This is a genomic window from Bartonella sp. AP11XZML, from assembly GCF_042196445.1.
Taxonomy (GTDB): domain Bacteria; phylum Pseudomonadota; class Alphaproteobacteria; order Rhizobiales; family Rhizobiaceae; genus Bartonella.
Map to the genome: position 1 here is coordinate 1 of NZ_JBHIQF010000091.1, position 57,671 is coordinate 57,671.

Consider the following 57,671-nt stretch of genomic DNA (forward strand, 5'->3'; position numbering starts at 1 on the left):
GGCAGATACGTTATATATCTTAAAGGATGGCAAGCAAACCACTGTCGGCTTGGAAAACCATGCAGATGATTTTGTTGGTGTTGTGTTTGGCAAGAATCCCGCTACTTTTGACAAGAGACCCCTTGGTAGTAACGTAGTGAAAGAGGCAAAGAAAGTACTATTTGGTTATCCCAGCCCTCATGTTTGTTATAGTCATGCAAGTAAGGCATGTCAAAGCGATTATGGGGATCCTAATCGTATATACATCCCTTCAAGGAGGAACAAATGAAATACATATTAAAACTATTAAGCGGGCTCGTTCTGTTAAGCGTGATTGGATGCAATATCGATAAACCTGCTCCAGGGTATATGTATATGTGGGAGAAGCCAGGAGCAGATTTTACTGAGATAGGAAAAGCTTTATTAGAATGTGGAATGCCAACGCCTTATGATGAGGATTCAGAAACTCAAAAGCTCACTCCTAATGCAATGGTTTCCATTGATGCTTGCATGGTCCAATCAGGTTTCCGCTATAAAAATAGAGTTGAGGGGGGGGGGCTGGTGTTATACTTTTAAAGAAGACAACCTTCCAAATTGTCGTCCAGGTGCTGTCATACCACAGCGCAGTGTCAAGAAGCGCTTGAACAGCCCATTTTGTAAAAGGTATAAAAACGCGGATGAATGTCAGCCTTAAGTGATGATCAACAATCCCCCTCCTTACCTTCACTTGGAATGGCGGGATTGTTTCCTCAACTAACCATTTCAATATTGTTCACTGTTGTTTTCAGCAGCGGTGACAGGAAATATCAACAGGTTTATGAGCTCTGTTTTATCGTAAATAAATCCATTGAAAGAGGGGAAAAATGAAGAAAGTCTTGCAATTATTGAGCGGCATAGCTCTGTTAAGTATAGCTGGATGTGAGTATAAAGCTGAGGTTCCCTTATCAGCTTGGGAATTATGGGATAAGCCTGGTGCAAATACAATTGATATAGGGAAAGCGCTGTTAGAATGTGGCATGCCAACACCTTATAATCGTGATGAATACAACAGAAAGTTAGACGGAAATGCGAACGCATTAATTGAAGCTTGCATGGTTCAAGCAGGTTTTAGATATAAATCCGGATATTTGAGTTCGTGTGAGTTTTTTGATGCTCGTTTTCCAATTTGTCATTCAGGTGCTGTTATTCCTCAAAGAAGTGTTAAGAAACGCCTGAACAGCCCCCATTGTAAAAGAAATAGAAACAAGCCTGAATGTCTACCGTAGTTTTTTGATGATGGTATGATTAAGAGTAATCTTTAGTTTTTTTATCTTTTGCATAAGTGTGTGGGCCAATTGTATCGGCACTCAACATGTTTCAAATTGATATGGACAGAGGAATATAAAACATCGACAAGCTTATAAGCAATCTTATCATAAAAAATCATTGAAGGAGAGAAAAAATGAAAGCAACTTTAAAGTTATTGAGTGGATTGGCTTTGCTTATTATAGCTGGATGTTTTCCAGGTCCTTACCAGGCTGTGGATGTATTAGAGAAGCTAGGAGAAGATAAGATTGAGATTAAAAAAGCACTATTAGAATGTGGAATGCTGAATCCTCATGATGATTATATGATGGATTATAGAGAGTTAAGTATAAATGCGAATACATCTATTTATGCATGTCTAACCCAAGCAGGTTTTCATAGTAAATTAGGAGGGAAGTGGAGAGATCGGTGTAGAAATTATAATGCCGAAGATCTTCCGATTTGTGTGCCAGGTGCTGTCATTCCAAAACGAAGTGTCAAGAAGCGTTTAAATAGCGCTTATTGCCAAAAATATAAAAATAAACCAGAATGCCAACCTTAAGCACTGCTAGTGATGATCAATAATCTGCCATCCTTGCCTTCACTTGGAATGGCGGGATTGTTTTCTCAATCCATCATCTCAATATTGGTCACCGTTGCTTTAAGCAGCGATGACAGAAAATATCAACAGGCTTATGAGCTGTTTTATTGTAAATAAATCCATTGAAAGAGGGGAATAATGAAGAAAATCTTAAAACTGTTGAGTTGTATAGCTCTGTTAAGTATCACTGGATGTGTTAACTCAATTCCCTCACTTTCTCCAGCATTATGGAGAAATAAAATACTTTTAGAATGTGGAGTACCGGACCTTAATAAGGTTGTGGCGCTAGATTTGAATCAATTTGCCAGTATTGAAATGTGTATGGCGCAATCAGGTTTTCGCCCTAGCTTTACAATACAAGATTGGTGTGAAAATCATAAATCGGATAATCTTCCCATATGTCGTCCTGGTGCTGTCATGCCTCAGCGAAGTGTTGAGAGACGCTTAAATAGCCCTTATTGTAAAAAGCATTCAGAACAACTTGAATGCAAACCTTANAGTTGATGAGCTTGAGAAAGCCTTGTCCGTCCTTACGTGACAAGGTTTTCTTTTTATGCCGCGTCGTTATAACGTTGCTGTTTTGCTTGCTCGATGACATTCAAAAGATCTGATTGTAACCAACGCGATAAAAAACCAAATTTTAAAGGTTTTGGTAAAGAGCCATTGGTTACATGACGGCGGAAAGTTGAGACACTCATATGAAGCAATTTTGCACTTTCACGGTCTGTCAAAAGAATATCATTTTCTGTCATATTAAAATCCTTTCACTATAAAAATGGTAACAAATCATAACCATTTATTAACCACATTTTGGTTCCTTTTTGAAGGTATTTTATTTATAGAAAACAATATTTTATCATATAATTTCTGATGTGATAATTTATGACTCTTATTGAGAAAGAATGAGAGAAAAGAGAGCTAAAGTTATCCACAGATAATGGGGTTATGCACCCCATATCTTAAGATTGACCCGTGACATAAGCCGCCCATTTATCCATATAAACACGGCGCTGTTCTAGATAGTCAGTGCGACGATAGGAGCGCTCTACTTGTCCTCCTACTGTATGACTTAGAATGGTTTCAGCGACCTCATAGGGGGCATCGGTTGTTTCGGCAAGCCAATCGCGTAAACTAGAGCGAAAACCATGCGGGCAGGCTTCAAGCTTATTGTCTCTCATATATTGAGCCATACACTTCTCAGCGAGGGGACCGCGACCTTTAGCAGAAAAAAAGAAATCATTACGAGAAAGCAATCGTGCTTGTTTTAAAATGTCTAATGCTTCAGTTGATAAAGGCACGCGAAATTCTTTTGTTGTATCACGCTTGCCTTTCATATTTTCAGCAGGTATGGTCCATATATCCCCATCAATTTGATCTTTATGAATATGACGTAAAGGATTGGTACGAACACCTGTCAGAATAAGCAAACGCAAAGCCAGTTGTGTTATGGTTGATGCTTCACAGAGTGTTTTATAAAAAGCCGGAACCTCTCTCCAATCCATGGCTGGTCTATTAGTGACCTTATGGCGTTGTTTTCCTAAGAGAGCTTTTGCTTTTTCTACAGCTTGTAAATCAACATCTACACCTAATGCAGCCGCATGTTTGAGACAAAGATTAAGACGTATCAATGCTGTTCGAGCAATTACAGCCTTTGTATGCCAAATGGAAGAAAGGGTATTGCGTATCTCTGTTTGCGTAATCTCTGAAACGGGTAAACAGCCTAATTTAGGGAGAATATGAAGGCGTAAAGGTGTAAACCATTTACCATTTTTACCATCACCTTTTAATTCAGCTTTACGAGTTTCAAAAGTATCTAGTGCAATATCTTTTAAGTAATGGAGATTGCTTATTGCCTCACGCTTTTGTTTTTCACGTTCTTTAATAGGGTCACGCCCTTCACGTAAAACAGCTCGCCACCCAGTTGCCAATTCACGGGCTTGTTTTAAAGAGACATCTCTTAAAGCACCCAAGCCCATTTCACGGCGCCGACCATGAATGGTATAACGATAAAGCCATTGAGCACCACCATCTTTACGCTTATGGAGAAGCAAGCCGGCACCATCATTATATTTGCCAGCTCCCAATGTTGCGACAGCCCTTGCATTAAGACGATTCATAAGAACCATTTTTACTCCTTTCTGCTATAGTTTTTACCCACACATCAACCCCGCTTGTGGTGTGCAAGCAAGTGATTTTGATTGATTCAAGATACACAGATTTAAGATGAGAGAATCTTACGTTATTCAGGGTTCTCATTCAATATGAATAACGCTATATTATCATTGTAAATCAATGCCTTGAACACTATATTTCGGTTTTTTGCTTATGAGATTATAGATTTTTTTGAAAGCATATGGAGCATTAATCGTTTTTTTAGCTTTTAATATTACAGCTGCTTTTACGAAAATATAAAGGCTATTTACTCTTTTCTGAAGAGTTTTTATCTACACGCTACCCTTACTTGTAATGTGCAAAAAAGCATTTTATTGATCTATCATTAATAGATTTAAAATAAATCAATCTTATGCTATTCTCATCTCTTATTTAAGGACAAAAAGATAAATCATCATTATAAAATTCCATACTATTCATAGGATAACGTGTTTTAAACCTGCACGAAAATAATCCCACCCTGTCCACAATGTAAGGAGGGCAGAAATCCACAGCATAGTAATGCCAAACTCTACTGTGTAAGGGAAAATTTTATTACCGGCTGGTCCTGCTAAAAGAAAGATAATAGCGATCATTTGTACAAAAGTTTTCCATTTTGCAAGACGAGAGACAGGAACACTAACTTTTAACTCAGCCAAATATTCACGTAATCCTGATACAAGAATTTCTCTGCAAAGAATGATAATAGCTGCCCATAGTGTCCACCCAGCGATGGTACTGTCTGCGGCAAGCAAGAGCAAACAAGCAGAGACGAGAAGTTTATCGGCAATTGGATCTAACATGCGACCAATATTGGATGTTTGTTCCCAAATACGAGCAAGGTAACCGTCAAGAAAATCGGTAATAGATGCAATAATAAAAATAGAAACGGCAATCCAACGTGCGATATCACTTGATTGTAGGCGCCCTTCTAAAAAAAAGCATGCAACAACCATTGGGACTGCAACAATTCGTGCATAAGTTAAAATATTTGGAAAAGAAAAAGTATGATTTTTCATGGAGCCATTTTTAATTCTTGTGAAAGAGAATATATTTCCTAAACGTAACAAGGCGAAGGTTATGAAACAAGCCTATTTTTCATGAAAATGGTTATGAATTTTTTGTGCAATTGTCATAGAAATTCCCGTAACTTTTTTTAAATCTTCAAATGAGGCACTAGCAACAGCTTTGGCACTTCCAAAATGATGAAGCAATGCACGCTTTCTTGTCGGACCAATATTTTCGATTTCATCAAGTGGGTTTTTGAATGTTGCTTTTTTTCGTTTTATCCTATGAGTTCCAATCGCAAAACGGTGTGCTTCATCACGCAGACGTTGCAAAAAGTAGAGGATAGGATCACGTGGAGGAAGTGTAAAGGGAGGAATATCTTTTATAAAAAATCTTTCACGTCCTGCATGACGGTCAACACCTTTGGCGATTCCAACAACTGTGAAGAGATCATTTAATTGTAATTCAGCAAGTATTGCATGTACGCTGTTGATTTGTCCTTCACCACCATCGATTAAGATAAGGTCAGGCCAAATGGGAAAAAGATCATCATCTTTTATGTTATGACTTCTATTTGGCAGATCATGCTCTTTGATAAGGCGTGAAAATCTTCGTTTAATCACTTCTTTCATCATGCCGAAATCATCGCCAGGCGTGATATCTGTTGAGCGAATGTTGAATTTTCGATATTGATTTTTAATAAATCCCATTTGACCAGCAACAATCATAGCCCCTACAGCATTTGTTCCCATGATATGAGAATTGTCATAGACTTCTATCCGGCGTGGAGGAAAAGGCAGTTGGAATGTTTCAGCAAGACCTTGAAGCAATTTTGTGTTGGTGGCTGTTTCAGCAAGCTTATGTTCAAGTGCTTCATGCGCATTGAGATAGGCATGATTAACAAGAGTTTTTCGTTCACCTTGTTTAGGTAAAGAGAGGGATACTTTGTGGTTTGCTTTGAGACTAAACGCTTCTGTAAGAAGTGCCTTTTCTTCAATTTCTTCAGATAAAAGGATGCTTTTGGGAAGTGGTTTATCATCGTAAAATTGGGCAAGAAAACTCGCTAAAATTTCAGTGCGGGAAAAAGAGGGGTCTGCTTTAGGAAAATAGGCACGGTTTCCCCAATTTTGCCCCATGCGAAAAAAGAACACTTGAATACAGGTCATTCCTTCTTTTTGCGCAATTGCAAATACATCCGCTTCTTTTATCGTTTGAGGATTAATACCTTGATGGCTTTGTATGTGAGAAAGGGCGGATAAGCGGTCACGATAGGAAGCTGCTTGTTCAAAATCAAGATTTTCTGCGGCTTTATGCATAGCTTGAACCATATCGTTTTTAATAGATTGATCTTTTCCCGAAAGGAACGCTTTTGCTCCTTTCACCAGTTCTTTATAATCACTGTCACTAATTTCATGAGTACAAGGTGCAGAACATCGCTTAATTTGATAAAGCAAACAGGGGCGTGTACGGTTTTCAAAAACTGAATCAGTACAGGTTCGTAATAAAAAGGCGCGTTGTAAAACATGAACTGTTTGTGTCACTGCACCAGCAGAAGCAAAAGGACCAAAATAGTGAGCTTTTCGTGTTCGAGCACCACGATGTTTGTAAAGTGCAGGCACTCGATGATCATCTGTAATCATAATATAAGGGAAACTTTTATCATCACGCAGGAGTACATTAAAATGTGGATGCAATCTTTTGATGAGATTGGCTTCTAAAAGGAGTGCTTCTGTTTCTGTATGGGTGACGATAAATTCCATATGATATGTTGCACGAATCATGCGGGTAATGCGATTATTGTGTCCTTGTTCACGTGTATAGTTTGAAACACGTTTTTTGAGATTACGGGCTTTGCCAACATAAAGAATATCACCATTTTCACCAATCATCCGGTAAACCCCTGGCTTATGCGGAAGGTGTCTAACAAACTCTTGTATGAACTTGATACCTTGGAACTGATTTTTCTCATTGCTTTGATTGGCATTATGCCATGTAACATTAGAGAGAAAAGAAAGTTTTTCCCGTTCATTTTGCGGACAATTTGTATTATTTTTCAGGACCATTCCGTTTGTTACGAATATGTTGTTTGTTTAATATATGAAATATTCTTTTTTATTAAATAATGATTATTTATGTCTTTATAATTTTTTTCTATAAATAATATCTTATAACATAAGAGTATGATTTTAGAGAGCCGATTTTTCATAAAAAATATGAGTGTTGTTATTCTAAGGCAGCTTTATGAATTTGGCCAATTTATCCATTAAAATGATTGGAATAGGAAATCCATAATGATTAAGAGGATAGGCTTTCTAAAAAAATAATTCACGCTGATCATTATTAGCTTACCATTATAATATGTTAATATTATCCAAAGAATCAAAGAACTTGATCATTTAATGCCTTTGTATTTTACAACATGATATTTGATTTAGGAAAAATATCAGAGAAAGATCTAAAATAATAGATGTTCTTTTTGAAGCCACTTATGCGTTATTTTGGCATTTTCATCTTGTCCCAGACGGTTGATAAGAAAGGGGCTGAGTTTTTTCATTTCTTCTTCCAAAAGGTAGGGAGGGTTAATAATAATCATACCACTTCCATTCATTGTCGGTGGACTTGAACTTTTTCGGATACGCATTTCAAGCTGTAGAATCTTAGGAATTCCGGTTTGATAAAGCGCGTGAAGAAAACTTTCAATTTCTTTGTCATATTTAACAGGATACCATAACGCGTAGATTCCTCCAGAAAAGCGACGATAGGCTTTCGTTAATCCATCAATAAGGCGGGAAAACTCTCCAGCTTTTTCAAAGGGAGGGTCAACAAGGATAAACCCACGTTTTTCTTTTGGTGGTACATGAGCATTTAAGGAAAGCCAACCATCTAAATGCAGAACTTTTGTCTGATAATCTCCTACAAAGTTTTTTGCTAAAATATGATAATCTTCATTGTGCAATTCTATTGCGGTGAGGCGATCTTGTTTCCGTAATAATTGACGAATAAGAACAGGAGATCCAGGATAAAATACAATGTCTTTTTCCCCTTTATTGAGGGCATCAATGATGTCACACCATGGACAAAGGAGTGTTCTTAAATCTTCTGGGATAGGAGTTGAAAAAAGTCGTTGGACACCTTCGCGACACTCTCCTGTTTTATGTGCTTCTAAAGAAGAAAGGTCATAAATACCGATTCCAGCATGCGTATCTATAACGCGAAAAGCTTTTTCTTTGCGTTTGAGATATTCTACAATGCGAGTGACAATAATGTGTTTAAAAACATCAGCAAAATTGCCAGCATGATAAATATGCCGATAATTCATGGAGTAAACTCTATCATATGTATAACTGTACCGGATTATTAGCATAGAATAATAGAATTGATATCCATAAAAATACTCTTGTAGAAATCAAACAATACCCTCACTCCCAAATTATACACTACAGAAAAAATATTAATGTCATCAGAGCATTTATTCACAGAGCTATTTTTATATAATGAGATTAATCGTTAAAATTTTAATTTTTTTATATGAAAGATAGACAAGAAGAGATCAAACATTTCAATAGAGATATTTATGTTGTAAGAGAATTTTTTTATGACCGCGGACTCTTTCAGGAAAACTATAAAAAAAACTCAATTAACGAGAATATTAGTGAAGTTTGTTGAAAAATTGAAGGGTATCTTTCAAATTCATTCATAAATTTGCTTGTTTAAAGATTAAAGAATTTCAAATGCTTGATAAAAACATTGTTACATTTATAAGTTTTTTAGAAAGCGTAAAATTATGGATAGAGCAATAAAGTGCTGGTGTTATAGTGATGGATTTTTGTAAAAGTGTGAATGAATCTCATTGCTTTAAGCAGAGCCAAAGCTTTACATTATACACGCTAAATGGCTAGGTTATTGTGTATGATGCTAAAATAAAACTTTTGAAAATTGATATGTGCTCTGCAAGCTATCTCAATAAAATGAGGAATTTTAAACTAAAGTAAATAGGTTTATCTATCTCTAACACTGTATTATCGAGCGGCTTTATAAGGTAATCTTATAAAAAAGGCTAGGATAAGAAATTCTTTTTACATGGATTATGCTTCGATGCCATGCTTTTGATTGAATGTAATTTTCTATTCATGCCCATTCTGGTTTCAATACTGAGATAGGTTAAACACATGATATTATGAGAACGCGTGCCCAGAATCCGGAGACTTGTAATAGTTAGGGCATGCAGTGGCTTAGAGAGCTGGTTATATGGAGGTACTTTACTGAATAAAGGCGCAAGCTGGTACCTTTTTTATTTTTTAGCAGTATTGCCATACCTCGTGGCACTTGAGTTGGTTCATAAAGTGCATTTTTACTCTTTCCGCTAATAGTTTTTATTTACACGACAGATATTAATTGAATGCGATGATGGCTCATATTTCGTATTGTATATGAAATAATGGATGATAAAATTCTTACCCCAACGCAAAGAATAAATGTTGTGCGTAAGATGATCGTTTTTGAAGAGACTGATGATGTGTTAAGAAAGTTTTTTAGAGATTTTTCTTTCTGAATTTTTTAATTGAATACGTAAAATGTTTTACAGCATGTTATGATCTTTATCAGTAAAGGATAATTTGACGGAAATGTTTGTAATGATACGTAAAACATTGTGTAAAAGGAGAGACATTAGCTATAGTATTTACAGGAAGATGAGTAACCTAGGAGATCAGATGAAGTTATTTTAGAAAAGTTTTTAAGTGTTTTGAATTTTGTATGAGGCGGTTTATCATTGTTGAATGGTTTGTGTTATAGTACGCTAAAAAGGGATGAGAGGATAAAAAGTTCTTTTGCAATAAAAGCGTGTAATTGTTTTTAAGTTAAGAAGAAAATATACAAGTAAGATATTATTTTGATACATTCTTCAGAGGAAGCATGAATAAATGAAATCAAATTTAAAAGCATAAGTTAGAGAGAGTAATGGGTAATATTTTTTCACCAACGCATTTAATTATAATTTTATTGATTATCTTTGTGCTTTTCGGTCGCGGTAAAATTTCTGAATTAATGGGCGATGTTGCTAAAGGAATTAAAGCCTTCAAAAAAAATATGAAAGAAGAAGATGATAGCATTGAGGATAAAGTTGAAATGGCTCCTACTTCCCAAATGATTGATGTAGAATCTCAACAATCTCAGCCGTTATCGGTAAAACATGCAACAGCGCGCAGAAAGGTTTCTTCTGCTTCTAAAAAAAGCAAAACATCTGTTGCTAAAAAACAGTAACAAAAACGCAATCATCATTGTGCAATATTTTTTGATGAGAAAGTCGAATTAAGAGATGTTTGGGATTGACGGACCAGAGTTTATCGTAATCTTACTTGTTCTCATCATTGTCGTTGGACCAAAAGATTTACCTAAAATATTAAAGACAGTAGCAAAGATAAGAGCGTATATGTATTCAACAGCAAATGAACTTCGTCATCAGTTTGATGATGTAATAAAACAAATCGAGCGCGATAATTTGCAAAAAGTATGTTCGGATATTAGCGATTCAAGCAAGAAGTTGACAGAGACTTTTGATCCCATTCAAAATACATTAGAAGATATCCACGATAATTTGGATGTTAAGGCAACACACCATAAATCAAAAAAAGATAAAGAAATTTTGGAATGCGATCAAAACGTAACCAATAAAGATACGACAGTATCTATTGCTTCTAAAGATAAAGAAGATATGTCATGAATGTTAAGAAAGATGAAGTTGATGCCCATATGGCTCCACTTTTAGAACATTTAATTGAACTTCGTCAGCGAATTATTTCTGCCTTGGTTGCATTTATGATCGCTTTTATGATGTGTTTTCTTGTTAAAGATTATATCTTAAATTTTTTACTATGGCCATATCAGTGGGCAATGAAAATAGCAGGGGGTAACCCTGAGGGTATTCGTTTGCAATCAACGCAAGTATGGGAAACTTTTTTAACGAAGATGAAGCTTTCTGCTTTTGGGGGAATTATTTTATCTTTTCCCTATACGGCTTTTCAGTTTTATAGTTTTATTGCACCAGGGCTTTATAAAAATGAGCGGATGGCTTTTTTACCATTTCTCATTGGGGGGCCTATTTTATTTTGTATTGGGGGAGCGTTTGTTTATGGTCTATTAGCGCCAATAATACTATGGTTTAGCCTTTCTCAACAATTTCTTCCAGATGTTCATTTAAAAATAGAGTTTATAGTGCGTATTTCTGATTATTTGGGCTTTATGACATCATTTATCCTAATTTTTGGTTTGATTTTTCAATTACCTCTTGTCATCAGTCTTTTAACAAAAATTGGATTTTTAACGTCTCATGATTTGGTGTCTAAACGAAAATGGGCTATTTTGCTCTCTTTTATTATTGCGGCAATCATAACGCCGTCGGATTTTTTTACGATGTTTGCAGTGGCTTTACCAACGATAGCACTTTACGAGATTTCAATTTTAATTGCTTACAGTATAGAAAAGAGAAGAAAATCCGCTTAAGAAAAGTGTATAATCTTATGCGATAAGGAATGAATAAAAACAATATAAATGAGGAATTTTTATGCTTGATATTAAGTGGATTCGTGACAATCCTGAGAAATTAGATAAAGCACTCGTAAGTAGAGGTCTTGAGCCACAAGCTGAAAGGTTAATACAACTTGATCTTGCACGTCGGTCGCATATTGCTAAGGTGCAATTGGCGCAGGAACGTCGCAATGCTATTTCAAAGGAAATAGGACAGGCTTTAGCGGTATCGGATCAGCAAATGGCTGAACGTCTTAAAGCTGAAGTTGAAGAGATTAAAGCTTTTCTTTCCTCTGCAACAGTGGAAGAAAAACAGCTGACGGAGAGTCTTGAGAAAATTCTTTCAGCACTTCCAAATATTCCATTAGATGATGTTCCAGAAGGTAAAGATGAAAGTGATAATGTCGTCATTCGACATTTTGGTACACCTCCAACATTTAATTTTACACCAAAGGAACATTTTGATCTTGGTCAAGATCTCAAGCAGATGAATTTTGAACGAGCTAGTCGTTTGTCTGGAACACGTTTTACAGTACTTTCAGGGGCATTAGCACGGCTAGAACGAGCATTAGGCCAATTTATGCTTGATGTGCATGTCAATGAGAATGGTTACACAGAAGTCTCAACACCTCTTCTTGTTCGTGATGAGATTGTTTACGGAGCAGCACAATTACCGAAATTTGCTGAAGACCTTTTTCGTACAACAGATGGTCGATGGCTTATTTCCACAGCAGAAGTGCCATTAACCAATTTGGTCAACGATGAAATTCTTGAAATATCAGATTTACCACTGCGATTTTCTTCTTTATCTCCCTGTTTTCGTTCAGAGGCGGGAGCAGCCGGTCGTGATACGCGCGGTATGTTGCGTCAGCATCAATTTTGGAAAGTTGAAATGGTCTCGATTACCAGTGAAGAGCAGTCTTTAATTGAATTGGAACGTATGACGGAATGTGCAGAAGATATATTAAAGCGGCTTGGTTTGCCTTTTCGCACAGTGGTTCTTTCTACGGGTGATATGGGGTTTGCAGCGCGTAAAACCTATGACATCGAGGTTTGGCTTCCTGGTCAAGAATGTTATCGTGAAATTTCTAGCTGTTCAGTTTGTGGAGATTTTCAAGGTCGTCGTATGAATGCGCGCTATCGTAAAGACGGCGATAAAAAATTGCATTTTGTTCATAGCCTTAATGGTTCTGGTACGGCTGTTGGACGTTGTCTTATTGCCGTACTTGAAAATTATCAACAGGCTGATGGATCAATTATTATTCCAGATGTTTTACAACCTTATATGGGAGGCATGCGCTGTATTACTGCTTAATTTTACGAAAGGAGAGACAATATGCGTTTATTGCCAAGAGGTGATGATACACAGACGCAAGTTTTTGCCATTTTAAAAGAAGCAGTTTGTCAGTATGATAAAAATGTACCTCCATTGGAGATTGAATGATACTATGGGGCAAAAGGGTATTTTACAATTTCGTGAGGAGTTAGCCGCTCTTGTACTGAAAATGCGTGGCAAAGGCATTGATGACGTGCGATTTTTTTCGGCATTAGAGAAAATTCCGCGTCAACAGTTTGTTGCTGCTCCTTGGTTCAATAGTGCTTATGATAATAAAGTTATTCCCCTTGAGTGTGGTGAATATATGGAACGTTTGGAAGAACAACTCTTAATTCTTTCGGCATTATCGTTGAAAAAAAGGCATCGTGTCTTAGAAATTGGTACAGGATCTGGTTTTTGTACTGCTCTTATGGCATGTCTGAGTGACCGTGTGACAACGATTGATCGTTATAAAACGCTTGTTGATTTAGCACGCCAAAAATTTCAAACTTTAGGAATTGAAAATATTGTTATACGGCAGATTGATGGAAGTCATAGCGTGACAGGCTTAGGATCATTTGATCGCATTCTTATTTGGCCATCACGGTTTGATGAACCAAAGGAATTTTTAGAACTTTTAGCTGAAAATGGAATTCTCATTCAGGCGATAGGACCTGACGAAGGGGTACAAACAGTGACGCGCTATACAAAAATTGGTAGTCGATTTGAGTGTTTAGAACTGTTCCAAGTGCGTTACCAACCTTTTATTAAAGGCATTGCGGAGATACTTTAATTTTTAAAAGCTAAGAAGTTTCTGCGAATTGTCTACGTTAAATTCATTTTGATCTTATATAAAGATATTTATGAATAAAACATCTCATTTTAACTCTTCGGTAATTTAAAAAAGCTTTAATGGAGTGAGTTGATTATTGATGAGTGAGCAAAACGATGTGTCTAAAAGCTTTGGATAATATTTTCCAGCATAATTTTCAGAGAATAACTTTGTTAGCGGTGGTAACTATTGTTGCTGGTTGTAGTTCTGGTACACAGCGTTTTTCCAATACGTTCTCTCATCGTACGGTATCATCTCAATCAAATATATCAAACACTATGTATACAGACCCGCGAATGCTATCATACGGTAGTGGTATGATACAAAGCACTGAATTGCCACCTGTGGAATCAGGTGATGATTCGTGGGGAGATGATAATTCCCCCTATAATTTTCCACATCAAGATAGGATAACTTCTTCTGATGGTCGCGTTATGGGCTCCCCTCCACGTAATCTTGGAACACTTTCTCGTTCACAAATGGATAAATCTCCTATTTTTCGGCGGAATTCTTATATTGTCCAGAGTGGAGATACACTGCTCAGTATTGCACGACAAGTAGGGGTTAGTGTTGAGGCATTAAAATTAGCAAATGGTATAAACAGCAATTCCATTTATATCGGTCAGGTCCTTGTTGTTCCAAGCAGGCGTACATTAGCAGCTTCAAATGCACACAATAATAACGATTGGGCAGTGTCAACAACAGAATCTGCATCCCAATCTCAAGTGATGTCCTCTATAAAAAACAAGAAGTCCTCTCCTATATATAAAGCTCCTGTAACAACGCCACCCTCTGCAAAGATGAACAAATCAAGTTCTGAGAAAAATTTTTCTAAACAGATGACGCAATTGAAACATGAGACTGGTTTGTCAAGTACTGTTACGAATACAGATAATATGACGACTCCGCAAGCCACAGGAATTTCTAAGATGCGTTGGCCAGTACGAGGGCGTTTATTAAGCCAGTTCGGTCAAAAAAAGGGAACAGTAATGAATCGAGGAATAGATATTGCAGTGCCTGAAGGGTCTTCGGTAAAGGCGGCAGAAAATGGTGTGGTTATTTATGCGGGAGATGGACTAAAAGAGCTTGGTAATGTTGTGATGATTCGACATGAAAATGATATTATCACTATTTATGGATGTAATAGTAAGCTTGTTGTTAACAAAGGACAAAGGATAAGGCGCGGTGATGAGATTGCTAAATCTGGTGTTTCAGGAAATGTTAAAACGCCACGTGTCTATTTTGAGATGCGTAAGAATTCATTACCTGTTGATCCCCTTAAATATTTAGAAAACTAATTTATTGATGACTTTTACATTTGAATAGTCTTACAGTTTATAGAAAATTCATGAAAAACAATTGATTTTCTTAAATCAATAACATTGCAGCAAAAAATCATTGGTTTCAGGAAAGTAGTTCGTTGGGGTCGTTAGATATTACCATCTTTGTATTTATGAAAGTGTAAGACAATAGTATCATACTATTTGTCAGCTTTGAGTGTTCCAATTGCTCTTGCATTTGAGAGAAGCATGAAAAAAATATTTCACGCCTTTCTTAAAAAGTTTTTATCTACAGGCTCATTTCATATGTGTGACGTGCAAGAAAATCGTTTTGATTAATTCAGAAGGTTTGAAATAAGAGCGTTTTATTGTATTTAGATCTGTCGTTCGATATCAAAAACGATAAATTATCTATATAAATTAAAGTTTGTTCATTAGAAAAATTATCTTGTATAATTTATTGAGTTAGTGAAAAGATTTATATTGTAGGATATACAATAGGGGAAAGTGAATCTATTTTTTAAGATTTTTCTCATTGTATTTTGGTATTCTGCCTCTTAAGGATTTATTGTATTTTTGTAAAGCTGTGATTAGATTATGTAGTTATTGCTTTTTATGATAAATTCTTTAGGAATTTTTTCTGTATCGGAATTTCATTTTAATAGAGTGGGAAATACCTGAGGTTTAACTATAGGAGATAAAAATGTTTATTACGAACGCTTATGCTCAAGTTGCAGGCGATGTTTCCGGTGGAATTTCATTTGCTAACGCTGTCCCATTCATTTTAATTTTTGCAATTATGTATTTTTTTATCATTCGTCCACAGCGTGCCCAAATGAAAAAACGCCAAGAAATGCTTAATGCAGTACGTCGTGGTGATACAGTTATAACGGGTGGTGGTATTATCGGCAAGGTTACGAAGGTTCACGACGAGAGTGGTGAATTAGAGGTTGAAATTGGTGAGAGTATGAATATTCGTGTTATTCGCTCAACATTAGCTGATGTGCGTGTTAAAGGTGAGCCGGTTGCAGAAAAAAAATCAAAACTTAATGCTAAAGCAAAAACACCACAAAAGTCTAAATCTAAAACGACAACGAAAGAAGATATGAGTATCTCTGAAGAGAAAAAAGCTATATCAAAGGAAAATGCATCTTAAGGTGTAATGGCAGTTTATTACATTTTTTAAGCATTTTTGTAAAAAGCTTGGCAAGATCAAGACAATTTCATTGGAAAAGGGGCTTTTATAGTGGCTACAGAAAATGGAGTTTTTGTTTTCTTTAGATTATTAAAATAGTTGCTTTATTTATAGAATATTACGCAATTTTTTTCTGTTTTTTAAATAAGATCATTGTTTTTATAAAAAGAAATTTGTGAGTAAATAAGCTGAGGAAACTTTTTAAAAGATAGATTTATTGAAGCAGGTATAGCAATTTATCGCGATTTATTACCAAATTTTCCTATATTTGTTGTATGAGAAGATTAGGGTGTTATATAAAAATTTTCACTTCAGTACTAGGTTATGGTTAACATATCAATGTTTATATCAGCCTTACTTTAATTTTTATGGTGAGAAGTAGCAAAGACAATTGGATTATTCAAAAATAAAAGGTGCTTATTCATGTTCGATGCAATTCAAATTCGTGAAGCACATTTTCCAAGTCGCGCACCTATTGATGCTTATGGAAATGGTGGGTTTCGTTTTGCTGATATGTCTCATAGAGGTTCTATTATTTGTGTACCATCAGGTATTTATGGCATTGACATGGCAGGGCCTATTCCCACTCAAGGGGATATATCTCGTATTTTAGAAGAAGCTTCTGAAATCGAAGTTTTATTAATAGGTACTGGAATTGAATTATTACGATTACCTGAAGAGTTACGGGTGCTTTTAGGGGAAAAACGTATTTCATCAGATACAATGAGTACGGGAGCGGCGGTGCGTACATTTAATGTTTTATTGGCTGAAGATCGCGCTGTTGCGGCGTTATTATTTGCGGTAGAATAGAGTATTGTTTAATAAAACAAATGCTCTCGTCTAGTATGAAAGACTTGTGCGATTATTTTTCTGCGCCGTAAAGTACCGTCGTTTAAGGCGGTGATATAAGGGTATAGAATATACATAACTTAACATATTAAAGTGTTTTTAAATACAGCGGCAAGTATTTAGGACAAAGCTTGCTCGTCGTTCCTAATGAATCACATGAGTGATCAACTCTTGGCACTTGAGACAGTTCATAAGAGGCATTTTTAATTCTTTCTTATACAGTTGTTACCTACAAGCCAGTTACGCTTGGGACGTGCAAGGGAATGGTTTTTATTAATTTAACATGGAATTGGTTTGAAATGAAAGCATATCTACGATATTTGGGATTCTAATTTAACATACAAAACAACAAATTATGATTATAAATAAATGTATTGATAGTAACAGAAACTCACCGAGAGCAATTGGACTTTTTACAAATTGGTATTGGTAAGAACCTTTGTCTTTTAGGATGGGGAGGAGGTCAATGAGTTGATGAAGTTTTTGTGATCAGTGTATTTTTTATAAAATAACATTGTCATCTATCCACTGAAAAAGTGTTTTTCGTTGTTTGTTGTTCAAGTTTTACTATGCATGTTACGATTGTTTTTTAGCTTTTTTACTGCAAATGAAAACTTGAAGTCCTATAAGATAAGTTTTATCAGAAAAATTATTTATTTAATTTTTTTCTTTCTAAAACGAAAAGTGACTAGAAAAGAAAATTTAATTCACAATACAGTTAAGAGACACATTTAAAAATCTTATTTTCTGAACTGTATTTGCTTATCCTTCATTTTTTAATATGAATAAAAAGAGGATATTAATTTAATTGCTAAAAAAGGGACGTTAATAGGTTCATAGAATGATAGGCTCTCTTTCTTATTGTCTTGATATTTTACGTACCATAGATCGTGATCGCTATATATCGGTTTTATTTGCGCCTAAAAAAAAGCGCCAAGCATTGGCTGCTCTTTATGTATTTAATGCTGAAATTTCTCGTATTCGCGAAAGTGTACATGATCCACTCATAGGAGAAATACGGTTACGTTGGTGGTATGATGCTATTGCTCATGGTGAAATGCAAACGAGTGGAAACAATCCGATTTTGAATGATTTATTAAAAGCAATGACTCTTTTTAATTTACCTAAGACAGCTTTTTTACGTTATTGTGATGCGCAAATTTTAGATCTTTATCACAATCCAATAGAAACACTTCATGATCTAGAGCATTATTGTGGTGAGACAGCAGGCATAATTTTACAGCTTTCTTGTCAGATATTAGATCCTGAAACTGCACAAGAGTTTACAGATATCTATGAACATGGAGGGATTTCTCAAGGATTAAGCGGTGTATTGCGTCTTTTATCATTCATGCAATCACGATATCAATATTATTTACCTACTGATATATTAAAGGCTGTAGGAGTGAATAGGGAAGATTTGGAATCTCATCGTCTCAGTGATCAACAAAAGGGTCGTATTGTTGAAGCTATGGTAGCATTATCACGCGATCATTATACCCAATTTTACGAGTATTCTTGTACTTTACCTAGAATTCTTAAGCCAGCTTTTCTTCCATTGGTCATTGTACCGGCTTCTCTTCAAAAAGCTATACAGCTGGGGGCAGCAATTTTTCAAGAGAGTGCAACTTTGCCATTGATATATCGTTATTGGTTGATAACAAGGGCAGCAATAAGCGGCAATTTTCCAAAGATACTGTAAAAGAATATTACTACGTTGGAATGCGTAACATGGAGACTGATTTTCTCATATGAAGATAAAAGGAGCCATTGTGATTCCAAACCATTTTTTTGTTATAAAAAATGTTGATGTTTTGGTTGTTATGAACGCAAAAGAATAAGAAATTTTATGATCTTAAAAATACAGTGTATTTCTTCATCAGTAATATGTTTTATACAGTGTATTGGATGGGTGAGATGCAGAGAAAGAAAAACATGAGATAAATCTTAATACATTGGTTTGTTTGATGAAGAACTTTTAAGTACTCTGAATGTATTGATTGTAGCTCATTTGCAAATGAAATAAAATTTCTATTTTATGAGAGAAGTTATCTTAGCAGTCTATAAGTCTATAAAAAACTCTTATTTTTGAGAAATTATAACATCATAATTGATGACTGTTATGATTTATGAATATATTGATTTATAATGATAATTTGTTTTTTCTCATATTGAATGAGAGTCTTGAATAGAAAAAGATTTCTCCATTTTTATAATGAATTTTAAAAATAGTTTTTTTGTATATTATAAGTTTGGTGTGTAAATGAAATCATTTAAGGAAGAAGCAATATGCTCCTTATGAATGATATTAAGAGTAGTAATATGATGCGCTATAAATGAGTGACGATAGGGATGATATTTATAGCTTAATGGGCGACAACCTTTACAACCTTTGGATGAATAATATTTTTTAATGCGTTGCAAAAACGACTCTACATTCCATTGACTATTTTCTCGCAAATCCATACATGCACTGATTTGCGAGAGAATGAATCATTATACAAATGTTTGATCCTAAGATATGCAAACAAGAGATCTATCTTACCTCTTCAACTATAGACGAAGAGCTGACGGAAACTTTATCAAATAAGTTCTTTAAATTATGTAAAATCTTTTTATTGGAGAGCGTTAAAGATCTGATTATAATTTGTGCTATTAATTTCCAAAGGATGTTCTTTATTGGCAACTTGTAGCATTTCTAGCTTGAGATCTTCTCTTATCATCATATCTATATTGGTGCGGACTTCAGTTGAAAGAGTATGAGACGTGATATCTTTAGGCATGGTTACAGTCTTTATTTGATAAATGATACGGTTTGTTGCAACCGGACCTTTTATGATGCCATAATGACCTTTGGGAGCGGAAAATAATGCTTTAATGCCTTCAACGCCAAGGGTTTCAGATGAGTCTTGACGCCGGAGGGTTGGTGTTGTTTGTTTTGTAACACCAAGGGTATGAGCAAGAGCAACAAGACTTTTTCCTTCCGTGAGCTGTTTGAGAGCATTTTGGGCTTTTTCATCAAGAAGACGTTGGATTTCCTCATTTTTCCATTGAGAAAGAACATCTAGCTTAGCCTCTTCAAGTGTCTTATCGCGGGCAGGAATAATTTTATCGACCTTGTACCAGAGATATCCACCATTTTGAAAAGAGAGAGGATCAAGATCGACTCCTTCGTTTGATTGATAGATGGCATTCAGTAAAATATCTTTTTGAGGTAAATCCGTGAGTATTGCACCTTCAAACGTTTTTCCCGTTTTATCAATAGTAATTGTGCGCAAAGATAACTTGTATTGGTCAGCTAACTCTTTGAGAGAAGCTCCCTCAAAACGAGCATTTTCAATGGCAGCATAATTGTTACGGATATCATCAGTAGCACGATTTTTGGCAAGTGTTTGGCGAATATTTTCTTCTACACTTTCAAAAGGAAGAGAGCTTGAAGGTTCAATATGCGTAACGCGAATGAGAACAGGTCCCTGTAAGTCATTTATCACAGGACTGACTTGGCCTTGTTGAAGTTCAAAAATTTCAGATGTCAGATGATTAGGAAGTTCATTTTCTGCGAGAGGACCTTTTTTTATGTCATTAAGAGTCTTTTTTTCAGCTTTTACCAGTTCATCAAAACTCAATCCATCAGCTATTTTTTTTGCTGCATTATCGGCTTCTTCGCGTGAGGGGAATCGCAGTTCTTCGAATGTACGCTTTTCAGGCGTTACAAAACGTGAAGCATTTTGTGTATAATAGGCTTTCGCCTCATCTGTTGAGATATCTTTAGGTTTTACAAAATCATTAAGTTCCATAGATAGCAAAGAGACAGTACGGTATTCTGGAGCACGAAATTGACTTTGATGTGTTTCAAACCATTTTTGTAATGTTTCGTAATCAGGATCAGCAATTGTTTCCTTTTCTTTTAGATCAATAACGAGATAATCAGCAATACGCATTTCTCCTTGATAAAGAGTAAGTGCTTTATAAAAGAGATTTGGTGCCTTCATATCAGAAAGTAAAGCAGCAATAAGCTGATTACGCTTTTCTTGTTTGGTGTAATAATTAAGAAAAGCACTTTCACTAATACGTAAATGCTGAAGATAGTTATAAAACAAGTTTTTATCAAAAGTGCCATTTACCTGGAACATCTTATCAGAACCAATCGTATGAGCTATTGTATCTTTTGAAAGACTTATTTTCATTTTACGTGCTTGTTCATCAAGCAGTACATTTTGTTGTAATTGATTAAATACAAAAGCAGGAATTTGGTATTGCTGCATTTCATTTGTTGTAAACATTCGTCCAAGATGAGCAGCATATGCTAAACGTGCGCTTTGATCGGCGAGTGCAAGACGATAATCATCGACAGTTACTGTGGACTTTCCAGAAGTAATAAGATCTCTTTCACTTTTTTTGTGTAACTGCGGTACCCCCCATAAAAGAATGAAGCATAAGAGTAAAATAGCAAGGAAAATTCTAAAAATCCAAGAATTTGTAGCATTTCTTATGATGTCAAGCATTGTTCAAGTCCATTTTTAATGTGAGTTATTATCAAAGCTGTAATGGAATTTGCAATAAAGAGATGAAAGATGCAAGCTTTAAAGACTTGCTTTCATTTTATAATTTGGTAACTACAGATAAACAATGTATTGTAAAAGCTCTTGAGGTGAAAATATGTCTCAAAATATTCGGCCTTTTCTTGCTGGAAATTGGAAAATGAATGGAACGAGTGAATCGCTTGGAGAGTTGCGTGCTATTGCTACAGGCGTTAGCTCTGATCTAGGTCATCTTTTTGAGGCGCTTATTTGTGTTCCAGCAACGCTTTTATCGCGTGCTTCTAATACGCTGAATGGTGAAAATCTCCTTTTGGGAGGACAAAATTGTCACTTTGATGATCATGGTCCTTATACTGGAGATGTTTCAGCTTTTATGCTTAAAGAAGCGGGAGCAAGTCATGTTATTATTGGGCATTCAGAACGTCGTACAGTGTACCAGGAAAATGATGCGATTGTCTGTGCCAAAGTGCAAGCTGCGTGGCGAGCAGGTCTTGTGGCTCTTGTATGTATTGGTGAAACATTGGAGGAGCGTAATAATAATAAAGTACTGGATATTCTCACGCAGCAGCTTGAAGAATCTCTCCCAGATGATGCAACAGCAGAGAATACCATTATCGCTTATGAACCAGTTTGGGCGATAGGCACCGGCAACACAGCGACTCCAGAAGATATTGCAAAAGTACATCATTTCATTCGTGATAGGGTGCGCTCTCGTTTTGGTGATGAAGGCAATAAGATACGTTTGCTTTATGGTGGATCCGTAAAACCATCCAATGCATTTGAGCTTTTAAGCATTGCTCATGTTAATGGTGCTTTGATAGGTGGAGCAAGCTTAAAAGCGATTGATTTTTTAACTATTTGCGATGTTTGTCGTAAACTATAGCAGAGAAATTTGAGTTTCCCCTTGGATTGTGCGTTATTTATGTGTAAATAGCTATTAAAGAGTTATTTGAAGAGCAGGGTTTATGCAAACAGTACTTATAGTTATTCATTTTTTGATTGTGATTACTTTGGTTGGTGTTATATTAATTCAACCTTCAGAAGGTGGTGGGCTAGGTGTGAGTAATAGCTCAGGGTTGATGAAAACTCGTGGATCTCGAAACCCTTTAACACGTTTGACTGCTATTTTAGCCTGTTGTTTTTTTGTTGTGTCTATTGGACTTACCGTGGTGAGTAATATATCAAATTCTAGTTCTGATATTTTAAAGCGTATACCGGTTAATTCAGAACAGAATTCTACCAATAAAGACTCAGGATCAGTCCCATCAACAGATGGTGAGTCTTCCCCTTCTATTCTTGAACAGCTAGGAGGCACTTCGAATTCTTCGCAGGAACAGAAACAGTCCACAAATCCTGAAGTAGAAAGTCCAGTTCCTCAGGTTCTTGAAAATACAGTTCCCGATAACAGTACAAAATAGTTTTTTAAGAAAACATAGACTTTTTAAAAAAGGTGATTTTTTTCGCCTTTTTTATTTTAGAAGAAAAATTGTTTCTTTTTGCATTTTTTGCTGGAAAAATCATTATAAATTGCTTATCACCATAAGCCCATGGCACGTTATGTTTTTATTACTGGTGGTGTGGTTTCTTCCCTTGGAAAAGGCATCGCAGCGGCGGCGTTAGCAGCGTTATTACAGGCTCGTGGTTATCGCGTACGTCTTCGCAAACTTGATCCTTATTTAAATGTTGATCCAGGTACGATGTCACCTTATCAACATGGTGAAGTATTTGTGACCGATGATGGTGCAGAAACGGATCTTGATCTTGGTCATTATGAGCGTTTTACTGGGCGTTCTGCAAATAGCCAAGATAGTATTACAACAGGGCGTATTTATCGCAATATCATTGAACGAGAGCGGCGTGGTGATTATTTGGGGGCAACAGTCCAAGTTATTCCTCATGTTACGGATGAAATTAAGAGATTCATTACGATGGGAAATGAAGAATTTGATTTTGTTTTATGTGAGATAGGTGGAACGGTTGGTGATATTGAAGCAATGCCTTTTCTAGAAGCGATTCGTCAGCTTCGCAATGAGCTACCGAGACAAAATGTCGTTTATGTCCATCTCACATTAATGCCTTATATTCCTTCAGCAGGTGAATTAAAAACGAAACCAACACAACATTCTGTCAAAGAATTGCAAGCAGTTGGTATTTCTCCTGATATTTTGCTTGTACGTGCAGATCGATCTATTCCAGAAACAGAACGGTGCAAATTATCACTTTTTTGCAATGTTCGCTCCAATGCAGTCATTCAGGCATTAGATATGCCAACGATTTATGATGTTCCTATGGCATACCATAAGGAGGGTTTGGACTCTGAAGTTCTTTGCGCTTTTGGAATTGATTCGGCACCTTCCCCCAAGATGGATCGTTGGGAGGATATTACGCATCGTATTCACAATCCTGAAGGAGAAGTCACGATTGCTATTGTAGGAAAATATACGGGCTTAAAGGATGCTTATAAATCTCTTATTGAAGCGATTGCGCATGGTGGTTTAGCGAATAGAGTGAAAGTTAATATTGAGTGGATTGATTCGGAACTTTTTGAAAAAGAAGATTCTGTTTCAGCTTTACAAAAAGCCCATGGAATTTTGGTTCCAGGTGCTTTTGGGGCACGTGGGGCAGAAGGGAAGATTCGAGCAATTCAATTTGCACGAGAGCGTAAAGTTCCATTTTTAGGGATTTGTTTTGGGATGCAATTAGCTTGTATAGAAGCTGCGCGCAATATTGCACAGATTGAGAATGCTTCATCGAGTGAGTTTTGCGAAACAGACAATCCAATTGTAGGTTTAATGACAGAATGGCTTAAAGGAGACGTCCTTGAAAAACGTACAAGAAATGGTGATCTCGGCGGTTCGATGCGCCTTGGTGCTTTTGCTGCTGAATTAAAAGAAGAGAGTCATATTGCTCAAATTTATGGGATGACCAAGATTGTCGAGCGACATCGTCATCGTTATGAGGTCAATATTGATTATAAGGATAAGTTAGAACAGTGTGGTTTGATTTTTTCTGGGATGTCTCCTGATGGTATTTTACCAGAAACGATAGAATATGTAGATCATCCATGGTTTATTGGTGTTCAATATCATCCAGAATTAAAATCCCGTCCTTTTGATCCACATCCGCTTTTTTCTTCTTTTATTGAAGCTGCTGTAGAACAAAGTCGATTAGTTTAATGCATAAATTGGGTTACTTTACTTTTGAGGGAAAAATGACTAAACCAAATGCCCGTGTGAAAGTTGGAAATATGATTTTTTCAAATGAAATGCCTCTTTCATTAATTGCAGGGCCGTGTCAGATGGAAAGTCGTGATCATGCTTTTGAAATGGCTGGTCGTATTAAAACAATTACCGATCAGCTTGGTATCGGGTTTGTTTATAAATCAAGTTACGATAAAGCCAACAGAACCTCTTTGGGGGCGGCACGTGGTATTGGTCTTGAAAAAGCAATGTCCATTTTTTCTGATTTAAAAAAAGAGTTTAATTGTCCCATATTAACTGATGTGCATACAGAAGAGCAATGTACAATTGTTTCTTCTACAGTGGATATTTTACAAATACCGGCTTTTTTATGTCGTCAAACAGATCTTTTGGTAGCAGCAGCCAAAACAGAATGTGTTATTAACATTAAAAAAGGTCAGTTTTTAGCGCCGTGGGACATGGAGAATGTTTTAAAAAAGGTTGTTTACAGTGGTAATTCGAATGTCATGCTTTGTGAGCGAGGCACGTCATTTGGTTATAACCGACTTGTTTCTGATATGCGTTCGTTGCCTATTTTACGTTCATTGGGTGCTCCTGTTATTTTTGATGCAACACATTCTGTTCAAGAGCCGGGGGGGCATGGTTCTTCATCTGGTGGACAACGTCAATTTGTTGAAGTTTTAGCGCGTGCGGCTGTTTCTGTTGGGGTCGCAGGTATTTTTTTAGAAACGCATCAAGATCCAGATAATGCGCCTTCTGATGGACCCAATATGATTAAAATTGATGATTTACAAAGATTGCTTGAGACTTTAATGGAATTCGATTATCTGTCAAAGAAACTGAATTGAGAAGAAAAAGTATTTCATTAATAGGTTGTTAGAAATGAATCGCGACTTTTATCGGATAAGGAAATACATATGACTATAATTGTCGATATCATTGGACGTGAAGTTCTTGATAGCCGTGGTAATCCAACGGTAGAAGTTGATGTTCATTTGGAAAATGGTGCGTTTGGTCGTGCTTTGGTTCCATCGGGAGCCTCAACGGGAGCCTATGAGGCTGTAGAACTTCGTGATGGTGGTTTGCGCTATCAAGGAAAAGGCGTTGAAAAAGCAGTTGCTGCAGTCAATGGCGAAATTCTTGAAGAACTTGGTGGTCGGGATGCAACAAATCAAATCGCTATTGATCAAGCCATGATTGCTTTGGATGGAACGCCAAACAAAGCCCGTCTTGGTGCCAATGCACTTCTTGGTGTTTCATTAGCTGTTGCAAAAGCAGCTGCGGATTCATTAAATTTACCTTTGTATCGTTATATTGGTGGTACACAAGCGCATATTCTTCCAACCCCCATGATGAATATTATTAATGGTGGTGTTCATGCTGATAATTTGATTGATTTTCAAGAGTTTATGATTATTCCTATAGGAGCTCCTACTATAAGAGAAGCGATCCGTTATGGTGCTGAGATTTTCCATGCATTGAAAAAGCGTTTAAAAGATGCGGGTTATAATACCAATGTTGGTGATGAAGGTGGTTTTGCTCCTCAATTTAAAAGTGCTGATCAAGCAATTGATTTTATTATGGAATCTATCATGATATGTGGTTATAAACCAGGTGAACAAATTGCCATTGGTTTAGACTGTGCTTCAACCGAATTTTATAAAAATGGTTCGTATTTTTATAAAGGTGAGGGGAAATGCCGTGACACCCAAGAGCAGGTAGATTATTTAGCGCAGCTTGTGAAAAATTATCCTATTATTACAATTGAAGATGGAATGGCAGAGGATGATTGGGAAGGTTGGAAGCTACTTACTGACACAATTGGAGAAAAATGTCAGCTTGTTGGCGATGATTTGTTTGTAACGAATTCAGCACGTTTGCGTGATGGTATCAAAATGGGGGTAGGCAATTCTATTCTCATAAAAGTTAATCAAATTGGTACATTGAGTGAAACACTTGATGCTGTAGAAGTAGCACATAAAGCAGGTTATCGTGCCATTATATCTCATCGTTCAGGCGAGACAGAGGATTCTTTCATTGCAGATCTTGCTGTTGCAACGAATTGTGGACAAATTAAAACAGGTTCTCTTGCACGTTCGGATAGATTAGCAAAATACAATCAACTTATCCGTATTGAAGAAATGCTAGGAGCCCAAGCGCATTATGCTGGTGATTTATATCGTGTATAGTTGTGAGCACAAAATATGAAAGTATAAGATCATTTAGATTATGAAATTGATATTTCTTATCAAAGGCATATACGCAATAATTTTTAAGTGTTTAAATTTATAGGGATTAAGATGAGAGGTATAATTATTAGTCAAGATCAAGGAAATTATCTCGTTTCGGGTGATGATGGTAAACGTTATCAGTTTGCGACTTGGGATTGGTTGGGAAAGAATCCACCAAGGATTGGTAATGCTGTTGATTTTGTCTGTGAAGGAGGTGTTGTCAGTTCTGTTTTCCCATTGTTGAGACCAGGTACAGAGAACACAAAGATAATGTTCGCACTGCTTTGTTGGGTTGCAGGTATCTTTGGTGTCCATCGCTTTATGGTTGGTAAAGTTAGGACTGGTGCTTTAATGCTGGTTCTATCTTTATCATTGTTTGGATTGATAATTACCGGAATTTGGGCAGTTGTTGATTTTATAGTCATTCTTGGAGGAAGATTTACGGATAAAGATGGGAATCAGATTACAGATTTTTAAAAATTTTATAATAAAGAGAAAGTAATTCAGTTCGCTTTTTATTTTTATAAATAATTAAGTTGCATTATGCGAAATTATTGTACTATATTTATTTGATATGAGATATTAAAAAACATGTATAGCTAAGTAAAAGTATTGAAAAAGGTAATGCTATTTTATACGGGTAAAGAAAAGACGCAAATTAATTAAGGCGTGCATTATTTTTCTGCTTATGGCAGTGGATAGCATTAGATTATTGGAGGCTCCAAACTATCCTAATTTCACGTTTATTACGGCTGCTATAAATTGTATTTACACCGTGAGGTTAATCCGCATATTATCAAATTAAAAATAATCTCTTTATGAATAACACATAAGGAGCGTGGGTAAGGATGAAGGGTGAAATTATTGTTCAAAATCAAGGGTTTTATCTCGTTTTGGGAGGTGATGATAAGCGTTATCAATTTGAGGATTGGAATTGGTTAGGAAAAAACACCAAGCATAGGGGATACCGTTGATTTTATCTTTATTTTAATAGGAAATTTTAGGAAAAGCTACAAATTAGAGGATATCCAATATTTATAATATAAAAAGTGGGGCATTCAGCTTACTTTGATCGTATTAGGGGGGGATAAATTGAAATAACAAATTATTTAGCGTAGATTTGGTAATGAGGTATTAATCAAAATCATGCATAGTTGGGCAAAATATTAAGAAATTTGTGCTGTAAAGACTGTGCTATTTTATGTGGACAAAGCAGAAACGTCGATCAATCAAAGTACGCTTTGTACTACCTCTTATGACGGTGGGAGTCTTAAGCTATTTCAGTTATCACATTTATCATGGTGAGTATGGATTGTATTCACGCAGTGAAGTTAATCAGCATATTAGCGAATTAGAAAAGGAGCTTCATAAAATAGAAGCTGAGCGGATATTCATGGAAAAGCGTATTTCTCTTTTACGCAACGGGCATATAGAAAAAGATATGTTGGATGAGTATGTCCGAAAGAATTTGAACTTCTCTAAGTCAAATGAACTGACAATTTTAATACCTTGAAATGATACTAAAGGTAAATGAAAAATCGCTTAATTTAAACAATAATCAGCAATGATATTGTTTAAGCCGATTGATAAGGCTTGTAACTTTTGTTCGTAAAGGTTATTCCTAAATAATCATAAAAGGGAGTTTAATATGGCAGAACGACTTAAAAAAAATTCTGCGTCGGTGGCGCGCACTGCATTATCAAGCACCACAAAGAAAGCACCAATAGCAGATTTTACAAAAGAAGAAGAAATTGATGCCTATCGTGAAATGCTTTTAATTCGCCGTTTTGAAGAAAAAGCAGGACAACTTTATGGTATGGGGCTTATTGGGGGATTTTGTCACCTTTATATTGGTCAGGAAGCCGTTGTTATAGGAACATTGAAAGCGGCAAAAGAAGGTGATCAGGTTATTACGTCTTACCGTGATCATGGTCATATGTTAGCCGTTGGGATGAGTCCGCGTGGTGTCATGGCAGAATTAACGGGACGTCAAGGTGGCTTTTCCAAAGGGAAAGGTGGCTCGATGCATATGTTCTCTAAAGAAAAGAACTTTTATGGAGGACATGGTATTGTTGGTGCGCAGGTTCCCATTGGTTCAGGTTTGGCATTTTCGAATCAATACCTTGGTAAAGATAATGTGACATTGGTTTATTTTGGTGATGGTGCTGCAAATCAGGGGCAGGTTTACGAGAGTTTTAATATGGCTTCACTTTGGAAGCTTCCCGTTGTTTATATTATTGAAAACAATCAGTATGCTATGGGAACGTCAGTTTCACGTGCATCTGCAGAAACTGATTTTTCACGACGTGGTCTTTCTTTTGAAATTCCAGGTATTGTTGTTGACGGTATGGATGTTCGATCAGTAAAAGGAGCTGCTGATGAAGCAATTTCTTGGGCACGCTCAGGTAAAGGACCGATCATTCTTGATATGCAGACCTATCGCTATCGTGGTCATTCCATGTCTGATCCAGCAAAATATCGTTCAAAGGAAGAAGTCCAAAAAATAAAAGAGGAGCACGATCCGATTGATCAAGTAAAAAGTCGGATTCTTAAAAAAAATTGGGCGAGCGAAGACGATTTAAAATCTATTGAGAAAGAGGTCCGTGCAATTGTTGCTGATGCGGTAGATTTTGCACAAAGTGATCAAGAGCCAGATGCTTCTGAGCTCTATACTGATATTTTAGTTTGATGCGAGGGAAGCAAGTATGTCTATTGATATTTTGATGCCGGCGCTTTCACCAACTATGGAAGAAGGTAAACTGTCTAAATGGCTCAAGAAAGAAGGTGATAAGGTTAGCTCTGGCGATGTTATTGCTGAAATTGAAACGGATAAGGCTACAATGGAAGTAGAGGCCGTTGATGAAGGTACTCTTGGTAAAATTTTTGTGCCTGAAGGTTCAGAAGGCGTAAGGGTTAACACTGTTATTGCAATTTTGTTAGAAGAAGGTGAGCGTGCTGAGGATATTTCGCAACCTACTGATACAGCACAAAAACCTAAGGAATCTGCTCTTTCTCTGCCTTTGTCAGTTCCGCAGGCTGCTCCTACTTTTGATACATCTCTTAATTTTGATATTCCAGCGGGAACACAAATGGTTACAATGACAGTTCGTGAAGCGCTTAATCAGGCTTTGGCTGAGGAAATGCGGCGTGATGAAACAGTTTTTCTTATGGGGGAAGAGGTCGCGCAATATCAAGGTGCCTATAAGGTTAGTCAAGGTTTGTTGGAAGAATTCGGAGAACGCCGAGTTATTGATACCCCAATTACAGAGCACGGTTTTGCTGGGTTGGCTGTTGGGGCTGCTTTTGGTGGGTTACGTCCTATTGTCGAGTTTATGACATTTAATTTTGCGATGCAGGCGATGGATCAAATTATTAACTCAGCAGCCAAAACACGTTATATGTCTGGTGGACAAATGACCGCTCCTATGGTTTTCCGAGGTCCCAATGGCGCGGCTGCCCGTGTTGGTGCTCAACATTCTCAATGTTATGCTGCATGGTATAGTCATGTACCAGGTCTGAAAGTTGTCATGCCTTATAGTGCTGCAGATGCGAAAGGTTTGCTGAAATCTGCTATTCGTGATGATAATCCTGTTATTTTCCTTGAAAATGAGATTTTGTATGGGCATCAATTTGATGTTCCTCAACTGGATGATTTTCTTTTGCCTATTGGTAAGGCACGTATTCATAAGTCTGGACAAGATGTGACGATTGTTGCATGTGGAATTGGGATGCATTATGCTGTTCAAGCGTTACCAGAAATTGAAAAACTTGGTATTGATGTTGAATTGATTGATTTACGAACCATTCGCCCGATGGATCTTCCAACAATTCTTTCGTCAGTTAAAAAAACAGGTCGTTTGGTTACAATTGAAGAGGGATTTCCTCAGTCATCTGTGGGAACTGAAATAGCAACGCGTGTTATGCAGCGGGCTTTTGACTATCTTGATGCGCCAATTGCTACGATTTCTGGCAAAGATGTTCCGATGCCTTATGCCGCTAATCTTGAGAAGTTGGCTTTGCCTAATACTGCTGAAATTATTGAGGCCGTTAAGGCTGTGACATACAGAGCATAACGGAGGAAAGCATAATGCCCATTAAAATTACAATGCCAGCGCTTTCCCCTACGATGGAAGAGGGAAATTTAACAAAATGGAATATTAAGGAGGGAGATAAGGTTTCCTCTGGTGATGTTATTGCTGAAATTGAGACGGATAAAGCGACAATGGAAGTCGAAGCCGTTGATGAAGGTAGGGTTGCTAAAATTGTTGTTCCTGCTGGAACACAAGGCGTTAAAGTAAATGCTTTAATTGTTGTTTTAGCAGAAGAAGGTGAAGATTTAGCTGAAGCTGCAAAAGTTACAGAAGAAATCTCTTCTTCTACAAGACAAGAATCAGAGGGCATCAAACAGACAGATTCTCTGAAACAGACGGACTCAAAGGGAATAAAAATGCCTCATGAATCATCAACTGGGCAATTAATACAGCAAGATAAAAAGGAAGCTCGTCTTTTTGCCTCTCCCTTAGCGCGGCGATTAGCATCTCAGGCAGGTCTTGATTTATCCCTTATTTCTGGAAGTGGTCCGCATGGGCGTATTATTAAGCGCGATGTAGAAAAAGCTGTGAGCAGCGATATGTCTAAAGTGTCTTATTCCTCACCGATAGGGGAGCTAATAGCTACAGGTGCTTCGGACAAACAGATATTGAAACTCTTCAAAGAGGATGAATATAGCTTCGCTCCCCATAATAATATGCGTAAAACAATCGCGACACGTTTGGTGGAATCAAAACAGAGAGTCCCACATTTCTATGTAACGGTAGATTGTGAACTTGATGCGCTATTAGCACTGCGTACACAACTAAATGCTGCTGCTCCAATGGTTAAGGGGCAGGAAGAAACTCAGCCTACTTATAAGCTTTCTGTTAATGATATGGTGATCAAAGCTGTCGCACTTTCTTTGAAAGCGGTTCCTGATGCGAATGTTTCTTGGCTTGAAGGCGGGATGCTTCATCATAAACATTGTGATGTTGGGGTTGCTGTTTCTATTCCCAATGGATTAATTACACCGATTATTCGCCATGCAGAGGAAAAGCCGTTATCACTTATTTCCAAAGAGATGAAGGATTTTGCAAAGCGTGCGCGCGAGGGCAAGTTAAAAATGGAAGAATATCAGGGTGGAACAACAGCTGTATCAAATATGGGGATGTATGGTGTGAAAAGTTTTTCTGCTATTCTTAATCCACCGCATGCGACAATTTTTGCGATTGGTGTAGGGGAGCAACGTGCTGTTGTTAAAAATGGTGCATTAGCTATTGCGACAGTTATGTCAGTTACAATTTCTGCGGATCATCGTGCTGTCGATGGTGCTTTAGCAGCAGAGCTCGCGCGGACTTTTAAGAAGATGATTGAAAATCCATTAGCAATGTTAGTTTGAACTGTTTAACAGTTCTTCACGTAAATTGTGAGAGAGTGTATTTAAGAGAATAAAAACAAATTTAAAGAGTTTGAAGAGCAGAGGTATTGCTGTTTCTAGTTTGGGTAAAGCATTTATAGAAAGCTTAGAGTATAGAGACATAAGATAATTCTGTTATGTTCATTTTCAGTCTTAAGTTCAAAAAATGCATATCCATTTTATATATATCCATGGAGGAATTACTGTGGCAAATCTTTATGATGTAATTGTGATTGGATCAGGTCCAGGCGGATATGTAACCGCAATTCGTGCAGCACAATGTGGCTTTAAGACTGCGATTGTTGAACGTGAACATTTGGGAGGGATCTGTTTAAATTGGGGATGTATTCCCACAAAGGCCCTTCTACGTTCAGCGGAAATGAAACATTTTGCTGAACATGCGAAAAATTATGGACTAAAAATTAATGGTTCAATTGAGGCAAACATCAAAGATGTTGTGGCACGTTCACGCGGTGTTTCAGCACGTTTAAATGCTGGTGTTGGTTTTTTAATGAAAAAAAACAAAATTGATATTATCTGGGGTGAAGCAAAGCTTACTAAAGAAGCAAGGGGAAGCCTTCCTGCGGAAATTATGGTTTCTTCATCCTCCAAACCGATTATGCAACCGCAAAATCCAGTCCCTAAAGGGACGTTAGGGGAGGGAACTTATCAAGCAAAGCATATCATTATTGCAACGGGCGCACGTCCTCGTGTCCTTCCTGGTATTGAGCCAGATGGAAAACTCATTTGGACTTATTTTGAAGCTATGATACCGCCAGCAATGCCAAAATCGCTTTTGGTTATAGGGTCTGGGGCTATTGGCATTGAATTTGCTTCTTTTTATCATGATATGGGGGCGACAGTAACTGTTGTTGAAATGATGCCCCATATCATGCCTGCTGAAGATATTGAAATTTCAACGTTTGCTCGTAAACAGTTAGAGAAAAAAGGTTTACGCATTCTTCGTCAAGCAAAAGTAACAAAGGTTGAAAAATCTTCCGATTCTGTAAGTGTACATATTGATGTTCAAGGTAAAATAGAGTCAATGACTGTTGACCGGTTGATTTCCGCTGTTGGGGTGCAAGGTAATATTGAGAATCTTGGTTTAGAAGCTTTGGGAATAAAAACCGATCGCGGGTGCATTGTAACTGATGAATGGAGTTGGACGGGGGTGGAAGGCATTTATGCTATTGGTGATGTAGCAGGTCCTCCTATGTTGGCCCATAAAGCAGAAGAAGAAGGTGTGATATGTATTGAGCATCTTGCAGGTTTGAAGAGTGCTCATCCGCTTGATAAAAGAAAAATTCCAGGGTGTACATATTGTACACCACAGGTTGCCTCTGTAGGGCTTTCAGAAGCGGCTGCAAAAGAAGCAGGTTATGATATACGTATTGGTCGTTATTCTTTTGCTGCGAATGGTAAAGCGATTGCTTTGGGTGAAGATCAGGGGTTAGTAAAAACGATTTTTGATAAAAAAACAGGACAGCTTCTCGGGGCCCATATGGTAGGGGCTGAGGTAACAGAATTGATACAGGGTTTTGTTATTGCTATGAATCTTGAAACAACAGAAGAAGAATTAATGCATACTGTCTTTCCACATCCGACCTTATCGGAAATGATGAAAGAAAGTGTATTAGATGCTTATGGTCAAGTTTTAAACGCTTGATGACTGGATTGTATGAAAAATTTTATATTTTTGATTGTTACTTCGTATTTATAAGGCAAAGGCTCAAATGGTTACGGTTGTTGATAGAGTTGCAAATAGACGATTGCGTCATCCTGAAAAGGCACATCGTCCTGATACAAGCGTTCAAAAAAAGCCAGATTGGATTCGTGTAAAAGCGCCAACATCACCAATTTATAAGGAAACACATGGTATTGTACGTACGCATAAGTTAGTGACTGTATGTGAAGAAGCTGGTTGTCCTAATATTGGCGAATGTTGGAGCCAGAGGCATGCTAGCTTTATGATTTTAGGTGAAATATGTACGCGTGCTTGTGCTTTTTGTAACGTTGCAACAGGTATTCCACTTGCCGTTGATGATAATGAGCCAGAACGTGTCGCTGATGCTGTTGCACGGATGGAATTAAAACATGTTGTCATTACATCTGTTGATCGTGATGATCTTGCTGATGGTGGTGCTGAGCATTTTGCAAAAGTTATTTATGCGATTCGTCAAAAAACTCCTAAAACAACAATTGAAGTTCTTACACCTGATTTTCGTCATAAGGATGGCGCTTTAGAAGTTGTTGTTGCTGCTAAGCCTGATGTTTTTAATCATAACTTAGAAACAGTTCCTTCTAAATATTTGAAGGTCCGTCCAGGGGCACGTTATTTTCATTCAATTCGTTTATTACAACGTGTTAAAGAACTTGATCCAACAATTTTTACAAAATCGGGAATTATGGTTGGCCTTGGGGAGGAGCGAAATGAAGTTTTGCAATTGATGGATGATTTGCGCGCTGCTGATGTTGACTTTATGACAATTGGACAATATTTGCAGCCTACACGAAAACATCATCCAGTTGTTCGTTTTGTGCCTCCTGAAGAATTTGAGTCTTTTGCCAAGATTGGTAAAGTAAAAGGATTTTTACATATGGCCTCCAATCCTCTAACGCGTTCATCTCATCATGCTGGAGATGATTTTGCCATTTTGCAAAAAGCGCGTGATGAAAAATTTTCCTTACAGAGATAATTATGCCGATTTTTACAATACATCGGCAGATCACCCATAGTGCCAGTGAAATGTTTGATCTGGTTTCAGATATTGAGCGTTATCCTGAATTTTTACCAATGTGTGAGTCTTTAATAATACGTTCTCGAAAAGAATATGGAAAAAAAATATTGCTTCTTGCGGATATGACCGTTGGCTATAAGATTATTCGTGAAACTTTTACGACTCAAGTATTTCTTCAGCCGGAAAAAAGTCTTATAGAAGTTAAATATATTGATGGTCCATTCAAATATCTTGAAAATCGTTGGGCCTTTCATGATATTGAAAATACCAATGCATGTAATGTAGAGTTTTTTATTGATTATGAATTTAAAAGTAAAACGCTTGGATTAGTGATGGGCTCAATGTTTGATATTGCGTTTCGTAAATTTACCGAGGCTTTTGAGAAGCGTGCGCATCAGATTTATGGCTCTACGGTAACATAGTCTATTCTGTTATTTTTTAACAATACGTATTGCTTAAACAGCGTGAAGGTGAAAACCGGTTTCCATCTTTACTATTTGTTTTTAATTCAGCTTTCAAAAGCATATTGAGGGAATATCATTTTAAATGATGAAGATGATGCACAGCTTCATGCTTTTGTTTCTCTCTTTTTTAATGGATGCACACTCGTTAAACAAAACGCCCAAATAGAACATGCTTGCGTCATACCCATTTCATAATAGTGCTCATAATAAATAGTATAGATTCTCGTAAAAGTATATAAAATCTACATCTGTACACTTATGAAGAAGTTCTCCTGTATCATTTATTTGCCATCTCTCAAGATGTTGTGCCAGCTCTTAGCACTTGAGAGAGAGGTACAAGTTTTCCTTTCATTAATCATTTTATTTATACAGTTTTTTCTCTTGTGGCGTGTAAGTGAATAAATTTGATTAATTCAACCTACACAGGACTGAAGTGAGATAACTTTACGCTAGTCAGATCGTTCATTTTCAAGTTGTGATATAATAAAATTTTTTCAAGATGTTGACGATTATAGACACGATGGGGAATAAAGAATTTTGAAATTAGTATGGGGAATTCAGTGAAGCAATTCCAGAATCATTTTAAAAGCATTTTCAACAGTTGCGTGGCGGATAGCATTGCGATTAAGATGAGCAAAGTGCATTTCTTTATGCAGGGGAGAGTGGTTTTTGTAAGCAACTGCGCAATGCACAAGTCCTACAGGTTTATCAAGACTTGCACCTCCTGGACCAGCAATTCCTGTTACAGAAACTGCAATGTCAGCTTGTGAATGTTTTAATCCACCCTCAGCCATTGCAAGAGCAACTTCTTTTGAAACGGCGCCATAGATTCTTATAAGTTCAGCACAAACGCCAACAAGGCGTGTTTTGGATTCATTTGAATAAACAACAAATCCACAATCGAGAACATCTGACGATCCTGCTATATTTGTGAGGCATGCAGCAATGAGCCCTCCTGTACAAGACTCTACAGTTGTTAACAGCAAACCTTTTTGGCAACAGGTATTAAGGACTTTACGCGCTTGTTTTTCACAAAAATATGTCATTGGGGAATTTCTCCTGGATAAAGAACGCACGCTGTTGCAAGAGCAGCAATCCCTTCACCACGACCAATAAATCCGAGCTTTTCATTTGTTGTTGCTTTGATAGAGATTCGATCAGGCGTAATTGCAAGTATTGTCATAAGATTTTCTGTCATGGCATGATGATAAGGACCAATTTTAGGATTTTCAGCGATAATTGTGATATCAACATTGGCGATACGACCACCTGCTTGTTTTATAATATCAAGAGCATGATGGAGAAAAATTTCTGATGATACATTTTTCCATTGAGGATCAGAGGGAGGAAAATGTGTACCGATATCTCCAGCACCTTGAGTTGCAAGAAGGGCATCTGTTAATGCATGAAGAGCAACATCCGCATCGGAGTGTCCATTTAATTTTTTATGAAAAGGGATTTTTATACCACATAATATAAGAAAATCACCATCCTCAAAAGAGTGAACATCATAACCATTGCCGGTACGAATATCAGGAAATATTTGCATTTTCTTTTGGAGATATAAATGTGCAGTATTAAAATCTTCATGCCATGTAATTTTTATGTTGTTAGGATCTCCAGGAACGGTACGCATAGGAATTCCAAACCATTCGGCAATTGCGCAATCGTCAGTGAATTCTTGTTTGCAAGCTTGTTTTGCTTGTTTATGGGCCGCTAAGATATGTTCAAAGGGAAAACACTGTGGAGTTTGTGCACTATAAAGATGGGTACGGGGAATTGTTTCTAAAACATGCTGATTATTTATACGTTTAAGGGTATCAGAGATGGGCAGAACAGGAAGAACACCTTCTTGAGGCGTGATAGTGTTGTGAATGTTATTAAGAAGCTTGTTTTCGATAAAAGGGCGTGCACCATCATGAATATGCACATATTGGGGGGCAAATTTTTTGAGTGCCTGAAGTCCATATAAGGTAGAGATTTGACGTGTATTGCCTCCTTCAACGATAATAAGGCGCTCTTTAAAATCGTCAATAGCTTGTTCACAGATTTGACGATCTTCTGGATGAATAACAAGAATAATTGTTGTGATAGCTGGATGCTGCAAAAAACAATGCACGGTATGATAAATAATTGGCTTTTGTCCTAGAAGCCGATATTGTTTTGGAATTTTATGGGGAGATCCTGCTCTTTCACCCCGTCCAGCGGCTAATATTATTGCTGCAATAGAAATACTTAATCTCCTTGTATTATAATCTTAGTTTGCTTTTTTGTCATTAATTTTAAAATGATTTTGAAAGGATGGTTGTTGTAGATCAGCAAGGGATATCACGGATAACACCTCAAAAAAAGCATTTAATGCTTTTTGAAGTGCGGTATTTAAACCACAAAAATCAAACAAGGGGCAAGTTGGTTCTGCAGTATCGAAACATTCTGCGAGGGAAAAGTTGTCTTCTGTTACTTTCACAACATCCGCGACTGAAATTTCTGCTGCGGGTTTAGCCAATCTAACTCCACCATTGCGTCCACGCACTGTTTGTATAAAACCTGCTTGAACAAGCAGCTGAAGGATTTTAAATAAAAAAAGCTCTGAAACGGCATATGCTTTAGCAATTTCTGGAACACGACTGAGAGTTCCCTGATTATCTGCACAATACATGAGCATTCGAAGAGCATAATTTGTTTGTTTTGTTAATCGCATCTCATTTCCTTCGTAAAGTATCGACGAACACAGTCTATTTTAAAGATATTTTGCAAAATGTAGAAGTTTTTTCTCGTTGACTATATTTGCCTATTTTAAATGTAGTATTAGTATTGTCAATTTTTGCTACAAAAGGTTATATGAGAATAATGGGATAAGGGTATGTAAGCTCATGACGAATATAACATCTGTGACGAATCTTCAAGACATAGATAAAAATACTTATAACGATGAGTTGTATCGTTTAAGTAAGGTATATATTTTTTTAGGGATTACAATTATTGTATTGGCTTTACTTACGGCCTCTGTTTCATTTATTATTCTTATTGGATTAACTCCTGTTGTTCCCAGTAGAACAGTAACCCTTATTCTTATAGGAATTAATAGTTTTTGGGTTTTAGGGCTTATTGTCATCGTTTTTTATGAGATGATACCGATCATTCGTGCTTGGCGTTCAAGGCGTGCAGGATCGCGTCTTCATGTGCGCCTTATTTCATTGTTTGCACTTGTTGCGACAATGCCAGCTGTTGCTGTAGCTCTTGTATCGGGTCCAGCACTAAATTTGGGACTTGATCGATGGTTTGATACAACAACGCGGCAAATTGTGGGCTCTTCTATTGATTTAGCAAATGCTTATGCAGATGAAATGCTCCAAAATTTAAAAAATTTATCCTACGCGATGGCATTTGCACTTGATAACAAAAAACTCTTAGAACGTAATCCAGCTGAATATAGGATGCAATTGACGCGTCATGCTCTAGGACGCAATTTGCGTGGTGCATTTTTGTTAAGTTCTAGTGGAGCTATTTTTGTATCGAGTGCTCTTGGTGATGAAGATAAACTGCCAATTCCTCCTTCTCATCTTATTGAACGTGCAACCAGTGCGAGACCTTTTTCTTTTCAACCAGGCGTTCATGATTATTTTGGTATTATTTTAAAATTTACCAATATTCCAAACACATTTTTATATTTGGTGCGTGACGTTGATAAAGGTGTTTTATCTGCTTTGCGTTTGACAGAAGTTAATACAGATCGTTATCGTGATTTAAATGAAAATCGCCTGCTGACACAGATTGCATTTGGTATGCTTTATTTGTGTCTTTTTTTTAGTTTATTCTTATCAGCCATTTGGGCTGCTATTGCTGTTGCTGATCGCTTAGTACGTCCTATTCGTCTTCTCATTAGTGCTGCCGATGATGTTGCTTCTGGAAATATGGAAATTTTCGTGCCAGTACGAGCAAAAGATGGAGATATTGGGCAATTATCCAAAACTTTTAATTACATGGTCAGTGAATTGAAAAGTCGGCGTAATGAATTGATTGCAGTGCGTGATCAAATTGATGAAAGACGGCGTTTTTCTGAAGCTGTGTTATCGGGTGTAACAGCGGGAGTAGCAGGGATAGATGATAATGGTGATATCACCATTATCAATCGGTCTATTGAAGCGATGTTTGATATTCGCTCAGAGCACGTTGTTGGAAAAAGTCTTTTATCTTTAAGCGCTGAAATTTGGCAGGTTTTTCAGTTTGTGCGTTCATTGGATCGTAAAAACCATCGTGAGCAGGTCACTTTAAACGTTGCAGGAAAAGAGCGTGTCTGTAATGTCCAAGTTACGATGGAGGAGGATGATGGACAAGGGCAATCTTGGGTTCTAACAATTGATGATATTACAGACCTTGTTGCAGCGCAACGTACAGCGGCGTGGGCGGATATTGCGCGGCGTATTGCACACGAAATTAAAAATCCTCTTACACCTATTCAGTTATCCGCTGAACGCATTCGTAAACGTTATAACAAAGCTATTACACAAGATAGAGAGGTCTTTGAGCGGTGTATTGACACAATTATTCGGCAGGTTGGAGATATTGGGCGTATGGTTGATGAGTTTTCCTCTTTTGCACGTATGCCCAAACCCAAAATGCATATTTTAGATATACGAGAATTGTTGCGCGAAGCATGTTTCTTGATAGAAGTGACGCGACATGATATTCATTTTGAGCAAGATTTAGGAACTCTACCACTTATGGGTGCATTTGATAACCGTCTCATTGTACAGGCTTTTTGCAATGTTATCAAAAACGCGAGCGAATCCATAGATTCAGTTATGCGAGAGGAAAATATTCACGGTCATATTCTTATCCGTTCTTATCGTCAGGAAGAATGGGTGGTTGTGGATGTTGTTGATAACGGGAAAGGACTTCCTAAAGAGCAAAGACAAAAGTTATTAGAACCCTATATAACAACGCGGGAAAAAGGAACAGGGCTGGGGTTAGCTATTGTGCGCAAAGTTATTGAAGATCACGGTGGTTTCATGGAGCTTCATGATGCACCGGAGAGTTTTTATGAAGGTCGTGGTGCGATGATCCGTTTGATATTTCCAGCGGATGGGGGTAAGCAGGGTAATATTATACAAGCCATAAATCATAAGATAGGGGAATAGTATGGTATCAGATATCTTGATTGTTGATGATGAAGCAGATATTCGTGAGCTTGTTGCTGGTATTTTAGATGATGAAGGTTATGAAACGCGTGTTGCTTGTAACTCTGATGAAGCATTGGCTCAAATTAGTGAGCGTATTCCAAAGCTCATTTTTTTGGATATTTGGCTACAGGGTAGTCGTCTCGATGGTTTAGCACTGCTTGATGAAATTAAAACACAATATCCGGCTCTTCCGGTCGTTATGATCTCTGGTCATGGTAATATTGAGACGGCTGTTTCCGCTATAAAGCGAGGGGCATATGATTTCATTGAAAAACCTTTTAAAGCTGATAGACTTGTATTGGTTGCAGAGAGAACACTTGAAAATTCAAATTTAAAACGTGAGCTTTTAGAATTGCGAAAGCGTTCGAACGAGACATTAGAGTTGCTCGGAAAATCGACAGTTATAAAAAATTTGCGTCAAATCATAGAAAAAGTAGCACCAACCAATAGTCGCATCATGATAACAGGTCCTTCAGGGGCAGGAAAAGAGACTGTTGCACGAACTATTCATGCGCTCTCAACGCGTTCGAATGGGCCATTTGTTACAATAAATGCTGCAACGATTACTCCGGAAAGAATGGAAATAGAGCTGTTTGGCAGCGAAATGGAGGGAAGAGAGCGTAAAATTGGTGCCTTAGAGGAAGCTCATGGCGGTATCTTATATCTTGATGAAATTGCTGACATGCCGCGTGAGACTCAAGGGAAGATTCTTCGGGTTTTAACGGGGCAAACATTTGAGAGAATTGGCGGCACAAAACGTGTTAAGGTGGATGTCCGTATCATTTCTTCGACAGCGCAAAATCTTGAAAACCTCATTTCTGATGGGCGCTTTAGGGAGGATCTTTTTCACCGTCTTTCCGTTGTTCCTATTGTTGTTCCGCCCCTTTCAGCGCGTCGTGAAGATATTCCAGAACTTGTACATCATTTTGTAAAAACAATATCACAGCAGGTTGGGATTAAACCGCGTGCAATCAGTGATGATGTGATTGCTATTTTGCAAACGCACGCTTGGCCGGGTAATGTGCGGCAATTACGTAATAATATTGAGCGTCTTCTTATTCTTGTGCGGGATGGTGATGGTCCTATAACAGCGGACTTTCTTCCCAGTGAAGTAAGTGATTCTTTGCCACGTCTTCAAATGGATTCAGATGAAAGTATAATGGATTTGCCGTTACGTGAAGCTCGAGAATTATTTGAAAAGAGATATTTAGTGGCGCAGATTGGGCGTTTGGGTGGAAATATATCACGTACTGCTGAATTTATAGGCATGGAGCGTTCAGCTTTGCACCGTAAACTTAAAGCGCTTGGAGTTTCTTAAAGCGATGCGTATTATTATTTGTGGAGCAGGACAGGTTGGTTATGGGATAGCAGAGCGTCTTGCTGCTGAAAATCACGATGTTACTGTTATTGATATTGAAACGAGATTAATTGAAAAGATTCGCGATACATTGGATGTGAGAGGTTTTGTTGGTCACGGTTCACGGCCTGAAGTTCTTTTGGCTGCAGATGCAGACAAAGCTGATATGTTGATTGCTGTCACTTTGTTTGATGAAGTTAATATGGTAGCTTGCCAAGTAGCACATTCATTATTTAATGTGCCCACAAAAATTGCTCGTATTCGCTCACAATCTTATTTAGAACCACGTTATAAGACGCTTTTTTCCAGAGAGAATATTCCCATTGATGTGGTTATTTCGCCAGAAGTTGAAGTTGGGGAAATGGTTTTGCGCCGTATTGCTTTACCTGGTGCAATAGATGTTCTTTATTTTTGTAATGATGATATTGTGGCACTAGCTTTGGAATGCATGGAAGATTGTCCCGTTATTAATACACCTTTGCGTCAATTAACAGAGCTTTTTCCAGATCTTCATACGACGGTTACTGCTATTAAACGTGGCGCGGAATTATTGGTTGCACATTCAGAAACGCAATTACGCGTTGGTGATATAACCTATCTTGTTGTTTCTCGTGAACAGATGCGTCGTGCTGTTGGGCTTTTTGGTCATAAAGAACAAGATGCCCACCGCATGATTATTGCAGGGGGTGGTCACATTGGCCTTTATGTTGCACAGGCTATTGAAAAGCGTTTCCATAAATTAAAATTGAAGATTATAGAAGCGCATAGAGAAAGAGCCCTCACAATTGCTGATCAGCTTGAAAAAACAACAGTTTTATACGGTAACGTGTTAGATCCAGTGATTCTTCAAGATGCGGGAATTGATCAGTCCGATTTAATGATTACATTGACCAATCAAGATCAGGTTAATCTCTTAAGCGCTATTATTGCTAAAAGATTGGGCTGCAAAGCCAATATGGTATTGATTAATAATGTTGCCTATCAAGAATTTAGTCGTGCTGTTGGTGTGGATGCATATCTTAATCCCCATAGCGTTACAATATCGAGAATTTTGCAACAAATGCGCCGTGGGCGTATTCGTTCTGTTCATTCAGTTTTTAATGGCCGAGCAGAAATTATTGAAGCTGAAGTGATGCAAACATCTTCATTGGTTGGTAAGTCATTATCAGAGCTCAATTTATCAGATGGTTTGAGAATTGGTGCAATTTATCGCAATAAGACAATAATACAGCTTTCGGCAGATACGCGTATTTTGTCTGGTGATAGAATAGTGATTTTTGCTCTTGCTGATAGGGTTCGTGATGTTGAACAACTCTTTCGCGTAAGTTTAGAATATTTTTGAGATATTATCTATGGATATTTGTACTTTTTGGTATAGTGGACAATTAAGATTGGTGGATAGGCTTTGTTTGTCCTCAATGGTTAAAACTGGACAGCGCGTTAAGCTTTTTAGTTATGATAAAAAAATAGATAATCTCCCTGCTGGTGTTGAGCTGCATGAAGCCGAATCAATTTTACCACGCTCAGCAATTTATCGCCTTGACCCCGATTTTTCTGATGATAAACTAGGATGTACAATTGTTCAGTTCTCGGATTTTTTTCGTGTTATGCTGATGAAATATCAACAAGGTGTTTGGTTAGATACAGATGTTTACCTTGTTAAACAATTTCATCCAGATGCGGATAAGGTTTGGTTGGCAAGAGAAAATAATACAAGAGTAGGCGTTTCTGCACTTTATTTTCCGCCCAATAACCCTATTATAAAAATATTTGAGGATTTATTGGGCTGGCACAGAAATTATTCCTCATTGGCTTGGGTTTAAGCGTCGTGTTTGGAGACCGTTCTGATTAAAGAGGAAAAAAATGCCGATTTTACCGGGAAATCTTGGCGTTACAATATTTGGCAATGATGGTATTTCACGATTAGCAAAACGATATGGTTTTTTTCATGAAGCAAAGGAAACTTTTTATTATTGGACTGGGCGAAAAACTGAACGTATTTTTGAACCAGCTTTTGGCGTAAAGCCGCTTACAGATTCACGCTTGATAGGTTTTCATATTCACAGAAAGACAAAGACTACGAAAAGACCTCAGGAAGGAAGTTTTTACCATTGGGCGGTATCTCGCATTCCGGATGTTCATCATTTGTTTAGGTAGAGTTATTATTGCTATTTTAACTATTGAGATTTTAATCTATCTTATACAATCTCTTGATTGTAGCTTGCACAAGAGAGTAATGTTAACATATGGACAAAAACATTGAATGTGTAAAGAGCGGTTGTTATATGAACGGAAAGTAAAAATATGAGTGATCCAATGAAAACAGCATTAAGCCTTGTTCCTATGGTTATTGAACAAACAAATCGTGGTGAACGGGCCTATGATATTTTTTCCCGTCTTTTAAAGGAACGGATTATTTTTATTAATGGACCTGTTGAAGATGGTATGGCAATGCTTGTTTGTGCACAATTGCTTTTCTTGGAAGCGGAAAATCCTAAAAAAGAAATTAGTCTTTATATTAATTCTCCAGGTGGTGTCGTAACATCTGGTATGGCTATTTATGATACTATGCAGTTTATTCGCCCTCCTGTTTCTACGCTTTGCATGGGGCAAGCGGCATCTATGGGGTCTTTATTATTAACGGCTGGAGCAAAAGGTCATCGTTTTACATTGCCAAACGCACGTATTATGGTGCATCAACCATCTGGTGGTTTTCAAGGTCAAGCTTCAGATATTGAGCGACATGCGCAAGATATTATAAAGATGAAACGGCGTTTAAATGAAATTTATGTTCAACATACGAGTCAAGATTATGAGGTTATAGAGAGAACTCTCGATCGCGATCATTTTATGACAGCAGAAGAAGCCAAAGCGTTTGGCTTAGTTGATGATGTTATACAATACCGTGCAGAAACTGAAAAAGAAGAAAAAGATTAAGAGTTTTTATAGAAAAAACAGCTACTTTAAATCAAAGAGTTTTATAAAAAATATCGCAAAATAAGAGAAACACCTAAAAGTATTGAGACATGCATGGTTTTCTATATGTCTTTTAGTTTTCATGATGAAAAGCTTCCTTTGAAAAGGCAAAGTGTTCATATATTGTGGTGAAAGGAAAGAAAAATGAGCAAAATTAGCAATAGCGGGAACGAATCAAAAAATACTCTCTATTGCTCGTTCTGCGGCAAGAGTCAGCATGAGGTGCGTAAGCTCATTGCGGGGCCTACTGTATTTATCTGTGATGAATGTGTAGAGCTTTGCATGGATATTATTCGGGAAGAAAATAAGTCTTCTGGGGTTAAGGTGCGTGATGGTGTTCCTACGCCACAGGAAATTATAACAGTTCTTGATGACTATGTTATTGGTCAGCAGCATGCAAAGCGTGTTCTTTCTGTTGCTGTTCATAATCATTATAAACGGTTGGCGCATCAGTCTAAAAGCAATGATATTGAGTTGGCTAAATCAAATATTCTTCTTGTTGGTCCAACGGGTTGTGGTAAAACTTATCTTGCACAAACATTAGCACGTATTATTGATGTGCCTTTTACGATGGCGGATGCGACCACTTTGACTGAAGCGGGTTATGTGGGAGAAGATGTTGAAAATATTATTTTGAAGCTTCTTCAAGCAGCAGATTATAATGTTGAACGTGCGCAGCGTGGTATTGTTTATATTGATGAGGTTGATAAGATTTCTCGTAAAGCAGACAATCCTTCTATTACAAGAGATGTTTCGGGGGAAGGAGTTCAGCAAGCATTATTAAAAATTATGGAAGGAACGATTGCTTCTGTTCCTCCTCAAGGTGGACGTAAGCATCCGCAACAAGAGTTTCTTCAGGTTGACACCACAAACATCTTATTCATTTGTGGGGGAGCTTTTGCAGGTTTAGAACGGATCATTTCAGGTCGTGGTGAAAAAACTTCTATTGGTTTTTCTGCGACTGTTAAGGCTCCGGATGAGCGTTGTGTCGGTGAAATTTTTCGTGATTTAGAGCCTGAAGATCTTATTAAATTTGGTTTAATACCAGAATTTATTGGGCGGCTTCCTATAGTCGCTACCTTAGAGGATTTAGATGTTAACGCCCTCATGCAAATTTTATCCCAACCTAAAAATGCGTTAGTAAAGCAATATCAGCGTCTTTTTGAAATGGAAAATGTTGAGTTAGCATTTCATGAAGATGCTTTACGTGTTATTGCAAAGAAAGCAATTGAACGTAAAACTGGTGCTCGTGGTTTACGTTCTATTATGGAGAAGATCCTTCTTGAGACGATGTTTGAGCTACCGGCTCTTGAAGGCGTTCAAAAAGTGGTTATTTCGAGTGATGTCGTTGATGGGAAAGCGCGTCCTCTTTATATTTACTCAGAACGTGCAGAAGATAAAGAAAATGTATCAGCATGACATTGTGCGATGCACAATATAAAAGGTGGTAGTGAACGGTATTTGATAGGTGTTTCTAATAATATCATTATAATGCTTGATTTATGTATGAGTAATTACCACTTCATGTACAGTGAAGAGCTGAGATTTTCTAAAGGTGGGCTAATTGTTGTAGATAGCTCATAGGCTCCAGAAAGGAGAGTTATGCAATATATTGATGAAAAGACAGATGAAGTAAGAGATGGGGTTTATGCTGTTTTACCTCTTCGTGATATTGTTGTCTTCCCCCATATGATTGTTCCACTTTTTGTGGGCCGCGAAAAATCAATTCGTGCTCTTGAAGAAACGATGGCGGTTGATAAGCAAATACTATTGGTGACACAAAAAAATGCTTCTGATGACGATCCAAAATCAGAGGATATTTATCATATTGGTACATTTGCTAATATTCTTCAACTTTTAAAGCTTCCTGATGGTACTGTAAAGGTTTTGGTTGAAGGAACTGCACGTGCAAAAATTAGTCAATTTGCTTTAAGTGAAGGTTATCATCAGGCTTTTGCAACTGTTACAGAAGAACCTAGAGAGAGTGATGTTGAGATTGAAGCTCTTTCAAGGTCAGTGATTACTTATTTTGAAAACTATGTAAAGCTTAATAAAAAAATCTCTCCTGAAGTTGTGAATGCGATTGGCCAGCTTGATAATCCTTCTAAGCTTGCCGATACGATCGCTTCTCATTTGATGATTAAACTGGCAGAAAAACAGGAAATATTAGAGCTCTTACCTGTGCGGGCCCGTCTTGAACGTGTTTTGTCCTTCATGGAAGGAGAAATTTCTGTTTTGCAGGTTGAAAAACGTATTCGTTCGCATGTTAAACGGCAAATGGAAAAAAACCAACGAGAATATTATCTCAATGAGCAGATGAAGGCTATTCAAAAAGAGTTAGGAGCAGGTGATGATAGCCGAGATGAACTCTCTGAATTAGAAGAACGTATCAAGAATACAAAACTATCCAAGGAAGCACAGGAAAAAGCTGGAGCAGAATTGAGAAAATTACGGAATATGTCTCCTATGTCTGCAGAAGCGACAGTTGTACGTAACTATCTTGATTGGTTATTAGCAATGCCTTGGGGTAAAAAATCTAAGATTAAAAACAATTTAGATTTTGCTGAAAAGGTCATGAATAATGAACATTTTGGTCTTGAAAAAGTTAAGGAGCGAATTATTGAATATTTGGCCGTACAAAGTCGCGCGTCAAAGATAAAAGGTCCCATTATTTGTTTGTTAGGTCCTCCAGGTGTAGGGAAAACATCATTAGCGCGCTCTATTGCAAAGGCAACGGGACGTGAGTATGTTCGTATCTCATTGGGAGGTGTCCGAGATGAAGCAGAAATTCGTGGACATCGCCGAACATATATTGGATCGATGCCTGGAAAAATTATCCAGTCTATGAAAAAAGCAAAAAAATCTAATCCGCTTTTCTTGCTTGATGAAATTGATAAAATGGGCCAAGATTTTCGTGGCGATCCTTCATCCGCTTTATTAGAAGTTCTTGATCCTGAACAAAATGGTACATTCATTGATCACTATTTGGAAGTTGAATATGATCTTTCTGATGTCATGTTTATCACAACTGCCAATACGCTTAATATTCCGGGTCCGTTAATGGATCGTATGGAAATTATTCGTATCGCTGGTTATACTGAATGTGAGAAAATGGAAATTGTTAAACAGCATCTTTTACCAAAGGCACTAAAAGATCACTGTTTGTCTAAAAAAGAACTCAGTATTTCTGATGGAGCACTAAGGTCAATTATTCAGTTTTATACACGTGAGGCAGGCGTTCGTAACCTTGAACGTGAACTCATGAAAATTTCCCGCAAATCCGTTACAAAAATTCTCAAAACGCATCAAAAATCTGTAAAAGTTACAGAAAGTAATATTCATGATTTCTTGGGTGTTAAACGTTATCATTACAATCAAATTGAAGGAGAAAATCAAATTGGTGTTGTAACAGGTCTTGCGTGGACAGAAGTCGGTGGAGAGTTATTGACCATTGAAGGAGTTATGATGCCCGGCAAAGGGAAGATGACTGTAACTGGAAATTTACGTGATATTATGAAAGAGTCCATTTCAGCGGCAGCATCTTATGTACGTTCTCGTGCTGTTGATTTTGGTATTGAACCTCCACTTTTTGAAAAACGCGATATCCATGTTCATGTTCCAGAGGGTGCGACACCAAAAGATGGCCCATCGGCTGGGATTGCAATGGTGACAGCAATTGTTTCGGTCCTTACAGGAGTAGCTGTGCATAAAGATATTGCAATGACTGGTGAAATTACTTTACGTGGACGCGTTTTACCCATTGGTGGATTAAAAGAAAAACTCTTAGCAGCTCTTCGAGGAGGGATAAAAAAAGTACTTATTCCTGAAGAAAATGCAAAAGATTTGGTTGATATTCCTGATGATGTCAAAAATAATATGGAAATTATTCCGGTAAATCATGTGAGTGAAGTTTTGAAACACGCGTTGGTTCGTTTTCCAGACACTATTGAATGGAAAGAACCCTCTACAGGGGCTGTGCCAATCCGGTCAGAGAGCAGTGATAGTGAAGGAATACAGATTGCGCACTGATTCACTTATCTCATTTATAACGGCATTTTTTAGGTGGTAGAAGATGTTGTTGAGGTTATTATTCTGTTTTTTGTTGGAAAAAGTGAAAAATTCCGTGAATAACTGTGATTATTGCTAAAAAAACAATGTTTTGGATAAAAATAAGACTTCTGTTTGCTGTACTTTTCAATAAACTGACCAATAACATGATTAAGTCATGTTCAGGTAATATAGGGAAAGGAAATATTTTATGAATAAAAGTGAATTCGTTAGCTCCGTTGCTGAAAAGGCAGGTGTTTCGAAAGCGCAAGCTGGTGCTGTTGTTGATGCTTTTATGGCTTCTGTAACAGAAGCTTTGGCTTCAGGGGGAGATGTTCGTCTTCCAGGTTTTGGCACTTTTGAAGTTTCTCATCGTGCTGCAACAAAGGGGCGTAATCCTTCAACTGGTGCTGAAATCGATATTCCAGCACGTTCTGTACCCAAATTTTCTGCAGGAAAAAGCCTTAAAGAAGCAGTTAATAAAAAATAATTTAAGCTACATTAAAAAAACCCGATTTATTTATAAGCGGGTTTTTTTAACACATGTGTTATGCTTGTTTTTCACATAAAACTTTGAGATCCTTGCGATATTTTTTATTTTCATGTATTGCTGGAAATATATTGTTTTTAGTCTTCTCAATGAAATATTGTACTGTATTAATTGAGCGCGGGTATGGCTTATAAAATGTAATATTAACTTTTATTACGCTGAAGTGTTACGGTATTTATTTCAAAACAAGATCCGTAAATAATATGAAGCGGAAAACTCTGTAAAGTCCATAAAAGTTATTATATATCACCATTTACGCTTAATAAAAGTGCATGTTGGTGCCACCGTGCTATCTATTTTCTCAGTTCCTATAATGTTGCGACTAGCCCCAGATATCTGAGACGAGTGCATAAGGGATAGTTTTATTCTTTTACTCTTATACGCCAACCTTTCTTGTGACGCACCAAGAGGATAATTTTATTGATTTATTATAAGATCCTGAAATAAAAAAATCTTTTGATATTCAGATTTGGTTTTTAATATTGGGATTTTTCTTGGCATTTGAGAGGGGAGAGATAGCTCCAGCTCTATCCTACAAATATTTTTTCCATATCTTTATTTCACTTGTGATATGCAAGCGAGTATTTTTCCTTCATCATACAAGAGTTAAAATGAGAGAACATCACAAATTTTGAGGGAGGAAGTTAAAAAACAGAAAAATTACTCTTATAAAATAATATACATTACGTAATATAAAAACTATTAATAAAGATATTACAGTATTACTTGTGTATTTCCATTTATTTATTTTGATTATTCATAATATATTTATATAATTATTTTGTTTTTAGTCATTAAATCATATTAAATTATTGATAGCGGTAAAGTTTTTTATAGCCAAAAGTTATTTTACAGCATCTACATAATTGAATAAATGATGAAACGTAGGGTAGTATTTATTGATTGGGGGAGACAGTCTTTAAAAGGCTTTAGAATGATTTTTTCACGAGAGTCATAAAGATCTATTCAGTAGGAGAGAGGCGAATCGTGTGTTTTTTATAAACAGGAGCTCTTTGATTATTTATTTGCTAACCACTGAGTACAATCATTGAGAGCTCTCGCTGTTATGGCTTGTTTTTTTACTAATTTTTTTTCTTTACTTGGTAAACGTTTCCCTGAATGTTTAATAGAAGCAATAGGGGGAAAAAGTCCGAAATTGATATTCATTGGCTGAAAAGACTGTGTTTCTGCTTTTTCATCTATGATGTGTCCCCCCGTAATATGATTCAAAAGGGCTCCGAATGCTGTAGTTTGTGGGGGTAGGCAAGGGGAAATATGATGATATTCGGCAGCAGCAAAACGTCCAGCAAGAAGCCCTATTGCCGCTGATTCTACATAACCTTCACATCCGGTAATTTGCCCTGCAAAGCGTAGTTGTTTTTTTTGTTTTAAACGAAGGGTTTGATCAAGAATAATTGGCGAGTTGAGGTAGGTATTGCGGTGAAGACCACCAAGACGCGCAAACTCTGCTTTTTCAAGACCTGGAATCATTCTAAAAATACGAATTTGTTCACCATATTTCAGTTTTGTTTGAAAGCCGACCATATTATAAAGCGTTCCAAGTTTATTATCTTGGCGTAATTGAACGACAGCGTAGGGTTTAACTGTAGGGTTATGGGCATTAGTTAAGCCCATAGGTTTCATAGGACCATGTCTTAACGTTTCAAGTCCGCGCTCAGCCATAATTTCAATGGGGAGGCATCCATCAAAATAGGGCGTTTTTTCAAAGTCACGAAACTCTGTTTTTTCAGCATTTTTTAACGCTTCAACGAATGTTTCATATTGTTCTTTGTTGAGGGGACAATTAAGATAATCTTTTCCTGTTCCCTCAGGACCAATTTTATCATAGCGAGACTGATACCAACAAATGTTGATATCAATACTGTCGGTATGGATAATAGGCGCAATTGCATCAAAAAAAGAAAGAGCTTTTATACCGGTTATTGCTTGTAATTTTTGAGCAAGTGCAGGCGATGTAAGGGGGCCTGTTGCAATGACAACATGTTTCCAAGCTTTAGGAATTTCTTGAACTTCTTCACGTTTGATTGTTATAAGAGGGTGGTTTTCAAGTGCTGTCGTAACGGTTTTTGAAAATCCATCACGGTCAACAGCAAGAGCACTACCTGCGGGAACTTTGTTGGCATCAGCAGCTTTCATAATTAACGATTTTGCTAATCGCATTTCAGCATGTAAAAGTCCTACGGCATTTGTTAATGAATCATCGCAACGAAACGAATTTGAACAAACCAGTTCTGCCAATTTATCGGTTTTATGGGCATCTGATTTTTTTTCGGGTCGCATTTCATGCAAAACAACAGAAATTCCTGACTGAGCGATTTGCCAGCTTGCTTCACACCCCGCAAGACCGCCACCGATGATATGAATTGGGATATCAAATGTCTTTAACATAATTGACTTTTAGCGTAAGCAGTTATGTATGAAAAGCATAGATTTTGTTTTTTTTAATATATTTGTTTGCTTTTTTTCTGTAATTAATGGTATAGAAACGCCGCTTGTATAAGGTTATTAGCTTGTAAGTTTGAGCGGATGTGGCGAAATTGGTAGACGCACCAGATTTAGGTTCTGGCGGGAGACCGTGGGGGTTCGAGTCCCTCCATCCGCACCAAAGCAATCCCTTAAGTGCTACGGATTTCTACGTGTCTGAAATTCCGCTTCATGGTAAATGTAACACTCGAAGTGTTAGAATGTAATGATTATTAGAGTGGGTTGATCCCTCTCCTTAGAAAAATGAAGGTGTTTAATGCAGGTTACCGAGACGCTTAATGAAGGACTGAAGCGCGAAATTAAGATCGTGGTTCCAGCGAAAGATTTAGAAGAAAAGTTGAATGAACGATTGGATGATACCAAGGGAAAAATCAAGCTTAATGGTTTTCGTCCCGGTAAAGTGCCTAGTGGGCATTTGCGAAAAATGTATGGTAAATCCTTTATGGCGGAGATTCTCAATGAGATACTCAGTGATGCACCCCGTTCTATTTTAGCAGACCGCAATGAACGTGCAGCGATGCAGCCAAAAATTGATATAGATGAAGATGAAAAAATTCTAGATGGCAAAGCTGATTTTACTTTTAGTTTAAAGTATGAAGTTTTACCAAAAATTGACATTAAAGATTTTGAACATATTAAGGTTATCCGTGAAATTGCAACTATTCCTGAACAGGATATTGATGATCAAGTCAATCGCGTCCTTTCTTCTACGCGTAATTATTCTCTAAAAGAGGGGAATTCTGAAGAAGGTGATCGCATTACCATAGATTATCAAGGTAAGCTTGAAGGCGTTCCATTTGAAGGTGGGGCAGATAGTGATGCACAACTGATTCTTGGGTCAAAACAATTTATTCCTGGTTTTGAAGAGCAATTGGTTGGTGTGAAAGCTGGGGATGTAAAAACGATTTTTGTTAAATTTCCTGATAATTACAGTGCGGCACATTTGGCAGGACGGGAAGCAGAGTTTGACATTACTGTCAAAGCTGTCTTTAAACCAGATGAATTAAAAATTGATGATGAAGCAGCGCAAAAAGTTGGTTTAGAGTCTCTAGATCGCTTACGTGAGGTCGTTCGTGGGCAGATTGAAAGCCAATATGGTTCAGTGACACGTCAAAAAGTTAAGCGTCAAATTCTTGATGCTTTAGATGCTGATTATAATTTTGAGATTCCTGAAGAACTTTTAGAGGTTGAGTTTAACAATATATGGGCTCAGGTTAATGATGATTTGAAAAAGGCTGGGCGCAGTTTTGAAGATGAAGGTATTACAGAAGAAAAGGCACGTGAGGAATATCGTGTCCTTGCGCAGCGTCGTGTTCGTCTTGGTTTGGTGCTTTCTGAAATTGGAATGAAGGTTGGTGTTAAAGTTAGTGAGGATGAGCTAAAAGCAGCAGTTTTTGATCAGGTTCGCCAATATCCAGGACAAGAGAAAGAGATTATGGATTTTTTCCGTAAGACTCCGGAAGCTGTTGAAAATCTACGTGCTCCGATTTTTGAAGAAAAGGTCATTGATCATTTATTAGCACAGATAAAAGTCACAGATAAAGAAGTGACGGTTGAAGAGTTGATGAAAGAATATGACGAATCAGATGTCCCTGAAGAAAAGCAGGCAAAGAAAAAGTCTGAAGTGAAAGAAACGTCTACAGAGAAAAAACCAGCTAAGAAAAAGGCTCCTAAAAAAGCTTAATATTTATGCAAACAACACAAGCCCGATAAAATCGGGCTTGTGTTGTAAGATTTATATCCTAGGATTGCACTGAGAGAATGGTTTTAGATAAGCCATGAGTGAATTTTAAAATATTGGTAGTGGATTGGCAATGAGCATCATTGATACGCGTACTCCTGATTCTAAGCGTTTTATTTCTGGAGTTACAGGTGATTGGGAAGTCATCATTGGCATGGAAGTTCATGCGCAAATCATATCAAATTCGAAACTTTTTTCAGGAGCATCAACCAAATTTGGTGCAGAGCCGAACAATCATGTATCACTTATTGATGCAGCCATGCCAGGTATGTTGCCTGTTCTTAATCAAGAATGTGTTCGTCAAGCGGTTCGAACGGGGTTAGGATTAAAGGCGCATATTAATTTAAAATCTGTTTTTGATCGCAAAAACTATTTTTATCCAGATTTACCGCAGGGGTATCAGATTTCTCAATTTCGCTATCCCATTGTAGGAGAGGGAAAGATTATTATATCTGTTGGTCCAGATTCGAATGGCCAATTTGAGGATATTGAAGTGGGAATTGAGAGGTTGCATCTTGAACAGGATGCTGGAAAATCGATGCACGATCAACATCCAACGATGTCTTTTGTAGATCTTAATCGTTCTGGTGTTGCTCTTATGGAAATTGTTTCCAAGCCTGATATGCGCTCATCAGATGAAGCCAAAGCCTATATGACAAAATTGCGTACGATTGTTCGTTATTTGGGCACTTGCGATGGCAATATGGATGAAGGTTCTATGCGTGCAGATGTCAATGTATCTGTTCGTCGTCCTGGTGAAGATTTTGGAACGCGCTGTGAAATTAAAAATGTTAATTCTATTCGCTTTATTGGTCAAGCAATTGAATATGAAGCGCGTCGTCAGATCGCAATTTTAGAAGATGGAGGCGTCATAGATCAAGAGACTCGGCTTTTTGATGCCGCTAAAGGTGAAACGCGTTCTATGCGCTCAAAGGAAGAAGCGCATGACTATCGTTATTTTCCTGACCCTGATCTTTTACCATTAGAATTTGATCAAGCATTTGTGGATGCTTTGGCAGCAGACTTACCAGAATTGCCTGACGCTATAAAAGCACGTTTTATTAAGGAAATGGGATTGACAGTGTATGATGCTTCCATTCTTGTGACAGAAAAGGCTATTGCTGATTATTTTGAAGAGGTAGCGCGTGGGCGTGATGGAAAAATAGTTGCCAATTGGGTGATTAACGACCTTTTAGGGGCTTTAAATAAAGATAATCGTGAGATTGAAGAGTCACCAGTATCGCCAAATCAATTGGGAAGCATTATTGATCTTATAAAAGAAGGAGTTATTTCTGGAAAAATTGCCAAAGATCTTTTTGAGATTATTTGGAATGAGGGGGGAGATGCACGCCAAATTGTAGAAGAACGAAATATGAAGCAGGTAACGGATACAAAGGCTATTGAAAGAGCTGTTGATGAGATCGTTGCCAATAATTCTGATAAAGTTGCGCAAGCAAAGCACAAACCTGCTTTAGCTGGTTGGTTTGTTGGACAGGTAATGAAAGTAACAGGTGGTAAGGCAAATCCCCAAGCTGTTAATGAATTGGTTAAGATGAAACTTGGCATAGATTAAATTTTATGGGGTGGAGAAGAAGCCATACATATGATATCTTCTTGAAATTAAAGGATAGCACGTTAACCTATCAATTGGAATTGTAGTTGAATTTACTAGTAACTTTTTCGATAATTTCAATCGTTAATAATTTTATTCCAACGATTAATTTCATGAGCGCACTAAATGAATGGAATAGCAGATGGCTCGTTTTTTTAAGCAAATCTTCACATGGTGGAATGGTAATACCATTGGTACGCGTTTTTTCACATGGCGCAAAGGTAAGCGGATAGGGGAAGATCAGTTTGGAAATATATATTATGAAGGAGGATTTCATAAGGATGGTTATCCGCACCGTTGGGTTATCTATAAAGACTATTCTGAGGCCTCTACTATTCCACCAGGTTGGCATGGCTGGATTCATCATCGCTGTGAGTGTCCACCAACACAAGAGGATTATCATCCTTATGAATGGGAAAAGTCTCATGTTGCAAATATGACAGGAACAAGTGAGGGCTATCGACCAAAGGGAGCTATCACCTCCAATGGAGAGCGTTCTTGTGTGCATGAAGATTATGATGCGTGGTCACCTAAAAAATAACATGTTTTAATGTGCGTGTGTATTTTTGTCTTATTTGACTCTATGTTATGAAAAGAATTATTTTTTAAGGTGCGATTGATTTTGATATGATGAGATTTTTTTTATTGTTAGGGGTGAGGCATTTTATATATATTTTTTTAATGGGAATTTTAGTGTTTTTATCCTTAAATAATGGGGTGCGGGCTGAGCGTATTAGCAATGGAATTGCTGTTTTTGCAGGTCTTGACAAAATCACGGGACGGACAACACGTTTTGAAGTTACTCTTGGTAAAATTTATCAGTACGGTGCATTACAGGTAACACCACGTGCGTGTTATACGAGCTCTAAAGATGAACCCACGCGTACAACTGGTTTTGTTGAAGTCAATGAAGTAACATTAGATAAAAAAGTACGGCGTATTTTTACGGGATGGATGTTTGCAGATAGTCCTGGTTTGAACGCTGTTGAGCATCCTATTTATGATGTGTGGTTAAAGGATTGCAAGCAGAATGCTCAAGATCTTCCTCTTCAATAATTAGTGTGTTATCTATTTATAATACATTGATTTATAATGGTCCTTTATCATTTTACAACTTAATAGCAAATTCCTATGATTACCTCATTTAATTTTTTTTATATTGAATAATCCAAACTATTCTCTTGCGCGTTACAAGTGGCGGATGTGTCAATAACACTGTCTAAAAAAGGAATAAAAAATTCCGTCATGAACTGTTTAAATTCAAAGATGCATCATTAGAATCAACATATTTTTTAAGTGTTTCATAAGAGACAGTTCTTGAATTATATCTGTTAAAGGTTGAAATGAAAGGCTTGTTTATATTTGTTAAAGAGATGAACTGACGCTTTTGCATGTATGAGGGAAACAGATTATCAAGTAAGTAATTTATCATGAAACACTAATTATTATATCTAGAGAACGCTGTATTGGTATTTTTTCTCATAGAGATGTCGTTTTTCGTTCAAAGCATAGAAGCAATGCAGGCCATATTAATGGAAAAATTGAGATTTAAGATTCTTTAAAGTTTATCAATCGAAGTATAGCTTGGTTAAAAAATGCAATAATCAATATATTTCTAGTAAGAAAATAATGTTTATATATTTTTATTATACACCACTTCATAAGTGAGTTTGTCTATTCGTAAGTTCTTGTGTATTGCATGGTAACTTCACATTTAAGTAAGCGGGATACCACTAAGTTTGTAAATCATATTCTTGATATCCATGCTTTTTAAAATCTTTTGTATAAAATACACGTGTTTTCATGTAGAGCTATTGAAAATTTAAAAAGGGGTTTCGAAGAGGCGTTGAGAAGATTCTGCATCACTGGGAATGGTATATTTATTTTGTATAAAGTATAACCCATTTTCTAAAAAATACGAGATTTTATACAATGAAAGTTTCTAGTCACCAACATAATGATGTTTCCCGATTGCCAAAACAACCTAAAGAACCCTTATTGAATGTTCCATTTATTATAGTTGTTTTGATAGCATTTTGTTTTTGTCTTTATTGCATT

48 protein-coding genes, 1 tRNA gene and 3 pseudogenes (1 of these 52 running past the window's edge) are annotated in these 57,671 nt (G+C 37.1%); 42 read left to right on the forward strand and 10 right to left on the reverse strand.

Annotation, left to right across the window (positions count from 1 at the left end):
* The 5 genes and pseudogenes from ACFIMG_RS09295 to ACFIMG_RS09315 form a co-directional block, all read left to right on the forward strand.
* A pseudogene (locus ACFIMG_RS09295) lies at window positions 1–268 on the forward strand (hypothetical protein); the annotation flags it as partial.
* Window positions 265–673 (forward strand): annotated as a pseudogene (locus ACFIMG_RS09300) (hypothetical protein). The pseudogenes ACFIMG_RS09295 and ACFIMG_RS09300, both read left to right, overlap by 4 nt.
* Window positions 674–842: 169 nt before the next feature.
* Complete coding sequence (locus ACFIMG_RS09305; RefSeq protein WP_026500687.1) at window positions 843–1,244, forward strand: hypothetical protein; 402 nt, start codon at window positions 843–845, stop codon at window positions 1,242–1,244.
* Window positions 1,245–1,420: 176 nt separating this feature from the next.
* Complete coding sequence (locus tag ACFIMG_RS09310; protein ID WP_026500686.1) at window positions 1,421–1,825, forward strand: hypothetical protein; 405 nt, start codon at window positions 1,421–1,423, stop codon at window positions 1,823–1,825.
* A 177-nt stretch (window positions 1,826–2,002) separates the two neighbouring features.
* A complete protein-coding gene (locus ACFIMG_RS09315; RefSeq protein ID WP_375693604.1) occupies window positions 2,003–2,368 on the forward strand; it encodes a hypothetical protein in 366 nt (121 codons plus the stop codon).
* A 47-nt stretch (window positions 2,369–2,415) separates the two neighbouring features.
* Here ACFIMG_RS09315 and ACFIMG_RS09320 read toward each other — a convergent pair whose 3' ends face one another.
* The 5 genes from ACFIMG_RS09320 to ACFIMG_RS09340 all read right to left on the reverse strand — a co-directional run bounded on the left by ACFIMG_RS09320 (window position 2,416) and on the right by ACFIMG_RS09340 (window position 8,342).
* The gene (locus tag ACFIMG_RS09320) at window positions 2,416–2,616 is read right to left on the reverse strand and encodes an AlpA family transcriptional regulator (RefSeq protein ID WP_015856172.1); all 201 of its coding nucleotides are present in this window, start codon (window positions 2,614–2,616) and stop codon (window positions 2,416–2,418) included.
* A gap of 207 nt (window positions 2,617–2,823) precedes the next feature.
* Window positions 2,824–3,990 (reverse strand): tyrosine-type recombinase/integrase, encoded by a 1,167-nt coding sequence (locus tag ACFIMG_RS09325; RefSeq protein ID WP_375679115.1) that lies wholly within the window; start codon window positions 3,988–3,990, stop codon window positions 2,824–2,826.
* A 462-nt stretch (window positions 3,991–4,452) separates the two neighbouring features.
* Complete coding sequence (gene pgsA / locus ACFIMG_RS09330; RefSeq protein ID WP_375679116.1) at window positions 4,453–5,034, reverse strand: CDP-diacylglycerol--glycerol-3-phosphate 3-phosphatidyltransferase; 582 nt, start codon at window positions 5,032–5,034, stop codon at window positions 4,453–4,455.
* 72 nt (window positions 5,035–5,106) lie between these two features.
* On the reverse strand, window positions 5,107–7,086 hold the full coding sequence (gene uvrC / locus ACFIMG_RS09335) for an excinuclease ABC subunit UvrC (RefSeq protein ID WP_375679117.1): 1,980 nt from the start codon (window positions 7,084–7,086) through the stop codon (window positions 5,107–5,109).
* A 392-nt stretch (window positions 7,087–7,478) separates the two neighbouring features.
* Entirely contained in the window at window positions 7,479–8,342 is an 864-nt protein-coding gene (locus ACFIMG_RS09340; RefSeq protein ID WP_375679118.1) for a 23S rRNA (adenine(2030)-N(6))-methyltransferase RlmJ, read from the reverse strand.
* 1,640 nt (window positions 8,343–9,982) lie between these two features.
* On the opposite strand from ACFIMG_RS09340, the gene tatA reads away from it, so the two are divergent.
* From tatA to ACFIMG_RS09385, 9 genes are all read left to right on the forward strand, one after another.
* Window positions 9,983–10,285 (forward strand): twin-arginine translocase TatA/TatE family subunit, encoded by a 303-nt coding sequence (gene tatA / locus ACFIMG_RS09345; protein WP_375612915.1) that lies wholly within the window; start codon window positions 9,983–9,985, stop codon window positions 10,283–10,285.
* A gap of 55 nt (window positions 10,286–10,340) precedes the next feature.
* Complete coding sequence (locus ACFIMG_RS09350; protein WP_375679119.1) at window positions 10,341–10,745, forward strand: twin-arginine translocase subunit TatB; 405 nt, start codon at window positions 10,341–10,343, stop codon at window positions 10,743–10,745.
* Window positions 10,742–11,524: a twin-arginine translocase subunit TatC gene (gene tatC, locus ACFIMG_RS09355; RefSeq protein ID WP_375679120.1), complete on the forward strand. Its 783-nt coding sequence runs from the start codon at window positions 10,742–10,744 to the stop codon at window positions 11,522–11,524. The genes ACFIMG_RS09350 and tatC overlap by 4 nt, the downstream gene beginning before the upstream one ends.
* A gap of 61 nt (window positions 11,525–11,585) precedes the next feature.
* Window positions 11,586–12,863 (forward strand): serine--tRNA ligase, encoded by a 1,278-nt coding sequence (gene serS, locus ACFIMG_RS09360; RefSeq protein WP_375679121.1) that lies wholly within the window; start codon window positions 11,586–11,588, stop codon window positions 12,861–12,863.
* 133 nt (window positions 12,864–12,996) lie between these two features.
* Window positions 12,997–13,656 (forward strand): protein-L-isoaspartate(D-aspartate) O-methyltransferase, encoded by a 660-nt coding sequence (locus ACFIMG_RS09365; RefSeq protein ID WP_375679122.1) that lies wholly within the window; start codon window positions 12,997–12,999, stop codon window positions 13,654–13,656.
* 155 nt (window positions 13,657–13,811) lie between these two features.
* Entirely contained in the window at window positions 13,812–14,993 is a 1,182-nt protein-coding gene (locus ACFIMG_RS09370; protein ID WP_375679123.1) for a peptidoglycan DD-metalloendopeptidase family protein, read from the forward strand.
* 685 nt (window positions 14,994–15,678) lie between these two features.
* The gene (gene yajC / locus ACFIMG_RS09375) at window positions 15,679–16,131 is read left to right on the forward strand and encodes a preprotein translocase subunit YajC (protein ID WP_375679124.1); all 453 of its coding nucleotides are present in this window, start codon (window positions 15,679–15,681) and stop codon (window positions 16,129–16,131) included.
* Window positions 16,132–16,593: 462 nt separating this feature from the next.
* Window positions 16,594–16,980 carry an Mth938-like domain-containing protein gene (locus ACFIMG_RS09380; RefSeq protein WP_375643084.1) on the forward strand — a complete coding sequence of 129 codons (387 nt, stop codon included), beginning with the start codon at window positions 16,594–16,596 and terminating at the stop codon, window positions 16,978–16,980.
* 880 nt (window positions 16,981–17,860) lie between these two features.
* A complete protein-coding gene (locus ACFIMG_RS09385) occupies window positions 17,861–18,721 on the forward strand; it encodes a phytoene/squalene synthase family protein (RefSeq protein ID WP_375643083.1) in 861 nt (286 codons plus the stop codon).
* 913 nt (window positions 18,722–19,634) lie between these two features.
* On the opposite strand, the gene ACFIMG_RS09390 is transcribed toward ACFIMG_RS09385, so the two are convergent.
* Window positions 19,635–21,524, reverse strand: a complete 1,890-nt coding sequence (locus ACFIMG_RS09390) for a peptidyl-prolyl cis-trans isomerase (protein WP_375679125.1) — start codon at window positions 21,522–21,524, stop codon at window positions 19,635–19,637.
* 154 nt (window positions 21,525–21,678) lie between these two features.
* Between ACFIMG_RS09390 and tpiA the strand changes: the two genes are divergently transcribed.
* The 14 genes from tpiA to ACFIMG_RS09460 all read left to right on the forward strand — a co-directional run bounded on the left by tpiA (window position 21,679) and on the right by ACFIMG_RS09460 (window position 35,600).
* The gene (gene tpiA / locus ACFIMG_RS09395; protein ID WP_375679126.1) at window positions 21,679–22,443 is read left to right on the forward strand and encodes a triose-phosphate isomerase; all 765 of its coding nucleotides are present in this window, start codon (window positions 21,679–21,681) and stop codon (window positions 22,441–22,443) included.
* 82 nt (window positions 22,444–22,525) lie between these two features.
* Window positions 22,526–22,978, forward strand: a complete 453-nt coding sequence (secG, locus tag ACFIMG_RS09400; RefSeq protein ID WP_375679127.1) for a preprotein translocase subunit SecG — start codon at window positions 22,526–22,528, stop codon at window positions 22,976–22,978.
* Window positions 22,979–23,107: 129 nt separating this feature from the next.
* Window positions 23,108–24,736, forward strand: a complete 1,629-nt coding sequence (locus ACFIMG_RS09405) for a CTP synthase (RefSeq protein ID WP_273791140.1) — start codon at window positions 23,108–23,110, stop codon at window positions 24,734–24,736.
* A gap of 35 nt (window positions 24,737–24,771) precedes the next feature.
* Entirely contained in the window at window positions 24,772–25,608 is an 837-nt protein-coding gene (gene kdsA / locus ACFIMG_RS09410; RefSeq protein WP_375679128.1) for a 3-deoxy-8-phosphooctulonate synthase, read from the forward strand.
* A gap of 69 nt (window positions 25,609–25,677) precedes the next feature.
* Window positions 25,678–26,949 (forward strand): phosphopyruvate hydratase, encoded by a 1,272-nt coding sequence (gene eno / locus ACFIMG_RS09415; RefSeq protein ID WP_375679129.1) that lies wholly within the window; start codon window positions 25,678–25,680, stop codon window positions 26,947–26,949.
* A gap of 111 nt (window positions 26,950–27,060) precedes the next feature.
* Complete coding sequence (locus tag ACFIMG_RS09420) at window positions 27,061–27,468, forward strand: TM2 domain-containing protein (protein ID WP_375612903.1); 408 nt, start codon at window positions 27,061–27,063, stop codon at window positions 27,466–27,468.
* Window positions 27,469–27,839: 371 nt separating this feature from the next.
* Window positions 27,840–27,965 carry a hypothetical protein gene (locus ACFIMG_RS09425; protein ID WP_375679138.1) on the forward strand — a complete coding sequence of 42 codons (126 nt, stop codon included), beginning with the start codon at window positions 27,840–27,842 and terminating at the stop codon, window positions 27,963–27,965.
* A gap of 227 nt (window positions 27,966–28,192) precedes the next feature.
* Window positions 28,193–28,504, forward strand: a complete 312-nt coding sequence (locus ACFIMG_RS09430; RefSeq protein ID WP_375617692.1) for a septum formation initiator family protein — start codon at window positions 28,193–28,195, stop codon at window positions 28,502–28,504.
* A gap of 135 nt (window positions 28,505–28,639) precedes the next feature.
* Window positions 28,640–29,680, forward strand: a complete 1,041-nt coding sequence (pdhA, locus tag ACFIMG_RS09435; RefSeq protein WP_375617693.1) for a pyruvate dehydrogenase (acetyl-transferring) E1 component subunit alpha — start codon at window positions 28,640–28,642, stop codon at window positions 29,678–29,680.
* Between the two features lie 16 nt (window positions 29,681–29,696).
* Window positions 29,697–31,064: a pyruvate dehydrogenase complex E1 component subunit beta gene (locus tag ACFIMG_RS09440; RefSeq protein ID WP_375679130.1), complete on the forward strand. Its 1,368-nt coding sequence runs from the start codon at window positions 29,697–29,699 to the stop codon at window positions 31,062–31,064.
* A gap of 14 nt (window positions 31,065–31,078) precedes the next feature.
* Window positions 31,079–32,422 (forward strand): pyruvate dehydrogenase complex dihydrolipoamide acetyltransferase, encoded by a 1,344-nt coding sequence (locus ACFIMG_RS09445; RefSeq protein ID WP_375679131.1) that lies wholly within the window; start codon window positions 31,079–31,081, stop codon window positions 32,420–32,422.
* Window positions 32,423–32,645: 223 nt separating this feature from the next.
* A complete protein-coding gene (gene lpdA, locus ACFIMG_RS09450; RefSeq protein WP_375679132.1) occupies window positions 32,646–34,106 on the forward strand; it encodes a dihydrolipoyl dehydrogenase in 1,461 nt (486 codons plus the stop codon).
* A 67-nt stretch (window positions 34,107–34,173) separates the two neighbouring features.
* Window positions 34,174–35,136, forward strand: a complete 963-nt coding sequence (gene lipA, locus ACFIMG_RS09455; protein ID WP_375611273.1) for a lipoyl synthase — start codon at window positions 34,174–34,176, stop codon at window positions 35,134–35,136.
* A 2-nt stretch (window positions 35,137–35,138) separates the two neighbouring features.
* Window positions 35,139–35,600 carry a type II toxin-antitoxin system RatA family toxin gene (locus ACFIMG_RS09460; protein ID WP_273791149.1) on the forward strand — a complete coding sequence of 154 codons (462 nt, stop codon included), beginning with the start codon at window positions 35,139–35,141 and terminating at the stop codon, window positions 35,598–35,600.
* 599 nt (window positions 35,601–36,199) lie between these two features.
* On the opposite strand, the gene ACFIMG_RS09465 is transcribed toward ACFIMG_RS09460, so the two are convergent.
* The 3 genes from ACFIMG_RS09465 to rirA are packed head-to-tail and all read right to left on the reverse strand — an operon-like array spanning window position 36,200 to window position 38,343.
* Entirely contained in the window at window positions 36,200–36,688 is a 489-nt protein-coding gene (locus ACFIMG_RS09465; RefSeq protein WP_375679133.1) for a CinA family protein, read from the reverse strand.
* Window positions 36,685–37,875, reverse strand: coding sequence for a bifunctional 2-C-methyl-D-erythritol 4-phosphate cytidylyltransferase/2-C-methyl-D-erythritol 2,4-cyclodiphosphate synthase (locus ACFIMG_RS09470; RefSeq protein WP_375679137.1), 1,191 nt, complete (start codon window positions 37,873–37,875; stop codon window positions 36,685–36,687). Before ACFIMG_RS09470 ends, ACFIMG_RS09465 begins: the two co-directional genes overlap by 4 nt.
* Before the next feature lie 24 nt (window positions 37,876–37,899).
* Entirely contained in the window at window positions 37,900–38,343 is a 444-nt protein-coding gene (gene rirA / locus ACFIMG_RS09475; protein WP_375611276.1) for an iron-responsive transcriptional regulator RirA, read from the reverse strand.
* A 172-nt stretch (window positions 38,344–38,515) separates the two neighbouring features.
* Between rirA and ACFIMG_RS09480 the strand changes: the two genes are divergently transcribed.
* From ACFIMG_RS09480 to ACFIMG_RS09515, 8 genes and pseudogenes are all read left to right on the forward strand, one after another.
* Window positions 38,516–40,783, forward strand: a complete 2,268-nt coding sequence (locus ACFIMG_RS09480; RefSeq protein WP_375631782.1) for an ATP-binding protein — start codon at window positions 38,516–38,518, stop codon at window positions 40,781–40,783.
* 1 nt (window position 40,784) lies between these two features.
* Window positions 40,785–42,143 carry a sigma-54-dependent transcriptional regulator gene (locus ACFIMG_RS09485; protein ID WP_375617700.1) on the forward strand — a complete coding sequence of 453 codons (1,359 nt, stop codon included), beginning with the start codon at window positions 40,785–40,787 and terminating at the stop codon, window positions 42,141–42,143.
* Between the two features lie 4 nt (window positions 42,144–42,147).
* Complete coding sequence (gene trkA / locus ACFIMG_RS09490) at window positions 42,148–43,524, forward strand: Trk system potassium transporter TrkA (RefSeq protein ID WP_375611279.1); 1,377 nt, start codon at window positions 42,148–42,150, stop codon at window positions 43,522–43,524.
* A 10-nt stretch (window positions 43,525–43,534) separates the two neighbouring features.
* Window positions 43,535–44,339 (forward strand): annotated as a pseudogene (locus ACFIMG_RS09495) (hypothetical protein).
* A 147-nt stretch (window positions 44,340–44,486) separates the two neighbouring features.
* Entirely contained in the window at window positions 44,487–45,119 is a 633-nt protein-coding gene (gene clpP / locus ACFIMG_RS09500; RefSeq protein WP_375611281.1) for an ATP-dependent Clp endopeptidase proteolytic subunit ClpP, read from the forward strand.
* Window positions 45,120–45,302: 183 nt separating this feature from the next.
* Window positions 45,303–46,577: an ATP-dependent Clp protease ATP-binding subunit ClpX gene (gene clpX / locus ACFIMG_RS09505; protein WP_273723371.1), complete on the forward strand. Its 1,275-nt coding sequence runs from the start codon at window positions 45,303–45,305 to the stop codon at window positions 46,575–46,577.
* 183 nt (window positions 46,578–46,760) lie between these two features.
* Complete coding sequence (gene lon / locus ACFIMG_RS09510) at window positions 46,761–49,187, forward strand: endopeptidase La (protein WP_375679134.1); 2,427 nt, start codon at window positions 46,761–46,763, stop codon at window positions 49,185–49,187.
* A 229-nt stretch (window positions 49,188–49,416) separates the two neighbouring features.
* On the forward strand, window positions 49,417–49,695 hold the full coding sequence (locus ACFIMG_RS09515) for an HU family DNA-binding protein (protein ID WP_375611283.1): 279 nt from the start codon (window positions 49,417–49,419) through the stop codon (window positions 49,693–49,695).
* 1,077 nt (window positions 49,696–50,772) lie between these two features.
* Here the strand turns inward: ACFIMG_RS09515 and trmFO are convergent.
* Window positions 50,773–52,164, reverse strand: a complete 1,392-nt coding sequence (gene trmFO, locus ACFIMG_RS09520) for a methylenetetrahydrofolate--tRNA-(uracil(54)-C(5))-methyltransferase (FADH(2)-oxidizing) TrmFO (protein ID WP_375679135.1) — start codon at window positions 52,162–52,164, stop codon at window positions 50,773–50,775.
* A gap of 134 nt (window positions 52,165–52,298) precedes the next feature.
* On the opposite strand from trmFO, the gene ACFIMG_RS09525 reads away from it, so the two are divergent.
* From ACFIMG_RS09525 to ACFIMG_RS09550, 6 genes are all read left to right on the forward strand, one after another.
* Window positions 52,299–52,381 (forward strand) — tRNA-Leu (locus ACFIMG_RS09525).
* Window positions 52,382–52,516: 135 nt separating this feature from the next.
* Window positions 52,517–53,944 carry a trigger factor gene (tig, locus tag ACFIMG_RS09530; protein ID WP_375638121.1) on the forward strand — a complete coding sequence of 476 codons (1,428 nt, stop codon included), beginning with the start codon at window positions 52,517–52,519 and terminating at the stop codon, window positions 53,942–53,944.
* Window positions 53,945–54,074: 130 nt separating this feature from the next.
* Complete coding sequence (gatB, locus tag ACFIMG_RS09535) at window positions 54,075–55,574, forward strand: Asp-tRNA(Asn)/Glu-tRNA(Gln) amidotransferase subunit GatB (protein ID WP_375628991.1); 1,500 nt, start codon at window positions 54,075–54,077, stop codon at window positions 55,572–55,574.
* A gap of 181 nt (window positions 55,575–55,755) precedes the next feature.
* Entirely contained in the window at window positions 55,756–56,154 is a 399-nt protein-coding gene (locus ACFIMG_RS09540) for an NADH:ubiquinone oxidoreductase subunit NDUFA12 (protein ID WP_375679136.1), read from the forward strand.
* A gap of 89 nt (window positions 56,155–56,243) precedes the next feature.
* The gene (locus tag ACFIMG_RS09545) at window positions 56,244–56,669 is read left to right on the forward strand and encodes a DUF2155 domain-containing protein (RefSeq protein ID WP_375613043.1); all 426 of its coding nucleotides are present in this window, start codon (window positions 56,244–56,246) and stop codon (window positions 56,667–56,669) included.
* Window positions 56,670–57,545: 876 nt separating this feature from the next.
* On the forward strand, window positions 57,546–57,671 hold the 5' portion of the coding sequence (locus ACFIMG_RS09550) for a rhomboid family intramembrane serine protease (RefSeq protein ID WP_375612890.1). It continues 606 nt past the right edge of the window; the window shows 126 of its 732 coding nt (coding positions 1–126); its start codon is at window positions 57,546–57,548; the stop codon falls past the right edge of the window.

What these genes read in the sequence shown, in the direction of transcription:
- ACFIMG_RS09305 (WP_026500687.1), top strand. Translation starts at nt 843, where the DNA reads ATGAAGAAAGTCTTGCAATTATTGAGCGGCATAGCTCTGTTAAGTATA.
- ACFIMG_RS09310 (WP_026500686.1), top strand. Translation starts at nt 1,421, where the DNA reads ATGAAAGCAACTTTAAAGTTATTGAGTGGATTGGCTTTGCTTATTATA.
- ACFIMG_RS09320 (WP_015856172.1), bottom strand. Translation starts at nt 2,616, where the DNA reads ATGACAGAAAATGATATTCTTTTGACAGACCGTGAAAGTGCAAAATTG.
- ACFIMG_RS09325 (WP_375679115.1), bottom strand. Translation starts at nt 3,990, where the DNA reads ATGGTTCTTATGAATCGTCTTAATGCAAGGGCTGTCGCAACATTGGGA.
- pgsA (WP_375679116.1), bottom strand. Translation starts at nt 5,034, where the DNA reads ATGAAAAATCATACTTTTTCTTTTCCAAATATTTTAACTTATGCACGA.
- uvrC (WP_375679117.1), bottom strand. Translation starts at nt 7,086, where the DNA reads ATGGTCCTGAAAAATAATACAAATTGTCCGCAAAATGAACGGGAAAAA.
- ACFIMG_RS09340 (WP_375679118.1), bottom strand. Translation starts at nt 8,342, where the DNA reads ATGAATTATCGGCATATTTATCATGCTGGCAATTTTGCTGATGTTTTT.
- tatA (WP_375612915.1), top strand. Translation starts at nt 9,983, where the DNA reads ATGGGTAATATTTTTTCACCAACGCATTTAATTATAATTTTATTGATT.
- ACFIMG_RS09350 (WP_375679119.1), top strand. Translation starts at nt 10,341, where the DNA reads ATGTTTGGGATTGACGGACCAGAGTTTATCGTAATCTTACTTGTTCTC.
- tatC (WP_375679120.1), top strand. Translation starts at nt 10,742, where the DNA reads ATGAATGTTAAGAAAGATGAAGTTGATGCCCATATGGCTCCACTTTTA.
- serS (WP_375679121.1), top strand. Translation starts at nt 11,586, where the DNA reads ATGCTTGATATTAAGTGGATTCGTGACAATCCTGAGAAATTAGATAAA.
- ACFIMG_RS09365 (WP_375679122.1), top strand. Translation starts at nt 12,997, where the DNA reads ATGGGGCAAAAGGGTATTTTACAATTTCGTGAGGAGTTAGCCGCTCTT.
- ACFIMG_RS09370 (WP_375679123.1), top strand. Translation starts at nt 13,812, where the DNA reads ATGTGTCTAAAAGCTTTGGATAATATTTTCCAGCATAATTTTCAGAGA.
- yajC (WP_375679124.1), top strand. Translation starts at nt 15,679, where the DNA reads ATGTTTATTACGAACGCTTATGCTCAAGTTGCAGGCGATGTTTCCGGT.
- ACFIMG_RS09380 (WP_375643084.1), top strand. Translation starts at nt 16,594, where the DNA reads ATGTTCGATGCAATTCAAATTCGTGAAGCACATTTTCCAAGTCGCGCA.
- ACFIMG_RS09385 (WP_375643083.1), top strand. Translation starts at nt 17,861, where the DNA reads ATGATAGGCTCTCTTTCTTATTGTCTTGATATTTTACGTACCATAGAT.
- ACFIMG_RS09390 (WP_375679125.1), bottom strand. Translation starts at nt 21,524, where the DNA reads ATGCTTGACATCATAAGAAATGCTACAAATTCTTGGATTTTTAGAATT.
- tpiA (WP_375679126.1), top strand. Translation starts at nt 21,679, where the DNA reads ATGTCTCAAAATATTCGGCCTTTTCTTGCTGGAAATTGGAAAATGAAT.
- secG (WP_375679127.1), top strand. Translation starts at nt 22,526, where the DNA reads ATGCAAACAGTACTTATAGTTATTCATTTTTTGATTGTGATTACTTTG.
- ACFIMG_RS09405 (WP_273791140.1), top strand. Translation starts at nt 23,108, where the DNA reads ATGGCACGTTATGTTTTTATTACTGGTGGTGTGGTTTCTTCCCTTGGA.
- kdsA (WP_375679128.1), top strand. Translation starts at nt 24,772, where the DNA reads ATGACTAAACCAAATGCCCGTGTGAAAGTTGGAAATATGATTTTTTCA.
- eno (WP_375679129.1), top strand. Translation starts at nt 25,678, where the DNA reads ATGACTATAATTGTCGATATCATTGGACGTGAAGTTCTTGATAGCCGT.
- ACFIMG_RS09420 (WP_375612903.1), top strand. Translation starts at nt 27,061, where the DNA reads ATGAGAGGTATAATTATTAGTCAAGATCAAGGAAATTATCTCGTTTCG.
- ACFIMG_RS09425 (WP_375679138.1), top strand. Translation starts at nt 27,840, where the DNA reads ATGAAGGGTGAAATTATTGTTCAAAATCAAGGGTTTTATCTCGTTTTG.
- ACFIMG_RS09430 (WP_375617692.1), top strand. Translation starts at nt 28,193, where the DNA reads ATGTGGACAAAGCAGAAACGTCGATCAATCAAAGTACGCTTTGTACTA.
- pdhA (WP_375617693.1), top strand. Translation starts at nt 28,640, where the DNA reads ATGGCAGAACGACTTAAAAAAAATTCTGCGTCGGTGGCGCGCACTGCA.
- ACFIMG_RS09440 (WP_375679130.1), top strand. Translation starts at nt 29,697, where the DNA reads ATGTCTATTGATATTTTGATGCCGGCGCTTTCACCAACTATGGAAGAA.
- ACFIMG_RS09445 (WP_375679131.1), top strand. Translation starts at nt 31,079, where the DNA reads ATGCCCATTAAAATTACAATGCCAGCGCTTTCCCCTACGATGGAAGAG.
- lipA (WP_375611273.1), top strand. Translation starts at nt 34,174, where the DNA reads ATGGTTACGGTTGTTGATAGAGTTGCAAATAGACGATTGCGTCATCCT.
- ACFIMG_RS09460 (WP_273791149.1), top strand. Translation starts at nt 35,139, where the DNA reads ATGCCGATTTTTACAATACATCGGCAGATCACCCATAGTGCCAGTGAA.
- ACFIMG_RS09465 (WP_375679133.1), bottom strand. Translation starts at nt 36,688, where the DNA reads ATGACATATTTTTGTGAAAAACAAGCGCGTAAAGTCCTTAATACCTGT.
- rirA (WP_375611276.1), bottom strand. Translation starts at nt 38,343, where the DNA reads ATGCGATTAACAAAACAAACAAATTATGCTCTTCGAATGCTCATGTAT.
- ACFIMG_RS09480 (WP_375631782.1), top strand. Translation starts at nt 38,516, where the DNA reads ATGACGAATATAACATCTGTGACGAATCTTCAAGACATAGATAAAAAT.
- ACFIMG_RS09485 (WP_375617700.1), top strand. Translation starts at nt 40,785, where the DNA reads ATGGTATCAGATATCTTGATTGTTGATGATGAAGCAGATATTCGTGAG.
- trkA (WP_375611279.1), top strand. Translation starts at nt 42,148, where the DNA reads ATGCGTATTATTATTTGTGGAGCAGGACAGGTTGGTTATGGGATAGCA.
- clpP (WP_375611281.1), top strand. Translation starts at nt 44,487, where the DNA reads ATGAGTGATCCAATGAAAACAGCATTAAGCCTTGTTCCTATGGTTATT.
- clpX (WP_273723371.1), top strand. Translation starts at nt 45,303, where the DNA reads ATGAGCAAAATTAGCAATAGCGGGAACGAATCAAAAAATACTCTCTAT.
- lon (WP_375679134.1), top strand. Translation starts at nt 46,761, where the DNA reads ATGCAATATATTGATGAAAAGACAGATGAAGTAAGAGATGGGGTTTAT.
- ACFIMG_RS09515 (WP_375611283.1), top strand. Translation starts at nt 49,417, where the DNA reads ATGAATAAAAGTGAATTCGTTAGCTCCGTTGCTGAAAAGGCAGGTGTT.
- trmFO (WP_375679135.1), bottom strand. Translation starts at nt 52,164, where the DNA reads ATGTTAAAGACATTTGATATCCCAATTCATATCATCGGTGGCGGTCTT.
- tig (WP_375638121.1), top strand. Translation starts at nt 52,517, where the DNA reads ATGCAGGTTACCGAGACGCTTAATGAAGGACTGAAGCGCGAAATTAAG.
- gatB (WP_375628991.1), top strand. Translation starts at nt 54,075, where the DNA reads ATGAGCATCATTGATACGCGTACTCCTGATTCTAAGCGTTTTATTTCT.
- ACFIMG_RS09540 (WP_375679136.1), top strand. Translation starts at nt 55,756, where the DNA reads ATGGCTCGTTTTTTTAAGCAAATCTTCACATGGTGGAATGGTAATACC.
- ACFIMG_RS09545 (WP_375613043.1), top strand. Translation starts at nt 56,244, where the DNA reads ATGAGATTTTTTTTATTGTTAGGGGTGAGGCATTTTATATATATTTTT.